Origin of the sequence: Acinetobacter sp. ANC 4805 (assembly GCF_022549495.1) — a bacterium.
GTDB lineage: Bacteria > Pseudomonadota > Gammaproteobacteria > Pseudomonadales > Moraxellaceae > Acinetobacter.
Genome location: NZ_JAKZGD010000001.1, coordinates 288,358 through 346,028 on the forward strand (window position 1 = coordinate 288,358; position 57,671 = coordinate 346,028).

Consider the following 57,671-nt stretch of genomic DNA (forward strand, 5'->3'; position numbering starts at 1 on the left):
AGTGTATTTAAGTTCTGCATCGAAGCCTGAATCGCTGAGCGACATGCTTGAGGGGCATTTTCCCCAAGTACCACACCAAAACGTGCAGCTTTACGCATAAGTTCGGTTTGGATGGTTAAAGATAATGTCGTTTTTTCGCCTTTAAGCTTGATCATTAAGGATTGATTGCCACCCGGAAGGGGGCGACGAATATGATCGTGATATTGTAAGACTTGGAAATTATCTTTGAGTGCTTCCACTAGACGATCACAATCCGCAATGCTTTGTAAGATGATTTCAAAAGCATGGCTATGGCTGAGTTCATTTAGGTCGATTTCATTTTTTACAAAGTGACGAAGTAATTCGATATTGTTATTTTTCTTTTTAATGCGACCTTGTAAGCTATATTTTTTTAAGAGTTCTGATAGTTTTTGCTCCCAAACAGCTTGATACTCACAGCGTTTAGGTTTGGTTTCTAAGAGTGCAGTTTGCACATCATTAAACATATCTAAATCAAGATTTTGATAACATAAATGTTCTAAGTTATCTGCCATCTCATTCATGCCAACAAGACGTGCCATCGGTACAAAAATATCAAAGGTTTCTTGAGCAATCCGTGCGCGTTTATCTGGGCGAAGCGCGCCTAATGTGGTCATATTATGATAGCGATCTGCGAGTTTAATAATAATGACACGCGGATCTTGTAGAGTTGCTTGTAGAATTTTTCGGAATGATGCAGCTTTGTTATATTCTTTATCGCTAGAGTGGCTGAGTTTGGTGACGCCATCAACCAGTTCAGCAACGACTACCCCAAACTTTTCTCCGATTTCATCTTTGGTAAATTCAGTATCTTCAATGACATCGTGTAATAAAGCTGCCATAAGTGTGTCGGCATCTAAACGCATGTGCGCCAGAATACAACTGACTGCAATTGGGTGAAGAACATAAGGTTCACCACTTTTACGCGTGATACCACTATGTGCTAAATCAGCAAAATCACAGGCAGCAAGTACATGTTGAATATCACTATCTTTGAGATAGGCTTCAATAATGACTTTGAGTTGTTGCTTGGCTTGGCTGACCTCTTCGCCTGGCATAAAACACCTTTTAGAACATGAATTCAGTAATAGATAAGATTAGCTTCTAATGAAAAGCATATTGTGAAACTTGTCAATTTTTTCATTGGAAAAACTCGTAAATTTTTTCAATGAAACATATTGTTTTTACCAATATAGCGCTGATTTTTCAACAAACAAAAAAGCCCAGTGTCTTCACAATGGGCTTTTGCACAAAGCAAATTCAATTTAGAAAGAAAAACCTTCTAAATTTAATGAGTTTGTAGACAATACCATGTCAAGATTCGAAGTTTGGTAATCTTGATCACGTTGTTTTAAAATTTCTTTAGTGACATGACCTGCCGCAATTTCACGTAATGAAACGACTGTTGGTTTATCATTGTCCCATTCTACAGTTGGTTCCATACCTTGACGTGCTAATTGACGTGCACGTTTACTCGCTACCAGTACCAACTCAAAACGGTTATCTACATGGTCTAAACAATCTTCAACGGTTACACGTGCCATAAGTTATCTCGTTTGAGCATCACATTTGAAAGACTAAATAGTATAAAAGGCTTTTCTGCAAGACTCAAGTTATTCACGATGTAGAGTAATTAAGTTTTCAATAAGCTGCTGATGACGAGTGCTTTGCTGTAGGGTAACTAAGCGATTTGCGGTGATAATCGCTTCTAATTCATGTACAGCTTTGTTGAAATCATCATTAATAATAATGTAATCAAAGTTTGCGAAATGACGCATGTCTTCCACAGCACAGCTTAAACGATGTTCAATCACTTCAACTGAATCTGTACCACGATTTGATAATCGTTGTCTTAAATCATATTGCGTTGGTGGCAAGATAAAAATTTGTTTTGATTCAGGAAAAAGTCGACGAACTTGATCAGCACCCTGCCAGTCAATTTCGAGCAGTACATCATGCCCTTGTTGAAGTTGTTCTTGTACTTTGGCTTGAGATGTGCCGTAGTAATTACCAAATACTTCTGCGTATTCAATAAAACCACCTTGTGCGACTTGGTCTAAAAACGTTTCGGTGTTGGTAAAATGATAGTGAACACCATCAAGCTCACCAGAACGTTGACCACGTGTCGTATGTGAGACAGAAACATGTAGATTGCTGACTCGATCGAGTAGGGCTTTAACTAGAGATGTTTTGCCCGTTCCTGATGCCGCAGAAACGACAAACAATAGACCCGACATGATATTTTTCCTGATATGATAAAATATCTTGGCTATTGTAGTGTAGCGTGCCATTAAACGAAATAGTTTGGCATAAATATTCAGGTGATAAGAGAGGATGTTATGGAAATTGTGTTGGCCAATCCACGAGGCTTTTGTGCTGGTGTTGACCGTGCTATAGCAATCGTTAATCGGGCACTAGAATGTTTTAATCCGCCAATTTATGTACGTCATGAAGTGGTCCATAACAAGTTTGTTGTTGATGACCTACGTCAGCGTGGCGCGGTTTTTGTAGATGAGCTTGATCAAGTGCCTGATGATTCGATTGTAATCTTTAGTGCGCATGGCGTGTCTAAAGCAGTACAACAAGAAGCGGATCGCCGTGGTCTAAAAGTCTTTGATGCGACTTGCCCTCTAGTAACCAAAGTGCATATTGAGGTAACTAAATATGCAAGAGAGGGGACTGAAGCAATTTTGATTGGACATGAAGGGCACCCTGAAGTTGAAGGTACGATGGGGCAATATGATAAATTGAATGGCGGCAAGATTTATCTTGTTGAAGATGAAGCAGATGTTGAAGCTTTGATCGTAGAACATCCAGAGAAGGTTGCATTTGTGACGCAAACAACACTGTCGATTGATGATACAGCGAAGGTTATTGATGCATTGAGAACTAAGTTCCCAAAGATTCAAGGGCCAAGAAAAGATGATATTTGTTATGCTACCCAAAACCGTCAAGATGCAGTCCGTGATTTAGCTGAACAGTGTGATGTGGTTTTAGTTGTAGGTTCTCCAAATTCATCGAATTCAAATCGTTTGCGTGAATTAGCAGAGCGTATGGGTAAAGCGGCTTATCTAGTCGATAATGCGGATCAACTCGAAAAAGAATGGTTTAAACAAGAAAATAAAATCGGTGTAACAGCAGGTGCATCTGCACCAGAAATCTTGATTAAGCAGGTGATTCAACGCTTACAAGACTGGGGTGCAACACCGCCTAAAGAGCTAGACGGACGAGAAGAAAATATCACGTTTAGTTTGCCTAAAGAGTTGCGGATTCAGGTGATACAAGCCTAACTCTGATCGAAAAATGTGAACTTAAAACGGATGGAGTGCGCTCTATCCGTTTTTTTATGGTGCTTATCTGCTTTGTATTGGTTCTGTAAAAATAAGATTTAATATAGAGTAAGGAATTTTAATAAATTAGGTGTAGAACGATGGGGAACAGTCGAGGATTCACCTTAATAGAATTGATGGTGACATTAATGATTGTTGCTATTTTAGCAACGCTTGCTATGCCGCCTTTAGGTGATATGTTGACACGACAAAAGCTTGATGCATCAACACGTGAATTTATGGCTACATTAAGCCAAGCGAGATCGCAAGCGGCGGTATTAAGAACAACAGTTGCAATATGTCCAAGTCGGTTGTCAACAGATCCAGATGTTACTAAAGAAGAATGTGCACAAGCTGCTATTCCCACCGCGTATACGGCTGCAGCTGTAGAGACAGATGGACAAACAAAAATTTTAAACAGTCGTGTTTTCTTGGTTGATATTGACTCTAAAGTCAGTATTGAGTCGACGAGTGCTTCTTTTGTTGTATTTAATGCTACAGGCAGTGTAGCAGCTGTAACCAATTTTAGACTCTGTGCTTCAGGAAATAAGCGGTTGATAACGGTAGCTCGTTTAGGTGGTTTAACTCTAACAAAAAATACGGGTGCATGCGCATGATAAGTATAAAAAGTCAGCAAGGCGTTGGCCTCGTAGAGGTTTTAGTTGCATTGCTATTACTAGCTGTTGGTGTACTCGGCTATAGTATTTTGCAATTCAGAGCAATAGATGCCTCAAGTGAAGCTTTAACTCGTTCTCAGGGGGTATTGGTTTTACGAAGCCTTGCAGAAGGTATTCGGGCGAACCCTACTGGCCAAGTGAACTATCCAGCAGCTGTGCGTAATTATACCAATATAACAGCTCTACCTACTGCACCAACAACATCTTGTTTCAATCCTGCAGTGATTTGTACTCCTGCACAGGCAGCAACCTATGATGCTTATTTTGCGGCTAAAACAGCATTTGAATTGGGTATGAATATTACGATGACGGCATGCCCAGGCACCACCACAGCACCTGTTCAGCGGCAATGTCTTTTTGCAGCTTGGGGGGACACGGTACTTAGTGTTACTGGTACAAATGCGGATATTAGTCAGTGTATGTCGGCGACAGGTGTATATGTGAATAATTCTAAATGTTTAATGATGGAGGCATATTAAAATGAATCAGCTTCCGAAAAAAAATAGTCCAATCGCTAAGCAGCAAGGTTTTACCCTGATTGAATTGATGATTGCCTTGGTTTTAGGTCTACTCATTAGTGCGGCAGCGTTACAATTGTTTACAGGTAGTGTTTTATCCTCACGTATGCAGCAGGCAAATGACGAATTACAAAACAGTGGAATCTTTGGATTAGATTACATTGTTCGTGATATTCGATTGGCAAATTATGACAATGTTAATAATCCAGAATTAAATGAACAAACACCTTGGGGGGGAATTGTTCTTACAGCAAATACTGGAGTAGTAAGCAATACGAATTTGCCAATTCCTGCAGCAGCACCCTTTATTGCACAGGGTTTATTGACGCATAGTGTTGGCACTGGCGAGGCAGTAAGCTCTATTCAAAATCAGTGGCAAGGTTTATCCAATGTAGATTTGCAAAGTGATCAATTAACCATTCAATTTGTTGCGCCAAATGACATGATGAATTGTGAAGGAGCAAATGTACAAGCTGATGATTATGTTATCCAACGTTATTTTTTACGTCGTGATCCTGCGACGGCAACTTCAGGAGCAGATTACGGTTTGGCCTGCGATGCAAACACACCAACCCCTGCAGGAACGGCAGCTGTCTCAAGACCTACAACATTGACTGGGTTTGGAGATGCAGGAGAAATGATTATTCCCCGTGTAGATCATTTTACGCTCCAGTTAGGTGCTCGAACATCCACAGGAAATCTAGCTTATTATACGGTTAATCAATATCGTCAACTTGCAACAACAGCAAGAGCTGCTACTCCAGCTACAGCGCCACCAAGAATTGTTTCGGTGAAATTTGCAGTATTAGTTCGTTCTTTAGATGATACAAAAAACTCATCCATTGATCTTACAAAACGCATAGACATGTTGAATCAAAGTGTTCAGTTGGTAAATAGGGATACTAAATACGCTCGTCGTGTATATACAACAACGGTTGCGCTCCGAAATGGATTAGGAGAAAAAATATGAGAATAAGTTACCGTCAACAACGAGGTGCTACTTTAATTGTGGTATTAATTTTATTATTAATCATTACGGTTATTGGTATCTTTGCCATTCGTACTGCGATGACATCTTTAAATATCGCAACGAATAGTCAAATTTCACAGTTATTGGTGCAAACGGGTGATACTCCGACAAATCAATTTGTAAACGTTTCTGCATATGATGCTTTAAGAAGTGCTGATATTGCGATTGGCGCGGCAATTACAGAACATATTAATGCACCAGGCAAAGAATATATTTTCTGTTACAGACCAACATCTGATCAGCGCATGGGGGCGACCTTGGATGTTACCGTATTGATTCCACCTGAGAAAACTGACCTACCTAATACTAAAGCGACGATTGACTCGACCCAATCAAATCGTAGTGGGTTTTGTGATTTAGAAAAAGATTTTGGAAGTGCGCGTGAGGCAGTGGTTACCCAAGTGGCTGTACGAATACCCACAAGTTCACAAGGTAACGTGGTTGGTGCACACTTAGAGCGAAATTCGGACTTGAGTAAACAATCACTTGTTCAGAAAAGTAAGGGTGATGATGCACGTGTACGTATTACCACGACTTCAATCTTACCAAGCTATGCAACAAAAGATTTGGCGACTGTACAAGAAGAATGCATTGGTTCGGCGACATCCGTTGGATATATCAATGACAATCTTGATGACGATGTTGCTGGGAAACGAACCATGGCAGAGTGTTTATCTGGTTACGGTATACCGGTAAATGTGCAAGTACAAGAGCTGCTTCTGCAACAATTTACAGAGCAAGTCAGTGCGCCGATACCAACACCTTAATGAAAATGGGAGAATGATAATGAAAAAACTAAATAATAGGTTAAATTCCCAAAATCAAATTCATCGTATTCAATATGGTGTATCATTTGCTTGGGCATTTACTGGAACAATGCTAGTCGCTTCTTCAGTTGCTCAAGCCACTGATTTACAAATTTATGCTGTGCCAACAGCAGGTAAAAAAACCATTGTTATGATGTTGGATACCTCCGGTTCAATGGGGCGTACTCTTAGCGCTGGTTATAGTTTGTATGATGATTATGGTCTAACCAGTAGTACCTGTACTGTGACCTCAGTAGCAAGCTCTACGACACCATCGTATACACGTTATTACTGTCCGGTAGCAGCAAGTACTACAAATACAAAAGTTAAGGACGCATCTTCAGGATGTGAAGTTCAGTCTGGTGGTGACTACCGTTGTTATGACCGACTCACACGTATGAAAGATGGTATGTTTACCCTCTTAAATAGTAATAATCCAACATTAGATAATGTTCGTGTGGGTTTGGGGCATTTCTCAGGTTATAACTCAGGAACAACGAATGGTGATGGTTCAACAGGTGAGATTTTAGTCGCAGCTAAGGTGCTAGGAGCACCTGGCTCTACACATCGAACGGCATTAAAGAGTGCAGTGGCAGGCTTAGTTGCAAGTGCTGGTACACCATCTGCACATGCATTTGCTGAAGCAGCAGCTTATCTAATGGGAACATCGACCTACTCTGAAACCCAAACATATCGTGATATTGCTGTTGAAAAACAACGATTAATTAGGCGTTATAGTCGAGTTGCTGTAACGGTAAGTGGTAGAACATATTATCGTTATACATATACGTATCAATTTTCAACATGCCAAAGCCTAAATGCAACGACATTTGGAAATACAAATACACAAAGTTGTGCAAATTGGGGAACATCTACAAATACCTCATATCGAGATCCAAGTAATACAACACGAACAACCAGTAGTTCGAATCCTGAATGGGTTAATCAACCATGGAGTGCGGATTATGATTCAACAAGCCCAAGCTCTATTTCAAATCCAAATCGAGATACAGATCAAACGATTATTTTTAGACTAAATGAATCTCAATTGTATCAAATTACTGCTGATGCAAATAGTGGTATACCGAAGTCAAAGAGTCGAGATACAACCTCGAATCCAGATATTGTCATGGATCGAACAGCATCGAACTTGAATGCTATATATAAGTCACCATTACCAGCATCAGCTGACAGAGTGTCTTGTGATGGTCAAGGTATTTATTTCTTATCGGATGGTGCTGCGAATAGTTCAAGTACATCAGAAGCAACCCAAGTGATGTCAAAAGCTTTAGGGAATAATGGTACTGGTTTTAGTTGTACTGGGGGCTTGACTAATACAGGTAGTGATTCCGCTTGGGATTGTATGGGCGAGTTTGCCAAAAAATTATATGATGGCACAAATAACCCCGCAGGTGTTTCAATTCAGACAGCTTTTGTTGGTTTCGGTGCGGTCATGAATAATTTGACAGCAAGTAGTGGAGCTGGTGATGCTCGAAATGCTTGTCGAATGAGTTCTCGTACTCAAGCTGATCGAACAAGTAATGATGCTTGTTCACCTGATCAAGGAACTTATTCTGTTAATAGTCCAGGTTATGGTAATGGTGGATTCTTCCCAACACAAAGTGCTGCGGGTATTACAGATAGTGTTATTGCTTTTATTAATAACTTAGGTTCAGCGCCTTTAGAGCCATTAACAACAGGTGCGATTTCTGTTCCTATTGATGATTTGGATCCTTCAGGTCTGCAACCGTATGGTTATTTACGTGCATTAGAGCCTAATCCACAAAGTAATAAGGTGGTTTGGTCTGGCAACCTTAAAAAATATAAAGTTGCTTTAACGGGTACAAATGCTGGTGCGTTTACTTCTGTGAATGGAACGGCCCTTGTTTATAATAACCAAGGTGGTTTTAATACCAATACCAAAGATAATTGGAACAGTGCAAGCGTTTACCGAAATACGAGTTATGATGATGGTGGTATTGTTAACCTAGGTGGGGCATATTCACGTGTACCTATGCCTATTTTAGGTCAAGTTCAGAACTTAAGTAAGACACCAAAAGAATATGCTTTAACTGCAACGCCAGATGCGGTAAGAACATTATTTACAGATGTTGCTGTAACTGGTGGCAGTACCTTGACTGGAGTCGCGAATAATGGTGCGAGCTTGTTACGGATTCCTGAAGGACCAATACCAAGTACTAATTCGGCGACATATGTTTTAGGCAAGTTTTCTACACAACTTGGTCTAAAAGATTTCCCGTTACTCATTAAGCAAAAGCTTTTAAACTATTTGGGATATAGTGTCCCTTTAGATGAAACTGCGACGGCCTTACCTCTTTCATTAACTACACCGAATACACCAAATTTAGCGATGGGTGGAAGTATCCATTCTTATCCTATTCAATTGACTTATTCAGGCACACTAGATTCAACAGGTAAGTTAACCAGCACACGAAGTCAATCCGTTTTATATGGAACGATGGATGGTGGTTTGCATATAGTTGATGGTGAAACTGGTGTGGAGCAAATGGTTTTTGTTCCTGCGGAGTTGTTGAGAACAACACTCACTTCAAAGGCTTTAGTGAAAGGTCAAGATGATGCGGATGCTCCAGTACATGGTGTTGATGCAGCATGGGTTGCAGATGCTGCGTATTCAGCTCAAAAAGCAGCAACAGCTGGCGCAAGTAGTCTTGTGAAAGCACGCCAAATGAATGTCTATGGCGGGTTGCGAATGGGAGGAAGTAGTTATTATGGACTAGATGTTTTAGATCCTAGCGCACCAAAATTCCTGTTCAGAATAGGTGCAGATCAGTCTCCTTATTCACGTATGGGGCAATCGTGGTCTAAGCCGATTCTCGCTAATGTTCGCTATAATAATAAAATTAGACGCGTCATGATTGTTGGTGGTGGCTATGATCAATGCTATGAAAATCCAAAATTTGAGTTTGGAAAAGTGTTGTCATATACCACTGTAAATGGTGTTAATGTCCCAACTGATTATCCAGATGCGTCTTGTGATAATCGTACTGAAGCTAAAGGTAATGCGATTTATGTTATTGATGCTAAGACTGGTGAGAAATTGTGGTGGGCAAGCAGTTCATCAGGTGCAGATATAACAAATGCTAATATGAAACATAGTATTGTGAGTCGTATTAGTGTTATTGACCGGGATGATGATGGTTTAGTAGATCATTTATACTTTGGCGATCTCGGTGGTCAAGTTTTCCGTGCAGATCTAAATAATACATCAAATACGACGGCTGCTAATTTTGGTAAACGTGTCGTTCGTCTTGCTAATCTTGCAACAACAACAACAGGTGCTGATTTAACTGGCGGAAAGAACCCACGTTTCTATGAGGCACCTACAATTACGATTCATGATCAAGGTGCTACAACATTTATGTTAATTGGTGTTGCGTCGGGCAACCGTAGTACACCATTGGATGTGTATCCTCTAATTGGTCGTGATGGTATGTTGCCTACAAATGCGCTTACTGACCGATTGGTGAATAATGTTTATGGTGTGATTGATCGTGATTTTATTAAAACTAATTTAATCACTGGATCTCCGTCATTATCTACACAAAATATAACTCTTTCGAGCTTCCAGAAGGATCCGCAGACATTATCTGGGAATATCCCTGCTGTATTTGTTGGTGCAACAGCAACGAAGAATGGATGGTATCGCTCGCTTTCAAGTAAGAGTGATGGTACTGAAGTTTCAACCACTTCGAGTGGTTTAAGACGAATCGCTGGTGGTATGAAGGCATTTGAAGAACCACTCGCAATTACAGGGAACCTTGTGATACCTGTTTATGATCCACAAGGAACTGGTATTGCGCCTCAAAATCCATGTTTGCCTCGAGTTGTTGGTGAAACAGATCGCCAAATATATGGTTTACCATTTGGGGTTTATTTAAAATTGGATGGGACTGCGGATAGAGGAGTGGGGGGGATGGAAACAAATTCAGGGTTCCAAACAACTACAGAAAACTGTCCTGATGATGCGACTGAATGTAATGCCAATGTAATTGGAACAGGGATACGTGGTGTTGCTTTAGTGCCGATAACGGGTGCTTCATCTTCTTGCAAAGGTAAGACAATTTCAGCACCAATAAAAGGTATTGGTGAATGGGGCTGTAATTCAATTATTAACCCGACTCGGTGGTATGAAAAATGGGTGAAATAATCAATAGGTTACAAAAAATTGAAGGAGCTGCTCAAGTTAAGAGTCGCTTCTCCAAAGGGAAGCTTGCGACAGGTTTTACGCTCATTGAATTGATGATGGTTTTAGCCATGATCGCAATTTTTATGGCTCTTGCTATTCCTAGTTATCAGGAGTATGTGCGACGAGCAGATGCATCTATGGCTCAGCAAGAAATGCAAAAAATTGCAGAACAATTAACGCGCCATAAGGCAAAGAATTTTACTTATCGCGGATTTGATCCTGCTTATTTATATAGTGCAAGTAGTCCAATGACATCAGTTACACTGCCAAGAGGTGTGACCGGAACGGCAATAAAATATACCATCACTATTCGTGCTGCTGATGATACAACGAAGTTATTGACAGCTGTAGATGGTAATACACCACCAAAAGCAACGATTCGTGGGCGGGATTGGGTGATGAGGGCAGAAGCTTCTGATATCAGAAATTATAATTTCCTGATGACGAGTACAGGCATTCGATGTAAAAATAAGACAAAAGCGAATGTAACTTATGAAGAATGTGGAACTATATCAACAGGAAAAGAGGACTGGTAATGAGACATCAACAAGCTTTTACTCTAGTTGAATTAATAGTTGTTGTTAGTATTATTGCAATTTTAACTGCCATCGCCTATCCCTCTTATGCTTCATATCAGATTCGTACCCAGCGTGCTAATGCTCAAACAGAGATGATTGATATTGCTAGAAATTTGTCTAATTATAAATTAGCGAATTATAATTATGCTGGTCGAACAGTTTCGAATGTTTTTGGTCGATCTACAATACCTTCAGGTAAGCCGTTGTATGATGTTGTTTTAACGGATGTAAATAGAAACCCTTTAACGGCATCAAATGCGAATGTCAGAACATGGTTACTAATTGCGACACCTAAAAGTGGTACGAATCAATTTGGTAATGGCGTTATTTGCCTGAATGATCAGGGGCAGAGATTTTGGGCTAAAGGTGCTACTGCGTGTAGTCTTTCGCCAACATCAACATGGGATGGTCGTTAAAAAATTAATGTAAGCCTCTCCAAGAAGCAAGCTTTTCAAGCTTGCTTCTTTAATTCATATTTTTATTTCATTTATCCATTTTTAGTGGGTGATAAAGTTCAAATGTCTCATGGGAAATGAGCTGGCTCTATTTGAAAATTAAATTTAGAGCTGTGGATAACCCCAAATTTAATCTTTCTTTCAAAGCAAATATAACGTAGAATATCGCCCTCTATGAAAGGGGTTTGAAGTGTTGCCGATGGTCGGCGCAGGGATAATCCGTAAAAATTATAAGGCTGTTTATCATGGTTGTTATTCGTTTAGCGCGCGGTGGTGCAAAAAAACGTCCATTCTATCAAATTATCGTAACTGATAGCCGTAATGCACGTGATGGTCGTTTCATCGAGCGTATCGGTTTCTTTAACCCGACTGCGCAAGGTAAAGCTGAAAAAGTTCGTTTAGATGCTGACCGTTTTGCACACTGGGTTGCTCAAGGCGCTCAACCTTCAGATCGCGTTGCTTCTTTAGCTGCTCAAGCTAAAAAAGCTGCAACTACTGCATAATTGTAGTAGGTAGCCCATGACATCGACACAGAATGTGCCAGAAGATCGTATTCAGATTGGACAGTTACGTTCAGCTTATGGATTGAATGGGTGGCTCTGGGTTTACTCTAATACAGAACCTATGAGCAATATGTTTGACTACCTTCCTTGGTATATTGAAACCAAGGAAGGTTGGCAAACTATTGATGTAAAACGTTGGAAACCACATGGCAAAGGCTTGGTTGTTGCATTAAAGGACGTGAATGATCGTACTGGTGCAGAAAATCTAGTTGGCGCGAATATCTGGATTGCCAAATCGCAGCTTCCAAAAGCAGATGTAGACGAGTACTACTGGTCTGATCTTAAAGGCTTAACGGTGTTAGGTCTTGATGATGAAGAGCAAGAAGTTAATCTCGGTCAAATCTATGAACTGTTTGAAACAGGTGCCAATGATGTCATGGTCGTGAAAGCGACACCTGATAGCATTGATGCTGAAGAGCGAATGATTCCTTGGCATAAAGATGTGGTACAACGCGTTGATCTTGAAGCTGGTCGTATTTACGTCAATTGGGGCGTAGACTACTAATCCTTTTGGGGAAAGTAGCGCAGCAGGAAAATAGAGGAGTCTGCGGTGTTTTTTGCAGTCATCACATTGTTTCCTGAAATGTTTGAAGCGATTACAGCGTACGGGATTAGCGGACGTGCGGCAAAGCGTGACATCGTGCAAGTCACTTGTATTAACCCACGAGATTTTGCTGAGGGCAACTACAAACGAGTGGATGAACGTCCTTTCGGTGGTGGTCCTGGTATGGTGATGATGGCGGAGCCTTTGGCAAAAGCAATTAACCATGCTAAACAACTTGCAACACAAGCAGGCTGTGTTCATGCCCCAGTGGTGTATATGTCACCGCAAGGCAAAACCTTAAATGAACAGGCAGTACAACAATTCGTTGATTATGATGGTTTGATTGTATTGTGTGGGCGTTATGAGGGCGTCGATGAGCGTTTAATCCAGCATTATGTTGACCAAGAATGGTCAATTGGTGATTACGTATTATCGGGCGGTGAACTTCCTGCCATGGTATTGCTTGATAGTATTATTCGCCGTTTGCCAAATGTCATGTCTGACGAGCAATCTGCGATACAAGATTCTTTTGTGGATGGTTTACTGGATTGTCCACAATATACTAAGCCAGACCATTTTGAAGGATTAGATGTGCCTGAGGTACTTAAATCAGGACATCATGCCAATATTGAGAAATGGCGTTTTTTGCAGCGTTATCAACGAACTTTAGAGCGTCGACCAGAGTTGGTGGAAAAAGTAGAGTTGACCAAACAGCAAAAAAAATGGCTAAAAGATTCGCAAGACTAAACTGTTAAAAGTTTGTGTTTGCAACAGACGAGAAGCTTTGCTTCGAGTTACTACTTAAACTGAGTTTAAGTTGAAAATAGGCTCTTTAGGGTAATTTTGCTTTAAAGGGAAAGTTAAACGAGCGATATGCGTTTTAGCCTCTATCCTCAGCGGTGTCTGAGACCTCTTCTCTCCCGCACATATTGGAGATTCCACAATGAGTGGTAAACATCCTTTAGTTCAAGCTGTTGAAAATGCACAGTTAAAAACTGATATCCCTGCTTTTGCTCCTGGTGACACTGTTATCGTTCAAGTAAAAGTAAAAGAGGGTGACCGTGAGCGTCTTCAGGCATTTGAAGGTGTTGTAATCGCGAAGAAAAACCGTGGTTTAAACTCTGCTTTCACAGTTCGTAAAATCTCTAGCGGTGTTGGTGTTGAGCGTGTTTTCCAAACTCACTCTCCAATCGTTGCTAAAATCGAAGTGAAACGTCGTGGTGACGTTCGTCGTGCTAAACTTTACTACCTACGCGAGTTGTCTGGTAAAGCTGCACGTATTCGTGAAAAGTTACCAGCTCGTAAACAAGGTTAATTTTAACTTTGTTGAAAAGCAAAAAAATGCGCCATTTGGCGCATTTTTTTATGCTCATTTTTTCGTGTTGATCCATTTGATCTCAAGTATTTTATGATAAAAAATCGGTTAATTTATGCTGTTAATGGATTTTTGTATGTTGAACGGTATAGTTCACATGAGTGATCTTCTAGTTTTGACTATTTCATTTGTGATCATGATGATGGTTTATTTTTCATAATTTATTGATTTATTTTATGAAAGATAAAATAAATCAATAGTACGTTAAATTCTATAAAAATCCATTTATCTACTTTTACAAATTTTTTCTTTGCAAAAAAAATATTTATGTCAGATTATTTTTTGATCAAAAAATAATAGAAAAGGATCTGCATGAGAATAATATGGAAAAATATGTCATGGATGGTAGTTTGCTTCATTATACTGATTATTATAGTAATTATTTTTTGGCTTAAACCGCATAACTCATCTATTAAGAATGAATTGTTCCCAGATGATAAATTAATGGCTCAAAATTCTGAGCAACTCATATCTGCTAGGCAGTCAAATGCTGAAGTACAATCATTTTCAAGTAAAAGTCAGCAAGATATTCAGATAAATTGCCAAATATTAGTAGATCATTCAAATCATTTAATTGTAAATGAACAAACCAAAGATTGTTTTGAGTACTTTATTACCCAATATGGTGAGAAGGGCTTAGATCAAATAAGGGCTGACTTTTTGGTCTTTATCAAAGTCAGTTATAAAGAGCCCATGTTATCGCAGCTCTCTGATTTATGGTCACGTTACTTACAATATCGTGAACAACTGGGGCAGTTACAGTTACCTATCCCCAATATAGATGATGCCGGTTATTATCAAGAAATCTTGTCTAAAACCAATGATTTGAGAAAGAAATCATTTTCTGATAGTGAAATTCAAGGTTTGTTTGGTCATCAAGATATTTATGACAGATATACGATTGATCGTATGCATATTTTGGAAGAGAAGAATTTATCTGCTGTAGAAAAAGCTGAAAAGTTAAAAGCTTTGTTTGATCAGTTACCCAAAGATTGGAAAGAAAATTTACAACAACTGAATCAACTTGAAGAACTACGCAAACTTACTGCAGAGATAAAAGCACATGGTGGCTCTGCCGAAGAATTGCGAGAAATGCGCACAAATTTAGTGGGTACAGAAGCGACACAACGTTTAGAAGTACTTGACCAACAGCGCTCGGACTGGAAACAACGTGTTAATCAATATCTTGCTGCGCGTGAAAGTATTATACATAGCTCGATGAGTGATGCTGCAAAACAAAGTGCCGTGAGCCAATTACGGACGCAACAGTTTAATGATCAAAAAGAACAATTACGCTTACAAACTTTTGAAACCATTCACGATCAAGGGGGGAAATTACCATTTGCTGAGTAAGCAATACAATCCATTAAATAAGTAAAGGAAAACTTACAATGAAACTGAAAAAAACAAAAATGCTCATATCTACAATGTTTATTTCTGCACTAGGCATTGGGCTAGCAACACAATCACAGGCCTCCTCTGGTATTTTACATATACAAGAAACGGTTAAATCTGATTATGCCAAAACTAAATATCCAATTGTGATGGTACATGGTTGGTTGGGGTGGTCTAGAATTGGCAATGATAGCTTTAATATTGATTATTGGTATCAAATTTTGCCTGACCTTGCACGTAATGGTTCAACTGTTTTTGCGGCACAGCTTTCACCCGCAAACACGACGGCATTTCGTGGTGAACAGTTAATTGCACAAGTTGAAGAAGTGCGCGCGATTACAGGCAAGGATAAAGTCAATCTTATTGGGCATTCGCATGGTGGTCCTACGGTTCAGTATGTGGCAGCAGTGAAGCCTAATTACGTTGCATCTGTTACAGGTGTTGGAGGAACTTATCGTGGTTCACGAGTGGCGGATAAGATACAGAGTAATCAGGGAACACGGACTTTCTTTAATATTTTAGGGGATTATATCGTTGGGCCTCTCATTACTTGGGCTGAGGCAAACCCGAGCATGCCTATTAATTTTGATGCATCCATGAAATCATTGACTGAAGTGGAATCTGCGAATTTTAATAAGCGTTACCCAACAACTGCGCTTGCAGATGACTGTAATAAGAGCGGTGCCAAAGTAGATCGTGGAATTTATTATTATTCATGGGGAGGAACGGCTCAAACGACCAACCTATTGGATATAGATACTATTTTAATGCAGCTTGGTCCATTGGCTTATGGTAATAACGATAATGATGGGATGGTGGCGCGGTGTAGTACCCACATTGGTCAAGTAGTGCGTGATGATTACAACCTAAATCATACCGATCTTGCCAATATGATGTTTGGGTTGAAAGGTTTGTTTGCACCAGATCCTGTGACTTTATTCCGTCAGCATGCTAACCGTCTAAAATCACAGGGTTTGTAAAGATAATCTAATTAAAACCCCGAGAATTAAATGATGAAATATCGCAATGGTAGCGCCTTTGTTCGATTTCATTAAAAAATGAGGGGCGGAGTTCTAAGTAAGACCAAAGCATTGCTTTGGTCTTCTTATAAGACAAGGCTTAAAATACAAACCTAAATCTCTTTGTGACCAACTTTAGTAAAAATATACAGGGATTTTATAGTCCTTGTAATTTTAAACGGTTGGCATGTTGGCGATAAATATCAATTGGATCAGGTGCAAACAGTGATTTCAAACCTAGGACTTGGTTGACTTCATCTGCATGATTCCATGGTAGGTTATCTCGGATTGTTCGACCAAATTTAGCACTACAACGGCTCACCATCCCATCATTATCTCCTTTAATGTCGACAATCAAACTGGTTGCAGTAAAGAGTGGATCGAGTGGATCAAGGATATTGGTTAAGGCTTGTGTGCCAGAGAAAGAATACATATAAATTCCTTTATCCTGATATGCACCTTCGCCACATGTTGTAGTTGGTACGCCCATTGGGAATCGTGTATTGAATTTGGTTGAACCTTCTACCGAAATACTACGTCCAGCGGCTAAAGCATCGTGAGGATAGCTTTTTGGATCAAGTCCTTGTGACCATGTAATCGCTCCTGAGAAAAAGTTCACGACGGCAGAGCCAGCTGTACCTAAGATAGTACCATCTACATTCATAATTAAACTAGCGACAGGTGAACCCTTATGAGTGCCACTTACACTGGTTAATGATGCAACTTTATTTGGCATAATGCCAGCCACGTAACGGATCGTTGGACCGCCTTGGCTATGACCGATTAAATTAACTTTAGGTTGTCCAGTAATCGCAATAATTTCTTCAACTTGTTGCGCGAGTTGTTCACCACGAACCTCATTTGAGTTAAAAGGTGAAAGTCGTGTCGCCCAGACATTTGCACCATTACGAGCAAGGTCAGGAAGAATTTGATGCCAATAATCAACGCCTAATGGATCACTTCCTGCGCGTGAAAAACCTGCCACTCCATGTACAAAAACCATTGGGTATTTGGTTTTAGCATAAGTAGAGGAGGCCGTACCTGTAACTTGTGTTGCGTTTGATGCGTAGCTTGTTGATACGCCCATTGCTATCATGGATAGTGCAAGACAGCGGATTAGTTTTTGCATGATATTTCTCTCAATTTTTGTTTTCATCAGGGTCTTGATGTTCTTGCGAACTGACATTGCATCCTTGCTAAATCGCATTATTTCAATGTCTTGTATTACGTGTTCCTAGTTGCTAAAAGGTAAGGTGCCTCCTTGGTCATGAACCGTTTCAAATGTTTGTAGACGTTGCTGTTCCTGTGTAGACTGGAACTGTTGTTGTTTGAGCTGTTGAATGGCTTGATCCTTGGCTGAAGTGCTCATGTTGCTATCGACAATGGTTTTACGTTCATCTAGATAAGACTGCACACGCTGTTTCCAGTCAGAACGTTGTTGGTCAAGCTGTTCTAAGCGTTGTGTGGCGGCTTCACCGACCAAACTAACACGCATATCACGTAGTTCTTGAGCTGAACCATGTCTTGCTTTGATTTGTGCCGTTAATGCATGCAAATCGTCGAGTTTGGATAAATCTTTGAGATTGTCTTGCCAATCTTGAGGCAACTGTTCAAAGCGTTGTTGTAATTGTTTGGCTTTCGCTGCGGCATCTAGTGCGTTGTTTTCTAAAATTCGCATACGATCAAGCGTATATTGCTGATAAACATCTTCAGTTCCAAATAAGCCTTCAATTTCAGGATTTGAAAAGAAACGTTGTTTTAAATCATGCATAGAGTCAAAAATAGCTTGGAAGTATTGATAACTTTCTTGTGCAGGTTGTTGTCCCTGTAACTTACTCAGCTCTTGGCGATAATCTAAATAACGTGACCATAAGGCTAGGATTTGCTGTTGTTGCGATGTTTGAAAAACTTTGGCGATATAAAGCTGAAAGTTATGGCGAATTTCATCAATGTTTCGTTCACCATGTTGAGAAATAAAATACTCAAAACAATTTCGAGTCTGCTCATTCACGATCAAATGTTGTGATGCATTGAATTCTAATTTGCAGTCAATTTCGGTGTCCATCTGACTTGCACTATTAAAATGCGCATCAAGTTTATTTACGCTATTTGAATTTTTAGAATTGTTTGATGGATCTATGGTGCTGATAGATTGATCAGTTGAGTTGAGTGGTTGCTGCTGATTATTCGGAGCTAACCAATACAACAAACTCAGCATAAATGCTGAAATGATCAATAAACTACATAATAGTATTGTTTTTCTTCCAATTTTATTCATTAAGCATAATCCATGTGCTTTTAATTTCGGAAACGAAAATAAATTTATCATAAATGTTGTTTTTTTGAGCGCTTAATTTTTGAAAATCCGATGAATAGTTTTGATAAAATAAGCCTTTCTGGTTTGACTTTTCATTTATGAAAAAAAGTGCTTATCGCCATCTGAGTGGTGTTTTCTTATTAAATAAACCCTTAGGTTTAAGTTCTAATTCTGCACTGCAAAAAGTACGTCGCTTGTTCAATGCGCAAAAAGCGGGGCATACAGGTGCATTAGATCCATTAGCAACAGGTTTATTGCCCATTTGTTTAGGAGAGGCGACCAAGTTCTCGCATTATTTATTAGATTCGACTAAGCGTTATCAAACAACAGTCAAACTTGGACAAACCACTGCTACAGGTGATGTTGAGGGTGAAATTCTCCAGCAGAGAGATGTCCCTATTTTGACGACAGAGCGCATTGAACAGGTTTTAGCACAGTTTCGTGGCGATATTCAGCAAGTACCACCGATGTATTCAGCATTGAAACGTGACGGTCGTCCTTTGTATGAATTGGCACGTCAAGGGATTGAAATCGAGCGTGAAGCGCGTCCAGTGACGATTTATGAGTTAAAACTCATTGATTTTACTGAAGACAGTTTGATGCTAGATGTGACTTGTTCTAAAGGGACTTACATTCGAGTCTTAGGCGAGGATATTGGCGAAGCTTTGGGTTGTGGTGGACATCTCACCAAATTACATCGTACTCAAACAGGTCATTTTGAAATTAACCCAAGTTATACCATTGAGTATTTAGAAAGTCTTTCGCTGGCAGAGCGAGATGCTTTATTGCTTGCAGCATATGCACCAGTCGAACATTTCCCACGCGTTCAATTGCCAGAAGGGCGGGAAAAATATTTTGGTAATGGGCAAGAAAGTAATATTGAACATGAAGCTGCCGCTGAAGTCTTAGTCTTTAATGGAGAGCGTTGCTTAGGTTTAGCCGAGATCACTGATAAAAAACGCCTCGTGCCAAAACGTTTACTCAATTTATAAGGTTGCCTTGATGGAATGGGAGCTGATCCTCAGTTTAGTATTCTTTGCCTTTTGTGCAGGAACGATTGATGCGGCAGTTGGTGGTGGTGGACTGATTCAGATCCCTGCATTGATGGGCGCATTGCCACAAACAGCACCTGCAACATTATTTGGAACCAATAAACTCGCCTCGATTTTTGGGACAGGTTCAGCTGCACTTTCATTTGTACGACGGGTTAAATTGCAGTGGTCACTACTGGCGGTGATTGCAATCTTTGCTTTTATCAGTGCTTTTGTGGGGGCGGCCTGTGTTTCACTTGTGCCGACACATGTTTTAAGACCAATCGTCTTGGTCATGCTGATTGTGATTGCGATTTATACCTTGATGAAAAAGCAATTTGGGCAAGTGCATGTGGATCAGCACATCACACCGAAATTATTGTTTTTTGCTGCACTCGGTAGCTTAGCGATAGGTTTCTATGATGGCATTTTTGGTCCAGGCACAGGCAGCTTCTTTATCTTCTTTTTTATTCGCTTTCTGCAAGTGGATTTTTTACATGCCTCTGCTTTATCTAAGATTGGTAATTTTATGACTAATCTGGCGGCACTGAGCTTCTTCATTCCAACGGGTCATGTATTGTTTACATTGGGGGCGATGATGGCAGCAGCCAATATTGCAGGCTCATTATTGGGCGTACGTTTGGCTCTAAAATACGGTAGTGGCTTTATCCGTATTTTATTTCTAATTTTAGTCAGTATATTAATTTGTCGCTTGGGTTATCAAATCGTTACGGGGCAGTGATAGGGTGGAAAATATTATGTCTTTTCCCCTCGTAAAGTGACACCAATTGAAGCCACCATAATACAAGCCAACGCGACCCATTGAATTAAACTAATTTGTTCATGCAGTAATACCAGTCCAGCTAAAGCCGCAAGTGCAGGTGCAAGACTTGAGAGCGTACCATAGCTGAGTTTACTTAAACGTTTTAGCGCCATTAGATCAAGTGCATATGGAATCGCAGTCGCTAGGATCGCAATGATTAACGCTTTACCCCAATATTGAGTGTCGAGTAGAGCAGGCGCATTATTCCAAAGACCAAAAGGCAACAAGGTGAATGCCGATAAACCAATCGCGATGGTGAGCGCATGCATACCAATATTCTGTTGAACCACTCGGTGTCCAAAATAAATATATAAGGCCCAAAATAAGCCTGCACCAAGTGCGCAGGCTGCCCCAAGATAGGAAAAATCTTGGGTGTTCGCATTGTGCCAAGGCACCATAAGCGCAATGCCCAAGATGGCAAAAGCCACCCAGATGTAATCGCTACGTTGTTTAATCGAAAGTAAAGCCAAACCGAGAGGGCCAATAAACTCTAGACCAACCGCAATCCCTTGAGGGAGTTTCCCCAGAGAGGTATAAAATAAGATATTCATACAGCCCAAAGAAGCGCTATATAGTAGTAAATCTCGCCATCTTAGGTATTTCAGTTTGGAGATCACTTTCCATGAGCGGAACATGATCGCAACTAGAATAGTGGCGAAGCTCAACCTTAAAATGGTCACAGTGAGAGGATCAAGTGTCGCAATCAGTTGTTTAGCAAATGAAGCACTGATTTGATAAGCCACCATGGAAAGAACCATGTATAGCACAGCGACCAACTGAATATTTTTCATGGGAGATCTACAAAATCAAAGTAAACAGACCTAAAAATAGGCACGATGATTATATGCTGTGAAAACAATATTATGATCATGCAGTGACATTTTATTGAGCCTGTTTTTGTTGTCTAGCCTGTTGAGTGGTAAAGGTACAACCGATTGAGGCAATAATAATGGTGCCTAGTGCGAGCCATTGATTCCAAAGCAATATTTCACCTAAGAAAATAAAGCCTGAAAGCGCAGCGACAGCGGGTTCTAAGCTCATTAATGTACCAAAGCTCAGTGGGGTTAAACTGCGCAAAGCAATCATTTCTAATGAGAATGGTAATGCACTGGCTAGAATCGCAAGACCAATAAAATAATAGAAGTTGGGAAGTTCAAACACTCGATCTATTGCGCCTGAAAAGGCTGCGAAAGGAAGTAGGCACAGCATACCAATACTCATGCCTAAACAAACGGTATGATTGCCTGAGATACCCGATGGCTTTTGCCCTGCAATAATATATAGTGCCCAGCATGCGCCTGCACCGATGGCAAAGCAAACACCGATTAAATCAATACCTTGTTGTGCTTGTTGCAAAGGGAATAATAGAACCAAGCCAAGAATGGCACAACCGACCCAGATGAAATCATATTTTTGTCGTGCATGAAACAGCGCCACACTCAGTGGTCCAATAAATTCAAAGGCTACGGCTAAGCCCAAAGGTAAACGTTCAAGTGATAAATAGAACAGGGCATTCATGCCTGCAAGTGCAACACCATAGCTAAGAATTGCTTTCCAACGCACCACTTTAAAATTGATCGTCCAAATCTTAAAAATCAATGCCAAGATGATCGCACCAAAACATAAACGCATGGCTGAGACCGTAAGGACTGGGAAACTTTGGAATAGAATTTTGGCTAAAGAACCACTGCCTTGCACACACAACATGGCAATCATTAATAACAATAAAGCATGTAGTGGTGTTCTTAGCATTGGGAGAGCAACTTATTATTTGGACGATTGGTGTATTATTCACATAATAATTCAAATACGAATAAAAAAGCCACAGCAATTGCTGTGGCTTTTTATAGATTGTTCTAAATTTAGCTTAGAACAATACACGTACGCGAATTGTGCCTTCAACTAGGCTTAACGTATCAAGCGCTTCTTGAGAAGCAGATGCGTCAACATCCATAACTAGATAACCAATATCACCTTTGGTCATTAAAGACTGACCAGAGATATTGATACCTTGTTCAGCAAACAATGTATTGATCTTAGACAACACACCTGGCACGTTTTTGTGGATGTGAAGTAAACGGTGTTGACCGTCAGAAAGTGGTAATGCGATTTCTGGGAAATTCACCGCAGAAAGAGTCATACCTTTATCTGAATATGCAACGAATTTTTCAGCAACTTCTAAACCGATGTTTGCTTGCGCTTCCATGGTAGAACCACCAACGTGTGGTGTTAAAATCACGTTGTCTAAGCCACGAAGTGGAGATTGGAATTCTTCACCATTTGCTTTTGGCTCTTTCGGGAATACGTCAACCGCTGCGCCAGCAATGTGACCAGATTTAATTGCATCTGCCAAATCTTCAATGATGACACATGTACCACGTGCAGCATTAATGAAGATCGAACCTTCTTTCATTTTCGCGAACTGTTCTTTTTTGAAGAAGTTACGTGTAGAAGGAACATCTGGAACATGTAAAGAAACCACATCAGCAGTTTCTAAAAGCTCATCCAATGAACCCACTTGGCGTGCATTACCTAACGGTAATTTAGTCACCGCATCATAATAGCAAACTTTCATACCTAAGCTTTCAGCTAAAACTGAAAGTTGTGAACCAATTGAACCGTAGCCAATAATACCTAGAGTCTTACCACGTGTTTCAAAAGAACCGACCGCAGATTTGTTCCAACCGCCTGCATGTGTATCTTTTGATTTTTCAGGTACACGACGAAGTAATAAAATTGCTTCAGCAAGAACCAATTCTGCAACCGAACGTGTATTTGAATATGGTGCGTTGAAAACAGGGATACCACGAGACATCGCTGCTTTTAAATCGACTTGGTTTGTACCGATACAGAAACAACCTACCGCAATCAATTTATTCGCTGCTTCAAAGATTTCTTCAGTCAATTGAGTACGCGAACGAATACCAACAAAATGAGCATCTTTGATCGCTTCTTTTAAAGCTTCACCTTCAAGTGCAGTTTTGTGGTAGTCGATGTTGGTATAACCCGCAGCGTTTAATGTATCGATGGCATTTTGATGCACACCTTCTAACAGAAGGAAACGGATTTTGTCTTTCGGTAGTGATAGATGTTGGCTCATTACGGCTCCGCTACAAAGGCCAAAATTTAGTTGCCGTATCATAGCATATCGCTTTGACTTATAGATATTTCGTTTAAAATTAGCGCAGCATAATTGTTGATAATTTTTCAGTTTCGAATGAATTATCGTGTTTATACACATTTTGTTGTGCCAGTATCCTTATCCTGTGCTTTATCCCTTGGCTGCTTACATGTAAAATAAAGAAATACGATAATCAAACTGATGAATTTAAAGTTTGATGTTTTCGCTCGCGTTTCTATATTTTGGATGTTTCGATACCTATTTCTTTAAGGGATTGAAAAATATTATATTGCCATCCAAAAGCCCGATATTTACTTCTTGCTAGGTCTGTAAACGATGAATGCTTCAGTCGATTTGACACCTGAGTTACTAACCCAATTAACTGCAATTGTGGGTGAAAGCCGTATTAAAACCGATGCCGATAGTTTGGAAAATTGGGGGCGAGATCATACCAAACATTTTGATCCGAACCCATCAGTCATCGTTTTCCCTTCAAGCACTGAGCAAGTTCAAGCGATTGTCAAACTTGCCAATCAATTCAATATCGCGATTACGCCATCGGGTGGTCGTACAGGACTTTCGGCAGGTGCAGTCGCGACCAATGGCGAAATCGTGATTAGCTTTGACAAGATGAATCAAATCTTGGAGTTTTTCCCTGCGGATCGTATGGTACGTGTACAAGCAGGTGTAGTGACTGAACAATTGCAGAACTACGCCGAAGAGCAGGGCATGTACTATCCAGTTGATTTTGCATCAACAGGTTCAAGCCAAATTGGTGGAAATATCGGGACTAACGCAGGCGGCATCAAAGTCATCAAATATGGTATGACACGTAACTGGGTACTTGGTTTAACCGTGGTGACGGGTAAAGGCGACATTTTACGTTTAAATAAAGGCATGATTAAAAATGCCACAGGTTATGCATTACAGCATTTATTTATTGGTGGTGAAGGCACACTAGGCTTAGTCACGGAAGCTGAGATTAAACTTGAGCGTCAACCACACAATTTACAAGTAATGGTATTGGGTGCGCCTGACTTTGAAGCGGTGATGCCTGTATTACATGCCTTCCAAAAAGAAATCGACTTAACGGCATTCGAGTTTTTTGGTGAAGTGGCAATGCAAAAAGTATTGGATCGTGGTCATGTACAACGTCCATTTGAAACAACTTGCCCATTTTATGTATTACTCGAATTTGAAGCACCTTATGAACCAATCATGGACAAAGCAATGCAGATTTTTGAGCATTGTATGGAGCAAGGTTGGGTGATTGATGGTGTAATGAGCCAAAGCTTAGAGCAAGCACAAAGCTTATGGCGTTTACGTGAAGATATTTCAGAGTCAATTGCGCCGTATATTCCTTATAAGAATGATATTTCAGTGTTGATTACGCATGTGCCTGCGTTTATTGCTGAAATTGATGCGATCGTTGCAGACAATTATCCAGATTTTGAAATTTGCTGGTTCGGTCATATTGGTGATGGTAACTTGCACTTAAATATTTTAAAACCTGAAAATTTAACCAAAGACGAGTTTTTCGCGAAGTGTCAGGTCGTGAATAAATATGTGTTTGAGACGGTGAAAAAATATGATGGTTCGATCTCTGCCGAGCATGGTGTGGGGATGACGAAGAAGCCATATTTGGAATATTCTCGTTCACCTGAAGAAATTGAATATATGAAAGCATTGAAGTTGGCTTTTGACCCGAATGGGATTATGAACCCAGGAAAATTATTTGATCTTTAATGCTTGATTAAATAAAAGAATTTGTGTTGAAAGCGTATCGAAAGATGCGCTTTTTTATTTTAAGATATGCGTTCTATATGACCATAATATGTTGGTCAATTTATATGTTCTGAGCTAAAAATAATGTCAATAAATACAACCATATTTCTAGTATTGCTTCTATTTTTTATTTTGCAAGAGACTTTGCCGAATCACTCAATTATTCAGAAGAATCCAAAAGAGACTAAAGAAAAAACAGTAGAGAGAAAGCCGATAATATCTACAGAAAAACGTGAACAGTTGGAAAAGGTCAACCAATACCAATTAGAGAAAATGAACCGATACCGTTGGGATAATGGTGATATCAAAATATTTTTTCATCAAGATGGCAACTTAGGTTTTCATATAAATGTGGTCTTTATGAATGGGAGCTTAAATAAAGATATTTTTGGAAAAGATAAAATAAATGCGCTTGATCAGAGGTTTAATAAAATGACGACGGCAATTTTTTGTAGGGAGCTTATTCAAAATCTTGCCAAGAAACAAAAATATACCTTTCATGTTTCTTTCGAGATGGAGGATGGTCAAATTTTAAAGAAAATCACAGAAAATGATCTGAAATGTAGTTGGAAAGCACATAATTATATCGACTTAACGAAAATTAAGAGTTTATCTGAGGCTCCTCAATATTGGATTCCCCCTAAAATTACAAACGTTAATGCAAATGAGTTAAGTCAGGAAAACCGATATTTAACTTTGGAATTATTGGTAAATGAACATGGAGATGTCGAACAAGTTGGCTATCCAAGTATTTATCTCAGTGATGAGTCAAATAAAGATTTTCAAAAGCTCAAACCAATATTCTTAAATGCAAAATTTTATCCCTATGTCCAATATGGATTTCCGAAGTCATTTCTTACCCATCAGCGCATTACGATAGATAGTGCTAAAAAAACCGTGTCTTATGATGCTTTAGATATATTTTCGGCTCTAGAATAGGTAATTAAATTATGCTGAAAACGCTCACAGGGCTCTAATTTAATATGATCGCTTCATGTGCTACAAGCCTATGTTTGGCTAGACTTTTCAGCTACGAGTCCCCATGATATTGAATTAGGATTAGTGATTGAATTGGTTAAATAAGGTTTTCTGTGAATCCAAACGCTCGTGAACACATTGAGAAAATACTTGCTCATATGACCCAATTGCCTGGTGTATATAAAATGCTAGGTAAAGACGGGGAGTTATTGTATGTCGGTAAGGCAAAGAATTTAAAGAATCGTGTATCGAGCTATTTTGTTAAAACCATTGACCATCCAAAAACACAGGCCTTGGTTACTCGTATTTATGATATAGAAAGCTTAGTTGTTCGTTCTGAAACTGAAGCATTATTACTCGAACAAAATCTGATTAAATTACATCGCCCGCCATACAATATTATGTTGCGTGACGATAAATCTTACGTCTATATCTTTGTTTCAGCAGATAAACCTTATCCACGAATTGCCAGTGGACGTGGTAAAGGCAAGCATCAAATTGGTAAGTTCTTTGGCCCTTATCCAAGTGCCTATAGTGCTAGAGATACCTTACTGATTTTGCAAAAACTCTTTAATGTACGTCAGTGTGAAAATAGTTATTTCTCTCAACGTAAACGCCCTTGTTTACAGTATCAAATCAAGCGTTGTACCGCACCCTGTGTAGGTTTGATTAACCCTGAAGACTATAAAGAAGATGTTGATAACTCCATCCGTTTTCTACAAGGGGATACCAAAGAACTCAATCAAGAATTGATTGGAAAAATGGAACAAGCTGCCGAAGCACTCGAATTTGAAAAAGCGGTATTTTATCGCGATCGTTTGGCTTTGTTGCGAGAGGTTCAGGCACAACAAGCAGTATTTAAAATCAAGGGTGAAGCCGATATTTTAGCGATTGCCTATCAAGCAGGTGTGACCTGTGTGCAAATCATGTATGTGCGTAATGGGCGGATGCTGGGTGGTAAAAGTTATTTTCCTGATATGTTGGGAGATGATTTGGCTCAAATGCTGAGCGATTTCATGGCAAACTTTTATTTTCAAGTGGCTGATGAAGTACCAACAGAACTGATTATTAATGTCGATATCCCAGATCAGAAACAGTTGGAAGAGGCATTACAACAAACGTTTAATAAGAAAGTACAGATTAAACATAAAGTGCGTGAGACGCGAGCTGAGTGGCTAGAACTGGCGCAAATGAATGTACAACATGCGATTAAAGGCAAACTCAGTAATCATCTAGAATTAACAGAAAGGTTTCACCAACTTGAACAAGTGGTGGGTCGTCCAATTGATCGGATTGAATGTTTTGATATCAGTCATACTATGGGTGAAGCACCAATCGCTTCTTGTGTGGTCTTTGATCAAGGTGGGGCGAGAAAACGAGATTATCGCCAATTCGCGATTCAGGATATTACGGGTGGTGATGACTATGCGGCGATGCGCCAAGCGTTGATACGCCGTTATAAAAAAAATATGTTACCTGACCTGCTTTTGATTGATGGTGGTAAAGGGCAGTTGCATATGGCGATGGAGGTCATGCAAGAATTAGCGCTTGATGCTTTTATGATTGGTGTCTCTAAAGGTGAAGGGCGTAAGCCAGGATTAGAAACACTGCATTTCACTGATGGTACCAAGATTCAATTGCCCGAAGATCACAAAGCATTACATCTCATTCAACAAGTGCGAGATGAAGCCCATCGTTTTGCGATTACTAAGCATCGAGCAAAGCGTGATAAACGCCGTAGTAGTTCGGTCTTGGAGGCGATCCCAGGACTAGGCCCAAAACGTCGCCGAGATTTACTGACTCATTTTGGTGGCATACAAGGGGTATTAAAAGCATCAGAAAAAGAGTTGATGTTGGTATCGGGTTTGGGTGAAGTGATGGCGAGAACAATTTATAAGATTTTGCATGAATAGTAGGTGCCAATCTATGCAATACCATGCCCATATTTTTTTTGATCTAGAAGATGAGCAAGAAATTATCTGTTTAAGAGAGCATCTTTTACACATTTTTCCAAAGCGGATTTTTGTTGGACGGTTATTAAACCGTGCAGTAGGTCCTTTACCAAAACCGATGTTTCAACTCGAATATGAAAATGTAGATGCTGACTATGTACACCAAATGCTTAGCCAAGAATGTTTAGGCTTTTCTGTTCTGATTCATCCGATTCTCGATCATGAAATTGAAGCACATACGACATATGCAACTTGGCTTGGGGCGCCACTAGAACTCTATTTAGATAAATTGTAAGTTCCAGTGTTAAAGGAGTGACCAAATCTCCCAATGACTGATGCGTCAATGATCATTCACAAATAGATAAAAACATTCAAAGATGGGATGTTTTGACGATTAAGGAAAAAAGATGTCATTGCTTCGATTATACCAGCAGGTTGAACATCAAGAATGGATTGATATTCCATCAGGATGGTTACAAGGTCGTACCGTATTTGGTGGTTTAGTTGCAGGTCTACTTGCACAAAAAGCCTTGAGTGTCGTGAATGATGCTGCAAAACAGTTATTAAGCTGCAATATAACTTTTGTTGGGCCTGTACAAGAAAGACAAGCCAAGCTTACGGCTGAGGTTTTACGACAAGGCAAGTCAGTCACCACCTTAGAAGTTAGATTATGGCAAGCCGATGCTGTGCAAAGTATCCTCATTGCAAGTTTTGGGGCACAGCGTGAATCTCGTATTCATGTTCAGAATTTGCCACAAGTCCCTCATTATCCTCAACCTGAACAATTGGATAAGACGGCTTATATCGAAGGTTTGATGCCACAATGTTTACAACAGTTTGAACTCTGTTGGGCTGAGGGAAGCTATCCTATGGCGGGTAGTAAACTGCCTGATTTTGGTGGTTGGAGTCGTTTTAGTCCTGATTTGCATACAAACCGTGACATGAAATTGGCAGATCTTTTTGCTTTAATGGATGTCTGGCCACCAGGTGTGTTACCGATGTTTAAAACTCCTGCGCCTGCAAGCTCATTAACATGGCAGATTACCTATTTGCATCCAATTGCAAATCAACTACAGGACTGGTTTAAATATAAGGTGGTGACTGAATATGCTGAACATGGCTATTCAACAGAATATGCCTATCTTTGGGATCGTGAAAATCGCCTGATTGCGATACTTAGACAAACAGTTGCCGTTTTTGCCTAGTCGACACTGCGATGCATTTCGTATAAAGTTGCTTACATATGGATACAATCTCGGCACATCCTTTATGCGACATGCTTATTTGATGCAAACAACATGGCGGTGTTTATGAGTACAGGGCAAATCCTGAACATTCCTAATATTTTAACCTTGGCACGTATTGCCCTCATTCCTGTTTTTTTGGTGATTGCATATTGGCCACCAGCAATTGGAATTGCTGAGCATAATGGCGGCATGATGCGTCATTTGGTGCTCACAGCAATATTTGTACTGGCAGCAATTACGGATTGGTTTGATGGATATTTGGCACGAACTTTAAATCAGACCTCTGCTTTCGGTCGTTTTCTTGATCCTGTGGCTGACAAGTTGATGGTTGCTGCTGCATTGATTGTACTGGTGCAATGGCAACCGACGATTTCAATGGCTTTTGCTGCAATTGTCATTATTTCTCGTGAAATCACCGTTTCTGCACTTCGTGAGTGGATGGCAGAATTGGGTGCCCGTACGAGCGTTGCAGTTTCAACTGTCGGGAAATATAAAACAGCATTTCAAATGATTGCGATCAGTGTGTTTTTATTGAATTGGAAACCATTGGAAATGTGGGCTTATGCACTGCTTTATGCTGCTGTTATTTTGACCTTATGGTCGATGTTCATTTATATGAAAGCTGCATGGCCATATTTGAAACAGCCTTAAAACATAATTTTTCAGCAACGTTTTATTCAAATTTAATAAGAAATCTAGATAATCAAGGCATTCACTATTGGGTTAAATCAATATCGTGAATGCTAAAAATGATAAGTTAGGAACACGATTACATGTCATCTTTATTATATTTATCAAATCAAGCACTCCATCAACTTCAAGGTCAAAAAACGCAAAGCATTGATTGCCAAGCCGTGAGCCAATATAAGAAAAATTTGCAAGAAATTAAGCAACGTAAGCAATGGAAAACAACAGGTACTGGTGCTCAATTTATGGGGATGGGTCAGTATGATGATACTGATGAATTTGCCAATATTTTTCCTGTTGATGCAGTATTAACCGATGATCAACAGATGATTTATGCAGCACGATTACAAGATGGTTGTGCAATTTATATCAAATCATTGCTAGACCCGCAGCAAGCAGAAGCGCTCGTGTTGAGGAATAATGAGTTTGTTGTCCATCATTTGGATTATGAAGCTCAGAATAAACGGTTAATTTTATCGGCAAGCAAAGGATATGCTTATGAACGCCATCTTTGTGTGCTAGGGCTGGACTCAAGTCGACTTCAATATATTACTGAAGGGGATTGCCAAGATGAGCATCCTTGTTTTGATCCTCAACAGCCTGATATTGTGTATTACGATAGTTGTGGTTTTGCCTATGATCAACAAGGCAATGTCAGTGTTGGGCCCAAAGAAATTTGTCGTTTAAATCTCAAGACAGGGGAGCTTGAAACAATAATCAGTGATCCTCGCTATGATTTTTATAAGCCACAAATCGATGCAACGGGGCAATTGTATTTTCTTAAACGTCCATATAAAAATCAGAGTTATAGTGGGAGTTCACTTAAAGATATTTTATACGCACCTTTTAAAATTATTCGTGCTGTGATTGGTTGGTTAGATTTCTTTACGCAGCGTTATACGGGTGAATCTCTGAAGTCAACTTCAGGTGCCAATCCAGCTAAGGCAAGACAGAAATCAGAAGAAGAATTATTTGTTGAAGGTAATTTAATTAAAGCTCAGAAAGCTTTGCAACAAAATCAAAGTGCAGGTGAAAAGTTTGCAGGTGTGATCCCTCGTAATTGGGAGCTGATTCAATATTCGGCTGATGGAGAACAGAAAGTATTGAAGCGAGGTGTGTTGGGTTATGCACTTAATATCGAGGGTTCACTTTACTATTCCAATGGCAAATATCTAATTGCAATGACCGCTGATCAGACTGAACAGATGCTCGTTGAAGCTAGATTGATCAATAAAATTATGTGTTAATTTGATTGGTATTTTAAACAGCCTTCTCGATATAGAAGGCTTTTTTATGGCTTCATAAAACTGTAGCTAAGAAAAAAGCCCATAACAAGGATGAGCTTAGTTCTCTGAGGATAGTCACACACTTTTTTTTAAAGGGTATGCTGAAGAACATAATCATAATATGAGAATTTGATAATATTTACAACGTATAAAAATGTAAGTATTTTTTAAAATTCTCACATTTAAGGAAGTTGATTTTCTGAAAGTGTTGCAAATTTATGTTCAATTTGTGCGGCATTATTTTGCAAAATTTCAATTAATTTTTGGATGTTCAGAAAGTCAAAACGATTCTTTGAAGCGACTAAAGTAAGTGCAATCGGTGCTTCTTTGGTGGAAAAGCGAATCGGTACAGAGAGACCACACACCATTGGGTCAATCTCACCTTGTGATAAATAGAAACCCTGTTTTTTTATCTTTCGCATTTGCTGCATAAATTCATCTATGTTTTCTGCAAATCCAACTTGAGCAAGTTCTTGCGTAAATTGTTGATAGTAGGCTTGGATTTGTTGCTTGCTCAGATGAGCAATCACGATCTTGGGTGATGCACCTACATAAACAGGGCGTGGGCAACCTCTACCGTATGAGATCAGTTCAGCTTCTTTAAAGGTTTCATGATGTAAATCAATACAATAGTCATGATTGAGATAAGTCAGTAAACAGCACAATTCAGTCCGATCTACGATGTCACGCATAAAAGGGATGCTGATTTGAATCAGAGGATCAGTGCTATGCGAAATATAATCTAGAACGGCAATTTTAGAGCCTAAAGTGTAATCACCCGATGTGCCACTAATCCGTTTCAAAATATCACTAGAAACCAATTCTTTAAGGTAGCGATAGGCAGTGGGTTTGGAGAGACCAAGCTCATCACAAATGATATCGACATTGATAATCGGACGTGAAACCGAAAATAAATCCAGCACGGTGAGAATTTTACCAAAACTCGAAATTGCCATGATGCGTTGTCTACTCCTTAAAATAACGTGAAAATCGAACTTTTATTGCTTTATAACAGAAAAGCCTGAAGTCGGGTATGGACTTTTAAGTCGGATTATTCTTGATCAATAAATTCAGGATCAAATTGAGAATTGATGATGAATTTATGAGTATTATTTTAAATTAAAATTAAAAATTATCAAATGGTGATAATTTATGTTGACTATTTTGCTGTGTTTTGGAAAAATTGGTAGCACAATGTCTTATTTGGATAATAACTTTTAGGGGAATTGTCTTCAAAAGCTCCAAGTATTGCGCACCATTCCAAATCATCAGCTTTATTCCTATCGGACTGATTTAATACTTTTAAGTCAGTTAGGTGATTCGTCACATCAAGTTGTGGCGTTGTAGATAGGACTAATCAGACTGACGCTGAATAGAGACACGTTCATGTTATTTAAACAATTGTTGGCTTTTCGACCGAGCCGACTCGACCTCATCTTTGCGTGCAAAACATTTGTGGCAGGCATGTTGGCATTGTTTATTTCATTTGAGCTGGATTTGATTAATCCGATGTGGTCGATTGGAACAGTGATGATTATTGCCAATCCTTATTCAGGCATGGTGTCTTCAAAATGTGTTTATCGTTTGATTGGTACTGTGGCAGGGGCGATCATTGCCTTGATGTTGACACCGTATTTTATCAATACGCCGTGGTTATTCACGGTTATTTTGTCTTTATGGGTAGGCTTTGCTTTATATGTTTCTTTGTTAGACCGAACGCCACGTAGTTACGTCTTTATGTTGGCAGGTTATTCGACGGCAATGATTGTCTATAACGCAATTACCTATATTGATACTTATAATATTTTTGATATCGCTGTTGCACGGGTACTGGAAATTTCTGTGGGGGTCATCTCGACAGCCGTTGTTTCGGCGACATTTTTTCCTGTTCATGTTGGTGCAATGATTAAGCAGCGTGTCAATAAAACACTCAATGATTTAGAAGCAATTTTTGAAAAGCTGATAACAGTTCAAAAAACACCTGAGAATTACACACAAATTCTGTCGGTCATTACCCGTGATACCTCTGATATTCATGCCTTGGCTGTACATTTGGCTTATGAAAAAGGTGAATTGAAGGGAATGACTAAACCCTTACAGGAAATGCTACATCAAGTGTCTTTGGTGGTGGCCAATCTCGTCGCATTATCTCAACGGGTAAAACAGCTTGAACACATGCAACTGCTTAATCTTGCTCCGCATTTGAATAAAATCCATCAACATAGTTTGGCATTTTTAAAACAAGAGAAAGTTTTAATCCCTACGGATTTGCAGACCTTGCCTCGTGGTTTTGAGGAAGATTTTTCTGAATTAATTGCAATTGCGACGCCCGAACAACAAATTGTATTGGCAGCATTGAAAATGGATGTTCGCCATTTTATTACCAATATTCTAGCGGTCAAATTACTTTGGCAGCAGATTCAGCAAGGCAATAAAGAAATTCCAACAGAAATCACTGCGATAACGACGAAATATCCAAGTTTGCATCGTGATCATGGAATTGCGATTCGAGGTGGAATCAGTGCGGTTCTAATCACCTTCATTGTAACAGGCGCATGGATTCTTTCAGGCTGGAAAGCAGGCTTTATGATGGCACAGATGGGGGCAATTACCGCCTGTATTTTGACCGCTTTGGATAATCCTGTGCCTGTACTACGAATCTTTATCTGGGGCAGTATTGTTTCGGCAGGACTGGTATTTTTATATGCTTTCGGTATTTTTCCGCATGTCACGCATTTTTGGCAACTGGCTCTGGTTCTATTTCCTGTGTTTTTGGTGGCTGTCAGCATGATGGCAAATCAGATGTTGATGCCTGTGGGAATGGTACTTGGGATTAATACCATGATGGGGCTGAATCTACATAACAAATACAGCATAGATGCTGTTTCTTATTTGGATAGTTCATTTGCAATGGTGCTTGGTGTATTGGTTTCATTGATCGTGATTGATCTTGTACGGGCAGTTTCTCCTGATACCAGTGCCACACGGATTTTAACCTTGCATTATCAAGCCATGCGTCAGGCACTGACACTCTCTTATGGCAGCGAGTTTAAAATTCATTTGCGAGGTATGTTAGATCGTGTCGGGGTATTGAATACCAAAATGGTTCAGAATCCTGAAATTAAAACCTCGATTCAAAATGCATTGATTGAGAGTAGTTCGATTATTGATTTAGTACGGTTACAAGAGATTAGTCACAAATTGCCTGAATGCATTGACTTGCAAAGTGAAGTAAATCTCTTGCAGCAGCAACTTGCTGAGTACTTTCAACGACAAGAAAAACAGCTTTCTTTGAACCATTTTTCAGCTCAAATCGTACAGCAAATAGCAGTATTACAAAGAATTTCACAGCAGATTGACGATGAGCAATTGGCTCAAAGAATGTTGATTTCTCTGAATAATATTTGTGAAAGCATAGGGCATGTCTCAACAGAACAGATGTATTCGGAAATATATGGCGTAGGTGTGTCACATGGGTGAGATCAATGTTTATGGGATTTATATTCCAATCCTTTTGGTACAAGCGATTATTGCCTATGTGCTTTTTAAGTTGCTGAGTCCACTGATTGACCGCTTAGTGATGAAAGGATGGATTGCGCTGCCGAGTATTTTCAATTTGTGCTTTTACATGGTTTTGTTGCTGTTCGTGCATTGGCTATTCATTTGGCTGTAGGTTTCAAGTTTCTAAATAGATGCTCATTCTGAAATTTAATGATTTAAAGAGATGTGGTAAAGGTGATGAACATGAATGCATTTGATGTGCGAAAAATCATACGTCCGATGGTATTAATCATTGCGGTTCTGATCGCGGTTTATGCAGTTGTACATTTGTGGAATTACTATAATGCCGCACCGTGGACGCGTGATGGGCGGATACGGGGTGACGTGATTCAAGTTGCCTCAGACGTTAATGGTCTCGTGACTGAAGTTTTGGTACAAGATAACCAAACGGTGAAAAAAGGTCAGGTGCTATTTAAAATTGATGTGGCGCGTCAAGCGCTTGACGTTGAGCAAGCCAAATCTGATTTGGCTAAAGCCAAAGCTGGTTTAGCACAAGCACATGCAAATTTAGTGGGTACTAAGGCGAGTTTAGTAAAAACTGAAGCGAATATGAAATTGGCTGAAAAGAATGCAGCGCGATATACCAGTTTGATGGATGGAGCAATTTCTAAGCAAGAGCAAGATCAGGTCTTTGCGACACGTGATCAAGCTGTGGCTGAACGTGAACAACTCGCAGCGAGTATTGAACAGGCGAATGCTGCCATTCAACAACAGCAAGCGTTTATTGAAGTAGCGAATAGTAATTTACATTTAGCCCAATTGAATTTGAACCGTTCAGAGGTTGTTGCACCTGCAGATGGGACTTTAGCCAACTTTGATTTACGTGTGGGTAATTATGTGAAGGTAGGGCAAGCGGTTGCTGCTTTATTAGATCGTCATCAACTTTATGTCGTGGGCTATTTTGAAGAAACTAAATTGAATCGTATCCATGTCGGTGATGCTGCAACCGTACAGTTAATGGGGGATCGTCAATTGATTCGTGGTCATGTTCAAGGCATTGCCACAGGGATTGAAGATCGTGAGCGTTCAGGCAGTTCGAATTTATTGGCGAATGTAAATCCAACCTTTAGTTGGGTGCGTTTAGCGCAACGTGTACCTGTGAAGATCGTATTAGATGAGCAACCCCAGAATCCTTTGGCTTTTGTTTCTGGGCGTACTGCGACGGTTCGAATTATTGAGAAATGAGTTCTGTCGTTTGTGATCAGTGGTGTGGGTGCAATTACATCAGTTTGGAAAAGTTGGATCGTATTTGTATTGGTGTTTTTATTATTTTTGAAAAATGAAAAGTAATAAAAACCTTGATTGGGTTTGATACTAAGTCCGTATTCACACCACTTAACAGCGCAACATCCATGTTGCTCGTCACGTGTGTTCTACCAACTCGGATTTGATGTAGATACCAAAAGACAAGATAGTATTATTCGTCTTTTGACTTAGAATCGCGAATATTGTTTGATTAAGGCGTTATTCCCGCAGGGTCACGATACCAACTTTGGATCAGCAGCGCAGCGGCAAAACTATCAGCTGATAAACGCTTCGCTTGACCTCTGTTTTGATAAAATTCAAGCTCTTCTCTCGCTTCACGCGTGGTCAGACGTTCATCCACCATCCACGTTGCAATATTGGTTTGGTGACGTAAACGACGTGCGAATTTTCGTGCGCGAGCAGATAGCTCAGATTCACTATCATCCATATTGAGGGGTAAACCCACTAAAAAAAGGTTTGGTTGCCATTCTTTGACGAGTTTTAACAATTGATTCCAGTCAGGAATACCATCTTTCATGACGAATAAAGGCAGGGGATTGGCACTTTCAATACTCGATTGACCAATCGCAATCCCCATTTTTTGAGTGCCAAAATCAAAGGCCATAATCGATTGTGAGGTTTTTAAATCAGGCATGACCAATCTCTGAAGCAAACCATGTACGGTCTACACCAATCTTTTTGTAGGCTGCATCCCAACGAACGTCATATGGTAGATTAAAAATCAAATCCATATCTGAGTCACACATCAGCCAGTCACCACGTGCCATTTCTTCCTCGAGCTGATTTTTGCCCCAACTGGCATAACCTAAAGCAATTTGATAACGACCAACACCTTCATTATGCGCAATCGCATCTAAAATATCTTTGCTGGTGGTAATACAAACATTTTCGCCAACTGCAATCGAAGAATGCCAAGTGGGTTGACCTGTATGCAAGACAAATCCTGCTTCTGGGCGTAAAGGCCCACCTTGTAGCACGGCATGAGGTTGTACATTGTCCGCATCAATCTCTAAATCATTGAGTAACTCTTTGATTTGTAGCTCAGAAGGGCGATTGATAATGATACCTTGAGCGCCATCTTCATCATGGCGAGCAATATAAATGACTGTGTTTGCAAAAGAGTCATCTGCCATGTCTGGTGGAGCAATGAGACAACGGTGAGTTAAATATTGTTTCGTCACCTAGGCGGTTCTCCATCAAATATTATGCTGATCTATCGATATGGGTTGTTTTTATCAACATACAAGAGATGATTGGATTTCGCCAATCATATTTCTAATATTTCTTTGGTTCATTTAGGCGGACTGAAATTTTAATTGACGCAATTGTTTAGCATGCTGCAAGGTTGTTTCACTAATTTCCACACCGCCAGACATTCGTGCTAACTCTAAAATACGTTGCGCTTCATCAAGTTCAATGATGGTACTGCTTGCAGGATCAGTTTGTTGCTTCTTCACCAATAAATGTTGATCGGATTGCGCTGCTACTTGGGCTTGGTGGGTAATACAGAGTAATTGTACGTGCTGTGCAAGGTCGGCGAGTAAACGCCCTACCACTTCGGCAGTACCGCCACTAATTCCCACATCAATCTCGTCAAAAACCAATACTTCAGCTTCAGTTTTTTCAGCATTCATGACTTGCATGACCAACGCAATACGAGAGAGTTCACCACCAGACGCAACACGTGCCAGTGGTTGGGCAGGGATACCTTTATTGGCAGTAAACAAAAGTTGAATAAAGCTGAGACCTTCAGCATTTGCTGGTTCGATTGGCTCAAACTTAAACTCGAAATATGCTTCTGGTAATGCAAGAGGTTTCACTTGCTCAGTCAATTGTTTAGCTAACGGAATTGCCGCAGCTCGACGAATCTCATCTAAGTGTTGTGCTTTTTGTATAAATTCTTGATAAGAAATTTCTACCTGTTCCGCTAATGTTTCAGGATTTTCAAGTTGATGTAATTGTTCTAGTTCTTGTTGCCATGCTTCATAGTCCTGTTTAAGGTTCTCAGGCTGGGTGCGATATTTACGAGCGAGGCGATGGAAAATCTCTAGGGTTGTATTGAGTTGTTCCATTCGCTCAGGATCAAAACTTTGACGGTCAATGAATTGACGTAAACTTGATGTCGCATCTTCGATTTCACTTTGCGCATTTAACAAAGAGTTATAAATGCTAGCGAGTTGTTCACTGCGACCTGCATGAGATTCTAAACGACGAATAATAGAGGCAACTTCTTGCGTAATATTTTGTTCAGCTTCATCCAAGACATTTAGAGCATAACCACAGTCCTGCATGATATGTTCATGATGGCTGAGGCGGTCAAACTCTTGTTCTGTGTCACGATAATCGATTTGAATCACATCTTCGAGTTCTTCAATTTGAGATTCTAAACTTTGGATCTTTTGAATACGTGTTGCTTGAGCCTCTAAAGCGGCTTGGTGCTGACGAATATTCTTTTGCCAATAATTATAAGCATCACGTACAGCATCTGCTGGTTCTGCAAAATTGTGATAACGATCTAACCAGTGTTTAGGGTATGGCGGTTCAAGTAATTGTTGTTGGCTATGTTGACTATAAAGCTGTACCAGTAAGCGCCCAATTTCTTTGAGTTCAGCCAAACTACTTGGACGTCCATTAATCCATGCTTTACTCCGACCTGTAGCAAAGATAACGCGTCTTAAATGGATTTCCCCTGAATCGTCACCCAATTCATGTTCTGCGAGCCAATTGGCTTCAGCGCTTTGAGGTTGATAGCTAAAAACTGCGGTGCAATCTGCTTTATCTGCACCATAACGGACATAATTGGTATCAGTACGTTCACCTAAGCAGGCAGATAATGCATCTAACAATAAGGATTTACCTGCGCCAGTTTCACCAGTCAGGACATTAAAACCTTGTTCAATGTCTAATGCTAAGTGGTCAGCGAGTGCAAAATTAATTAAAGTTAAATGGGTGAGCATAAATGCATCCAATGCACAGAATCTTTTGCTTAAAGATAGAGAAATTTTGCCCATGCGACAAGAGTATCTTGGTTGCTTGAGCTAAATGAGCCATTATTTTTTGAATCGTTTGAAATATGATGCTGTTGGAAATAAATCAGTAAAATAATAGGTGTATCTATAATTTTGCTTGTACCGTTTATAGATTGGTTTCTGTGTTGGTGAAATCAAGCTGCTGTGTATTGCTCATGACTTTAGTAGAAAGGCATGAAAATTGCTGCTAAAGCATGATAAAAATGGATTGATTAGTGACGCAGGCACAATTAAACTACGTCCATCATAACCTAATATAAATGCTGCATTATTTGGAGAGTAGGCATGAGTTCAGTGCAGTTTGATCATGTTACGGTCATTAAGAAGTCAAATGTGTATTTTGGTGGGACTTGTATTAGCCATACCGTACAATTTGAAGATGGTACAAAAAAGACGTTAGGTGTGATTTTACCCACTGAACAAGCGTTAACTTTTGAAACGCATGTACCTGAGCGTATGGAAATTATTTCTGGTGAATGTCGCGTGAAAATTGCGGATAGTGCTGAAAGTGAACTATTCCGTGCAGGTCAGTCATTCTATGTACCAGGAAACAGTGTTTTCCACATTGAAACAGATGAAGTACTTGATTATGTGTGTCATTTAGAAGGTTAACCTATTCCTTTCTAAATCGGGTACACTATTGTTTAAAGAAAATCCTGTAAAGTTACTTTGCAGGATTTTTATTTTTCGTTGATATGAAACTATTAGAGGTCGTTCATGGCAAAACCTGAATATTATTATGGCGTTCATTCGGTGGAGTCATTATTGGAGTTAGAGCCTGAGCGAGTTTTGACTCTATTTACCTTAAAAGGTCGTGATGATCAGCGTCTGCAAAAGATTTTACAGCTTGCAGAACCATTTGGTGTGAGCGTTCAAAAAGCGAGTCGTGATAGTTTGGAAAAACTAGCAGGCTTGCCTTTTCATCAAGGGGTCGTTGCGGCAGTACGTCCACACCCTGTATTAAATGAAACAGATTTAGATCAATTGATGCAACAAAACCCAAATGCTTTGTTATTGGCACTTGATCAAGTGACTGATCCTCATAATTTGGGTGCATGTATTCGTACTGCGGCTGCGATGGGTGTTCAGGCGGTGATTGTGCCTCGTGATCGTTCAGCAAGTTTGACACCTACTGCACGTAAAGTTGCTGCGGGTGGGGCAGAAAAGGTTAAATTTATTCAAGTGACGAACTTGGCTCGAACCTTAGCACATTTAAAAGACACAACCCATACACGTGTTATCGGTACGATGTTAGATGAAAAAGCATTACCGATTCAGCAATGTGATTTTAGTGGGCCTGTTGTGATTGTGATGGGTGCGGAAGATACAGGTTTGAGACCAATCACACAGTCACAATGTGATCATACGGTATATATTCCGATGTCTGGTGATTTGCAGAGTTTAAATGTGAGTGTCGCAACAGGTATGGCACTTTATGAAGCATGCCGTCAACGTAGTGTTGTATAATTCACACAAGTATTGCCAATGTAATCTTAAATGACTGCTCGTACGCAAGGTTATCTATTTGTTCTAATTACGATGTGTATTTGGGGGGGATTTACGATTTTCTCCCGTTTAAATTTACATTGGCATGTCAGTGCTTGGGATTTGGTGGCAATGCGTTTTGCAATTGCTTTTCTCATCTTAATGCCGATACTCATTTATAAAAAAGATTTAGCTTTTTTGTGGCATCCTCGCCCTGTGATTTTGGCATTAACAGGTGGTTTGGCTTATTGTTTAACGGTTTATACCGCTTTTCTGCAAGCACCAGCAGCTCATGCCGCGATTTTCTTAAATGGCTGTATTCCACTGTGTACTGCCGTTGCTGCTTATTTATTGTTTAGACAACCTTTTGATAAACATACCTGGTTAAGCTTGAGTATTATGCTAAGCGCATTGGCTCTTATGAGTTATCTGATGCTGCATGATCAAGCCTCAGCTTTGGGACTAGGTGATTTACTCTTTTTTATCAGTGCAGTTTGGTGGGGGATTTTTACTGTTTTACTTAAACAGTGGAAATTATCTGCGTGGCATTCTATGGCGAGTGTCGCGATTTGGTCAGCAATTATTTATTTACCCATCTATATTTTATTTATCCCAAAGCATTTTCAAGAAGCAGAACCTCTCCATTTACTCATCCAAGGTCTATTTCATGGCGTCTTGGTGGTAATTATTGCAACCTTAACTTATGTTGCAGCAATTGAGCGTTTAGGTGCATTCAAAACAGGCAGTATTGTGACTCTAGCACCCTTTATGGCAGCAGTGATTGCTGTTCCATTATTGGATGAGCCATTGAATGCGGCAATTGCTTGTGGTTTGGTCGGGATGGGGGTAGGGGCATTACAACCTTGGCGCTGGTTTAAGAAAGACGCGCTGAGTCAGCAACTCGCACAACAAAAGCAAGATTAGAATACTTGTTCAGCACGTTGTAAATACTTTAGATGCAAAGGCTTAAGTTGTAGATGTAGATGTTCTAATAAACCATCATTTAAGACTGTATCATTAGCAAGTTGCTGCTTTTGAGTACGTGACATTTGTGCTGCAATAATTTTCCGAATTTGTTCTTCATTCTGACCATCGCGTTGACTCGCACGTTGTAACTGGATTTGCTCATCGGCATCAATCAGTAAGGTATGGTGTACGAGTTCATGTTGATTGGTTTCAAATAGCAGTGGAGAAACTAAGATCACATATGGACTTTCAGCTTGCTGTAGCTGCTGAATAATTGATTGGCGAATCGCTGGGTGTGTGATCTTTTCTAGAGTTTGGCGAGCTTCTGGAAATTGGAAAATGTGTTCACGAAGCGCACGTCGATTTAGATTGCCATCTTCTAATAATACCCAATCTCCGAAAGACTGTTGAATGGCTTGTAAAGACGGCTGACCAAGTTCAACAATTTCTCGCGCAACAATATCCGCATCGATAACAGTAATACCTTGGGATTCAAACCATTGTGTAGCAGCTGATTTACCACTGCCAATACCGCCCGTAATTCCCAAGATAAAACTCATATTAACCACCTAAATATGCTTTCGTAATTTGATCACCCCATAAAAGTGCAATCCAACCTGCAATCGCAATATAGGGACCAAATGGGTAGGGTAAGCTCTCACCGTTCTTTTTTAATAGAATAAGACCGATAATTGAACCCATGATCGAAGATAATAAAATGATCAAAAGCAGCATTGATGGCCCCATCCAAGCACCTAATGCAGCTAATAATTTGAGATCTCCTGTCCCCATGCCTTCTTCTTTTCGGATTAATTGATGTAAAAAAGCAACGATCCACAGACATAAGAAGCCAAGTATATATCCCCATATTGCAGCTTTTGGGGTAGTAAAAATGAAAAAACTATTGATGGCTAGTCCTAAGCCAGCCAAGGGTAACGTGAATTGATCGGGTAATAGTCGTGTATCGAAATCAATAAAAATCAGAACGATCAGTACCCAAGTAAAAATAAGGGCACATAGCATTTGAATACTTGCACCAAAAACTACAACAACAGTCAAAGAGCATACCATCGTTAATAGTTCAATGAATGGATAGCGAATACTAATAGGATTTTGACATGAGCCACACTTACCACGAAGTACTAACCAACTGATTACAGGGATATTTTGATACCAGTGAATAGCAGATTTACATTTTGGACATGTAGATGGTGGGGTACTTAAGGTTAATTTCGTTTCGTCTATTATAGGTTGTTCTGGGTGTAACAACATTTGGCATTCATGATGCCATTCTTGCTCCATCATTTTTGGTGTTCTAAAAATGACAACATTTAAAAAACTACCGATACATAGACTAAAAAGCCCAACTGCAATATATAGGGCAGTTGGGTTTTGAATAAAATACGAAATGAATTGTTGCATTAGACCACAGAACCCATTTGGAAAATCGGAAGATACATTGCGATAACTAAACCACCTACTAATACGCCTAGAACAGCCATAATTAAAGGTTCCATCATCGAAGTTAAGCCATCGACTGCGTTATCCACCTCATTCTCAAAATGTGTTGCGACTTTATCTAACATACTATCAAGTGCACCTGATTCTTCACCAATCGCAACCATTTGAATCGCCATTGATGGGAACTTATTTGAAACACGCATCGCAAATTGTAATTGTTGTCCTGTTGCAACGTCCTCACGAATTTTCATTACAGCATTTTCATAGATAATATTATTCGTTGCACCTGCAGTTGATTCAAGTGCATCAATCAACGGGACACCAGCAGCAAAAGTTGTTGCAAGTGTGCGACTATAACGAGCAATAATGGCTTTATAAATAAGATCGCCAAAGATTGGTAATTTTAGGGCAAGGTGATCAAGACCATCTCTAAATTTTTTACTACGTTTTTTTGCCTCTAAGAAACAGGCAATAATTGAGCCTATGACAATAATTAGAATGAACCAATATTGCTGCATCCATTTTGACATATTGACGACTAATTTGGTAAAAGCTGGTAAATCAGCACCAAAAGATGAAAATACACTTTCAAATACAGGTACAACTTTAACCATGAGGATAATGGTTACAATTACAGCAACACAGATAACTGCGATAGGGTATTTCATGGCTTTTTTAATTTTTTGCTTTAATAACTCACTTTTTTCTTTATAGATTGCAACACGATCTAACATGGTTTCAAGTGCACCAGATTGTTCACCAGATTCAACTAATGAGCAAAATAGATTGTCAAAGTATAGAGGGTATTTGCGTAAAGCACCTGCGAAAGTATTACCACCCTCAACCTCACCTTTAATACCAAGTACGACTTCACGCATTGCTGGGTTTTCTAAGCCTTCAGCAACAATTTCAAAACCTTGGACTAATGGAACACCTGCTTTCATCATGGTGGCTAACTGACGGGTGAAAATGGTAATGTCTAATGTGGTGACCTTTTTCTTCATTAAACCTTCAAGAATATTTTTACGTTTTTCTCGAATGGTTTTAATGGTAATCCCTTGTTTGCGTAATGTGACTTTAGCTAAAGCCATATTACGTGCTGGTAATTCCCCTTTTATCTTCGCCCCTTTACGATCTACTCCCTCATAGGCAAAAGTAGGCATCATTTGTGCTTTTTTCGCTGCCATGATTATTAATCCTTTTTATTAGTTTTATTCACTTGTAACGCGGTTAATTTCTTGCAAAGAGGTAATTCCTTGCATCACTTTTTTGAGACCTGAGCGGCGTAGATTATTAAAACCAGCTTGTTCTGATGCTGCTGCAATTTGTAGTGCATTACCATCTTCCATGATAATTTTTGAGATAGCAGGAGTAACTTTCATGACCTCGTAAATACCTACACGCCCTTTATACCCTTCACGACATTCTGGACATCCAATAGGTTGGAATATTTGTAGATCTGGGTTGGCTAAATCTTGTTCAGTAAATCCTAGTTCAAGCAGGCTTTGCTTGGGGATATCGATAGGTACTTTACATTGTGAACATAAACGACGAGCCAAACGCTGTGCAATCACAAGATTCACTGATGTTGCAATATTAAATGAGGGAACACCCATATTGCGTAAGCGAGTTAAGGTTTCAGGAGCACTGTTTGTGTGCAGGGTTGACATCACCATGTGACCTGTTTGAGCTGCTTTAATTGCAATTTCGGCAGTTTCTAGGTCACGAATTTCCCCGACCATGATGACATCTGGATCTTGACGTAGAAATGCTTTCAATGCTGCGGAGAAGGTGAGTCCTGTTTTTGGATTCACGTTAACCTGATTGATTCCTTCTAAGTTAATTTCAACAGGATCCTCTGCTGTAGAGATATTGGTATCTTCAGTATTTAGAATATTCAAACCTGTATATAAGGATACGGTTTTACCAGAGCCTGTTGGACCAGTTATGAGTAACATTCCTTGGGGCTTTTCAAGTGCTTCCATGAATAATGCTTTTTGCTCATCTTCATAACCGAGCGCTTCAATGCCGAGCATTGCGCTAGACGGATCTAGAATACGTAGTACTAATTTTTCACCGAATAGCGTTGGTAAAGAGTTGACACGAAAGTCGATCGCTTTGGTTTTTGATAATTTGAGTTTAATACGACCATCTTGGGGCATACGTTTTTCAGAAATGTCCATTTGTGACATAACTTTCAAACGAGAAGCTAAACGAGTTGCCATTTGTAATGGAGGAGTCGCAATTTGGCGTAATACACCATCGACTCGATAGCGCACACGATACATTTTTTCATAGGGTTCAAAATGTAAATCAGACGCACCCATGCGAATGGCATCAATAAGGAGTTTGTTGATGTACTTAACAATAGGAGACTCATCACCTTGCGGCGTATCATCATCATCCTGAGCTGTGTCTTGGCTAACATCTACATCGAGGTCAAAATCTTCGCTATCACCAAAATCAAAGCTACTAGAATCACCGAAATGTTGTTCAATAAGCTTTTCGAGTTTTGTGTGTTCAACGATAATCGGTTCAATATTGAGTTTGGTATTAAATCGAATTGCATCTAGTGCATCAATATTGGTTGGATTGCTCGTCGCCACATACAGAATTTGCCCACGTTGAAGTAGTGGAGCAACACGGTGTTTTTGTATGAGTTTACTGTCGGTTAGTTCACGAGGTAATAGTCCAACATCGTAAACAGCTAGATCAAATAGTGGTTCGCCGAATTCTAATGAAATGCTTTCCGCAATTATAAGTGGTGAAAGACGATGGTGCTCGATTAGATGAGCAACAATATCTTGTTTGGTTTTTTTGGCCGCATCAATTGCATTTTGCATATTTGCTGCGGTCATATGACCATCTTCGACTAAGCGTCGAATGAACCCCGAAAATTTTGGAGACGTATGTAATCCTGACATCTGTCCGCCTTACTGACAATATGGTTATAATAGCTATTCTCAAAATTATACTTTTGTTACGTAAAAATACTACTAGAGAAAGTGTTGTTTTTTACTTGATTCATGTTGAAAAGCTTGAACTGATCGAATTTTTTACAAATTAATTTTTGATTTCGGTTGTATGGTGGAGATCAAATAAGAGAATTAAGTGGAAAACCAGCAGCTAAATAGAACGAAAAATTCTTAAATTAAGAGATTTTTAAGAGATTATTGTGAATTGTTTTTGAGTGGTTGAAATTTAAACTATAAAGAAAAACTGAATTTTATAAAAATCCGTGTAAAATATGCAGCATTTTTTATAAATTAGTAATAGGTGGGCGAAGTATGTCGAGTTCGACGATTACCCCTTGGGTTATTGGCAATTGGAAAATGAATCCAATGCATGCTAGTGCTTTCCAATTAATAGAAGAGTTTAAGCAGTTATTACAGCAAGAACAAATCCCTTCTGAGCAATGCCACATCGGTGTAGCGCCAATTGCAATTGCTCTAACCAGTATACAAGCACAATTAAAAGAGGCGACGAGAACAATTTATACAGTTGCTCAAGATGTATCTCGTGTTGCGGGTACAGGTGCATATACGGGTGAAGTGAGTGCTGAGTTATTAAAAGATAGTGAAATTGGGTTTGTTTTGATTGGACACTCTGAACGCCGTGAGCTGTTTGGTGATCATGTCGAAATTTTAAAAGCAAAGCTACAGAATGCACTAAATGCAGGTTTGACTGTTGTTTATTGTGTGGGTGAAAGTTTAGAGCAACGTGAACAAGGTGCTGCTGAGCAAGTGGTATTGCAACAGATTTGTGATATTGCATCTGTTGTTAAAGCTGAACAATGGCAGAATATTGTGATAGCGTATGAACCTATTTGGGCAATTGGTACGGGTAAAACAGCTTCACCAGCCGATGCTCAGGCTATGCATGCAAAAATACGTGAAGGTTTAAAACAAATTACAACTTTGGGTGAAAATATTGCCATTTTATATGGCGGTAGTGTGAAAGCTGAAAATGCAGTTGAGTTGGCGGCATGTCCTGATATTAATGGTGCTTTAGTTGGCGGTGCGTCATTGAATGCACAATCTTTTTACCAAATTGCAAGTGCATTTGCACAAAAGTAAATAACGAGGAATAGAGATGTATAGTTTTGTGCTCGTTGTACACATCATTTTAGCAATATTAATTATTGCATTGGTTTTAGTGCAACAAGGTAAAGGTGCAGATGCAGGGGCATCATTTGGCGGCGGTGGTGCTGCTACAGTATTTGGTGCATCTGGTGCGGGTAACTTCTTAACCCGTTTAACTGCAATTTTTACGGCATTATTTTTTGCAACTAGTTTGACTTTGGCTATTTTTGCTAAAAAACAAACCACAGATGCATATAGCTTAAAATCCGTACAAACAACAACGACCGCGCCTGTAACATCGCCTGAAACTTCACCAAATGCGCCAAAAACGACTGAATAAGTTGAATTAATCCTTTCCTTTTTCTATTTAAAGGCATAGAATGCGTCCCATAAAGCTGCGGTGGTGGTGGAATTGGTAGACACGCTACCTTGAGGTGGTAGTGCTTTAGGGCGTGGGGGTTCAAGTCCCCCCTTCCGCACCAAGCTTAATAACCAGTAAGTTTGGTGTATGCAGTGTATATGTTGTTGCGGGATGGAGCAGTCTGGTAGCTCGTCGGGCTCATAACCCGAAGGTCGTTGGTTCAAATCCAGCTCCCGCTACCATTTGATTAAGGTGCAACTTAATCAAACAGATATGAAGAAAACTTAAATTGACTTTTTTTCATATTTGTATATAATTTTTGCACGTTGTTGCGGGATGGAGCAGTCTGGTAGCTCGTCGGGCTCATAACCCGAAGGTCGTTGGTTCAAATCCAGCTCCCGCTACCAAGTTTCTAAAAGAGGCTCACAATAAGGTGGGCCTTTTTGCACAGTGGACTTCGGTTTTCTGTGTAATATAGGGGCGATTTACGCCCTTTTTTATTGGTTGTTTAGCTATCGTGTAGTGTTCGACATCAATTGGTCAAATAGTCGTGCTTCACTATACGGTTAAGATTGATTGGCTCGCATGAGAGCGACGAGAGTAAATGAAATTATCAAATAAATCTCAAGCATTGCATGATCTAATCGCGCCAGCAGTAGCTGCGTGTGGTGTAGATCTGTGGGGGATTGAGTTCCTACCACAAGGTAAACGTTCTTTATTACGCATTTATATTGATAAAGCGCTCAATGAGAATGTAGAACCTGTTCTTAATGAAGATGGTGAAGTTGAGCAAGGTCGTGGTATTGGCGTTCAAGATTGTGTTTTAGTAACGCAACAAGTCGGTGCAATGCTTGATGTTCATGATCCTATTTCTGGTGAATACGCTTTAGAAGTTTCATCACCAGGTTGGGATCGCCCATTTTTTCAATTGAATCAATTGCCTGCCTATATTGGGCAACAAGTCGCTTTACGATTAATTGCTGCCGTCGAAAATCGTCGTAAATTTCAAGCGAAATTACTTTCTGTAGACTTAGAAAACGAAATCATTCAAGTTGAAGTGGAAGGTAAACATGTACTTGAAATTGATAGTAATAATATTGATAAAGCAAATTTAATCTATCAAGACTAATATTAACTTAATTTTATAAGAAATCGGTAGGTGACTTATGGGCCGCGAAATTCTTACCGTTGCAGAAACGGTTAGTAATGAAAAAGGTGTTAGTCGTGAGGCGATCTTCCAAGCATTAGAGCAAGCACTTGTTGCAGCAACGAAGAAAAAGTTTTACGAAGGCACACATTCAGAAGAAGCTCAACTTCGTATTGAGATTGATCGTAAAACGGGTGATTACCGCACTTTCCGTCAATGGACTGTCGTGGCAGATGAAGATCATGAGATGCCAGCATGCCAAGATGCTATTTCTGATCTAGACCCATCTAAATGGTCAATTGGTGATGTGCGTGAGCTAGAAGTTGAATCAATTGAGTTTGGTCGTATTGCTGCTCAAATCGCAAAACAAGTGATCGTACAAAAGATTCGTGAGGCTGAGCGTGCACTGGTTGCCGATGCTTATGAATCTAAAGTGGGTGAATTGATTTACGGTGAAGTGAAAAAGCAAACTAAAGATGGCTTTATCATTGATCTAGGTGACAATGCTGAAGCTTATTTAGCACGTGAAGAAACAATTCATAAAGAAATTTTGCGTCCTAAGCAACGTATCAATGCGATTTTGTATAATGTGAATCGTGAAGGTCGCGGTGCACAATTATTATTGTCTCGTGCTCGTCCTGAAATGCTGATTGCGTTGATGAAAAAAGAAATTCCAGAAATTTCTGAAGAAATCATTGAAATTAAAGCAGCTGCTCGTCAACCAGGTGTTCGTGCTAAAATTGCAGTGAAAACCAATGATCACCGTATTGACCCTGTAGGTGCTTGTATTGGTATGCGTGGTACACGTATCCAAGCAGTACAGCAAGAGTTAAATGGTGAACGTATTGACGTGGTGGTGTGGTCTGATGACCCAGCGCAATATATTGCAAGCGCATTAGAGCCAGCGGATGTATCAGGTATTGTGCTAGATGAAGATGCACGTAGTGCAGATATCATCTTCGCGACTAATGACCAGTTAGCACGTGCGATTGGTTCGCAAGGGCAAAATGTTCGTTTAGCATCGGAATTGACGGGTTATAAACTCGACATGATGTTAGAAGAAGAGTATCGTGCTCGTCAGCAAAATGAAGCACAACAGTATTTAGATATGTTTGTTACACGTCTCGATATTGAAGAAGATTTAGCAATGGCATTGGTTGAAATGGGCTTTACCTCTTTAGAAGAGATTGCCTATGTTCCAGCTGAAACATTTGATGAAATTGAACTTGATGCAGATTTAGTTGAATTACTTCAAAGTCGTGCTAAAGAAGCTGCTTTAACTGATGCATTGAAACAGCAAGAAAATATTCAAGAGCCAAGTGCGGAACTTCTCGGTATGGATGGTATGACCACTGAGATTGCATATGCATTGGCGGCGCGTGGCGTGATTACGATTGATGACTTAGCAGACCAAGCAACTGATGATATTTCAGATATCGAAGGTTTGGGTCATGACAAAGCAGGTCAATTGATCATGAAAGCACGTGAATCATGGTTTAACTAGGAGATAATAGATGACGGACAAGTCGATTCAAGAGTTAGCGCTCAGCGTAGAACGTCCTGTAGAGAAACTCCTAGAGCAGGTTCGCGAAGCAGGTCTACCACAGCGTAAAGCAGATGACATTATTACCGCTGAACAACAAAATACTTTGGTCAATCATTTGAAAAAAGTACATGGTCAGGACAGTGGTAACACAGGAAAAATTGCGTTGAAACGTAAAATAACCAGTACTGCTAAAGTAACAAGTACGTCGGGTAAAGCAAAAAACATTAATGTTGAAGTTCGCAAGAAACAAGTTTTTGCTAAGCCGAACCCTGAATTACTTGCAGCTGAAGCAAAAGCACGTGTAGAAGCAGATGCAAAAGCACGTGTAGAGCAAAGTACACGTGATCAAGCAGTTCAAAATGCACGTGATGTAGCTGAGCAAAAAGCCAACGCGACTTTAGAAGCAATGCGTGCAGCGCATACTTCTGGCGGTTCAGTTCAAGCACCAGCAAAAGCAGCTGTTGTGGTGAAGAAGCGTAACAGCGATAAAATCATTAAAGCGCCTGTTGTAAGACCAACAGAAACGCCTGAACAAAAGAAAGCACGTGAAGCGCAAACTGCTCAGTTAAAAGCAACTGAAGAAGTCGTGCGTCGTAAAGCCGCAGAAGAAGCTCAACAGCGTACACTTGAGCAAATGCGTAAAATGGCATCAAAATATTCAAATGATGATGCGACGACGACAATTCGTGTCATTGATGATTCACCTTTAGCTGCTGGCCTTGTTGGTCAAGCATATGAAGATTCCTTCAATAAGGAAGACCGTGAAATCAAACGTGGTGGTGCAACTGCAAACCCACGTGCTGGTAAAAAAGGCGGTCGTGGTGGTGATGCTCAGGCAGAACAAAGCTTTAGCAAAAGTCATCATAAGCGCGGTTTAAAAACCAGCCAAGCGAATAAGCATGGTTTTGAAAAACCAGTTAAGAAACAGGTTTATGATGTAGAAATCGGTGAGAAAATCATTGTTGCCGATCTTGCACAAAAAATGGCGATCAAAGTTCGTGAAGTTATTAAAACGCTCATGAAAATGGGTGAGTTAGTGACTCAGAACCAAGCCATTGATCAAGATACCGCAGTCCTTGTGGTTGAAGAGATGGGGCATAATCCTGTTCTAGTTTCTGATACACAAGCAGAAGATAACTTATTGGTTGCAGCTGAAGAAGCGCGTGGTGAGCAAACCACTCGTCCTCCAGTAGTAACAATCATGGGTCACGTTGACCATGGTAAAACATCATTGCTTGACCGTATTCGTCGCTCTAAAGTAGCAGCAGGCGAAGCGGGTGGTATTACCCAGCATATTGGTGCATACCATGTTGAAACTGAGAAAGGCATTATTACTTTCTTAGATACTCCAGGACACGCTGCATTTACATCTATGCGTGCGCGTGGTGCGAAAGCGACGGATATCGTGGTTCTTGTTGTTGCAGCAGATGATGGTGTAATGCCACAAACTGCGGAAGCAATTGACCATGCACGTGCAGCGGGTACGCCGATTATTGTTGCTATCAACAAGATGGATAAAGAATCTGCGGATGTCGATCGTGTACTAAACGAATTAGCACATAAAGAAATCGTACCTGAAGAATGGGGTGGTGATACACCTATCGCTAAAGTTTCAGCGCATTCTGGTGCGGGTATTGATGAGTTACTTGATCTTATCTTGATCCAAGCCGAGTTGATGGAGCTTAAAGCTTCGGCAGAAGGTGCGGCGCAAGGTGTGGTGATTGAAGCACGTGTTGACAAAGGTCGTGGTGCGGTAACATCAATTCTTGTACAAAATGGTACATTGAACATTGGTGACTTGGTTCTTGCTGGTTCATCTTATGGTCGTGTACGTGCGATGGTTGATGAAAATGGCCAACGTATCACCTCAGCGGGTCCTTCAATTCCAGTTGAAATTTTAGGTTTACCTGATGCACCAATGGCGGGTGATGAAGTTCTTGTCGTGAATGATGAGAAGAAAGCACGTGAAGTTGCAGATGCTCGTTCTGATCGTGAGCGTCATAAACGTCTAGAGCGTGCAAGTGCAATGCGTCTTGAAAACATCATGGCATCTATGGGTAAAAAAGATATTCCTTATGTGAATGTCGTACTCAAAACTGATGTGCGTGGTACTTTAGAAGCATTACATGTTGCACTTGATGAGCTTTCTACTGATGAAGTGAAAGTCCGTATAATTGGTTCTGGTGTTGGTGCAATCACAGAGTCAGATGTGACTTTAGCTGAATCTTCAGAAGCAGTATTGCTAGGTTTCAACGTCCGTGCAGATAACACTGCTCGTCAAAAATCTGATCAAGATGGCATCGATATTCGTTATTACAGCGTCATCTATCATTTAATTGATGATGTAAAAGCTGCAATGAGCGGTAAGCTTGCACCTGAACATCGTGAAACGATCTTGGGTGTTGCAGAAGTACGTGAAGTATTCCACTCAAGTAAGTTTGGTGCAGCAGCTGGCTGTATGGTACTTGAAGGTACACTGCATCGTAATAAACCGATTCGCGTATTACGTGATGACGTGGTTGTATTCCAAGGTGAACTTGAATCTCTTCGTCGTTATAAAGAAGTGGTTGAAGAAGTTCGTGCTGGTATGGAATGTGGTCTTGCGGTCAAAGGCTATAAAGACATCAAAGTTAAAGACAAGATCGAAGTCTATGATGTTCAATTGATTAAACGGAGTCTTTAATGGCGGGTAGCCAACGCTTAAAGCGCATGGCGGATTCAGTACAACGTGAGTTGTCTGAGCTGATCCGTCAAGAGCTTAAAGATCCTCGCTTAGGTGGTCTAGTGACCATCTCTGCGGTGAAAGTCAGTGCAGACATGGGTTATGCTGAAGTTTATGTCACTGTGATGGGACGTGAACTTGGTGATGAGCAAAGTGAAGTCGCAAATAAAGAAACTTTAGATGTATTGAATAAAGCTTCTGGTTTCTTGCGTCATGAATTGAGCCGTCGTATCAAGACACGTATTACGCCAAGATTGCGTTTCCATTACGATAAAACCAATGCCTATGGTAACTATATGTTTGGTCTGATCGCGGAAGCTGTGAAGGATCTGCCTGAACAAGGGCAAGACGATAAAGAATAAGTTCTAAAAGAAAGCCACCTTCGGGTGGCTTTTTATTTATTGAGAGAATAATAAATAAGAATTATGATTCATATTGATATTCTTAAAATATGTAAATAACAGAAACATGAGTTTTAGAATTATATGAAAGGTGTATTATGGAAATTATTATATTAATTACTGCTGGTCTAGTTTGCTTAGCTTTAGGATTTTTTATTACTAAAGTTATTTTGGGTAAAGATCTAACAACATTACAACTGAAAGTAGAAAATTATGAAAAAATTATTGATGAGAAATCTAGTGAGATAGTTTTATTAAAGAAAAATTTTGAGATAATCCAAGATCAATATCACCAAAATGAGATTTTTCTCCAGAAAGTAACAACAGAGCTAGAAGAAAGAAATAAAGCTTTGATAGTAACAACTAATGACTTTCAGCGTATTCAAAATGAAAAAATAGAAATAGAAATTTTAAAAAATAAGAAAGAGCAAGAGTTCAGTGGTCTAAATGCTAAGTTCGATGAAATGGTAAGATCTCATTACGAACAACTAGAAATTTTAAAAGCAACCCATAATGAAAGGTATGAAGATTTATTAAGCCAAAACAATGATTTGAAATCATTGTCTACAATTCATAAAGATACTTTAGAACGTAAAAATCAACAGTATTTGGAGTTGTCAAATGAGTTGATTGAACTTAAGACTTCATTAGAAGAAAGAGAAAAGAATTTTTCAGAACAGACCTCTAATTTTGAAAAACAGAAACTAGAGTTAACAAATCAGTTCAAAGCTCTAGCGAATGATATTCTTGATGCAAAAACAATTTCATTGCAAGAAACGAGTAAGATAGGTATTTCTGCAGTAATTAACCCATTTCAACAATCTATCGATAGTTTCAAAAAAGAAGTGCAAGAAATTCATAATAGAGAAACTATGCAACAAGGAGAACTGCGCCAAGAGCTTTCCCAGTTAAAGGAGCTTAATCAAAAAATTACATTAGAAGCACATCAATTGGCAACAGCCTTAAAAGGTCAGAAAAAAACACAAGGTAATTGGGGGGAGTTAATATTAGAAAATGTTTTGGAACGATCAGGGCTTCAATTGGGGAAAGATTTTCAAAGGGAAGTTTCTGTAACTATGGAAGAAGGGCGATTGAGACCTGATGCGATTGTGTATTTACCACAAAATAAGCATTTAATTATTGACTCTAAAGTATCGTTAAATTCTTATACTCAATATATTAATTCTGATAATGAGCAAGATCGAAGAATTGCTTTAATGGAACATGTGAAAGCTATTTCAGATAGGATTAATGAATTATCAGCTAAAGAATATTATAAAATAAAAGGTATTAATTCTCCTGAAATAGTATTTATGTTTATTCCTATAGAGTCTGCTTTTGTTGAAGCTTTAAAAGCAGATGAAAGTATTTTTCAGAAGGCTCTTGAAAAAAATATTCTTGTTGCAACACCGACAACATTATTAACTAGCTTGAATATTGTTCGCCAATTGTGGAGGTTTGAAGAACAAAATAAGCATACTGCTGCCTTAGCAAGTAAAGCTGATGCGGTTTTCCAAAAGCTAAGAGTTTTTCTTGATAGTTTTAAGGATATTAAGAAATATTTAGATAAAGCTGCTGAAACTTATCAAAAATCAGAGAATCAATTGATTAGTGGGAAAGGAAACTTGTTAAAGCAAGTAAATGAATTTAAAGCTTTAGCACCTGCCATTCAAGGTAACCTTCCTCAAGATTTAATTGAGAAAGCAGATTTAGAAATTGAATATACTCAACTTACAGAATCATAAGACTAGGTGTATTTATCATATAATTTTTATTCTTGATTTACTTTATTAGAATAATAATTAATTGCTAAGAAAGACCAACTATAGTTGATCTTTCTTTTCTGCATTACGACGATAACGTTGCCAAGGCAATGGTCGATTCAAAGCTTCTGGCACATCACCACTGGTTGAACGTAGACGTAAATGAATCGCAGCCTGTGCCATCAAATTTGCGGATACAGGTGCGGTAATAAAGGCAAATAAAGTAATCAACAATTCGGCAAAGCCAAAACGACCTTGTGTTGCTCCAAATAGCATAGCCGCAATTAAAAAGCTCCCTAAACCTAACGTACTTGATTTAGTCGGTGCATGCAGACGCATGAATAAATCGGGTAAGCGAATCATCCCAATTGAACCTACGAGCATAAAGAATGCACCAAAGATCAAAAAGAACGAAATGATAATCTCAAAAATTATTTGCATAACCGATCTCCTTAATCAATCACATGTCCAGTGGTAAAATAGCGAGCTAGTGCAACAGTTGAAACGAAACCGAGCATAGCCACCAATAAAGCACCTTCAAATACATTGGTACTTGCCCAATAGATACCTAGTACCACAATCAGACACGTTGCATTGAGAAAAAGAGTATCGAGTGCAAGCAAGCGATCAACAACAGATGGCCCAATAATCATACGAATTAGACAAAGAAACATTGAAATCGTGATCGCAATTAAACTGATACCAAGTGCATAAGGTAAAATGGTCATTGAGTTGCTCCTTCTGTGATCTTTACATCAAAGATTTCGAGCAAAGGCATTTCATAGCGTTGCTTAATATCTTGAATATCTAGATCGGCATGATCAGTACTCAGCGCATGAACTAAAATATCACCACGTTCTTGATCAATCCCCGCAGATACCGTACCTGGCGTGGTGGTAATAATCATTGCTAATAGAGTGTTGACTTGCTCATGCTCAGTTTCTAGAGGGACGCGATACCATTTAGGGTGTAACTGATCCATTGGCCCAAGTACCATTTTCGCCACACGAAAGTTAGAAATCACAATATCCCATAACACCACAAAAAATAATTTGATTGCAGGTAACCAGTGAATACGTGGTGTACGTGCAATGAATGGGCTAACCAAACGTGCAATCAGAATGCCCAATAAGAATGCGGTAAAGATGTCAGCAATATCTAAACTATGTGACAGCATTAACCACGTCACAAAAATTAAAAATGATACAAAGGGATGAGGAAACCAACGATCAAGCAAAGTACGTTCTTGCATTAGTGTTCCTCCATTGGTTTTAATTGTGTTGCATTGGGAATCGTGGGGCTAGCCAAAGTTTGCTCGGCTATTTGGCGTTGTTTATATTCAGAAATATGCTCGCCTTGTAACGTTGGTTTCGAGATCACATCTGGAATTAATAGGGCATTATGATCTTCGACTTCACCACCATACTTTGTTTCAGGTAAATAACCTGCATCAAATGGCTGCACACTAATCGCACGACCTTGCATATCATGTTTTAAAATACTTTGTTGATAAAGTACATGATTTTGGATTTGTTGTGCGGTTAAAACGGTATAGGTTTGGATAGGGGCAGCAAATACGACATAAGCGATTAATCCTGCCAAAAGCATATAGATTGCTTTGTCATTACGATTTGGCGCAACCGCAGGTAAAGCTTGGTAGGCAGCATAAGCAGCTTCTTTTGGATTTACTTCAGGCAGGCTTGCACGCCAGAATAGGATAAAACCAACACGGGTAAGTGCAATAATGCTGAGTAGACTCACAACAAGAATAACGGCAATAATCCACCCTTGATAAGGCGTTTCTGCGGTCGCTTGTAAGATAAACACTTTACCTAAGAAACCGCTGAAAGGTGGTAACCCTGCCATCATTAATGCGATGGTAAAATAAGTAAATGCTGCTGCTTTCTCCTGTTTGATTTTAGGTGCAACTTTTAAGTGGTCTTTGAAAGAACCACGTTGTGAGGTCATCCAACCACAGAATAAATAGAATGCAGCGGCAACCAGCGTACTATGTACTAAATAATACAATGCTGCTGACCATGCTTGGGTGTTGAACATCGCAATTGCGATCAGCAATGTACCAATCGATGACAGCACCATAAAGCCAACAAAACGGCGT

Annotated in this window: 56 protein-coding genes and 3 tRNA genes (2 of these 59 only partly in view); 39 read left to right on the forward strand and 20 right to left on the reverse strand. The window is 39.6% G+C overall.

The features are described 5' to 3' along the window. The 3 genes from MMP60_RS01335 to gmk all read right to left on the reverse strand — a co-directional run. Nucleotides 1-1,076, reverse strand: partial view of an HD domain-containing protein gene (locus MMP60_RS01335; RefSeq protein ID WP_241334629.1) — the 5' portion only. It extends 1,033 nt beyond the left edge of the window; the window shows 1,076 of its 2,109 coding nt (coding positions 1-1,076); its start codon is at nucleotides 1,074-1,076; its stop codon lies off the left edge, out of view. Nucleotides 1,077-1,283: 207 nt separating this feature from the next. Beyond that, nucleotides 1,284-1,562, reverse strand: a complete 279-nt coding sequence (gene rpoZ / locus MMP60_RS01340; protein WP_004660187.1) for a DNA-directed RNA polymerase subunit omega — start codon at nucleotides 1,560-1,562, stop codon at nucleotides 1,284-1,286. A 69-nt stretch (nucleotides 1,563-1,631) separates the two neighbouring features. After that, the gene (gene gmk / locus MMP60_RS01345) at nucleotides 1,632-2,255 is read right to left on the reverse strand and encodes a guanylate kinase (protein WP_241334630.1); all 624 of its coding nucleotides are present in this window, start codon (nucleotides 2,253-2,255) and stop codon (nucleotides 1,632-1,634) included. Between the two features lie 102 nt (nucleotides 2,256-2,357). Here gmk and ispH point away from each other — a divergent pair, with 102 nt between their 5' ends. The 14 genes from ispH (at nucleotide 2,358) to MMP60_RS01415 (ending at nucleotide 16,496) form a co-directional block, all read left to right on the forward strand. Then, nucleotides 2,358-3,308 (forward strand): 4-hydroxy-3-methylbut-2-enyl diphosphate reductase, encoded by a 951-nt coding sequence (gene ispH, locus MMP60_RS01350; RefSeq protein ID WP_241334631.1) that lies wholly within the window; start codon nucleotides 2,358-2,360, stop codon nucleotides 3,306-3,308. 140 nt (nucleotides 3,309-3,448) lie between these two features. Continuing rightward, complete coding sequence (locus MMP60_RS01355) at nucleotides 3,449-3,964, forward strand: GspH/FimT family pseudopilin (RefSeq protein ID WP_241334632.1); 516 nt, start codon at nucleotides 3,449-3,451, stop codon at nucleotides 3,962-3,964. Further along, the gene (pilV, locus tag MMP60_RS01360; protein WP_241334633.1) at nucleotides 3,961-4,503 is read left to right on the forward strand and encodes a type IV pilus modification protein PilV; all 543 of its coding nucleotides are present in this window, start codon (nucleotides 3,961-3,963) and stop codon (nucleotides 4,501-4,503) included. Before MMP60_RS01355 ends, pilV begins: the two co-directional genes overlap by 4 nt. A 1-nt stretch (nucleotide 4,504) precedes the next feature. Beyond that, complete coding sequence (locus MMP60_RS01365; RefSeq protein WP_241334634.1) at nucleotides 4,505-5,512, forward strand: PilW family protein; 1,008 nt, start codon at nucleotides 4,505-4,507, stop codon at nucleotides 5,510-5,512. Further along, entirely contained in the window at nucleotides 5,509-6,339 is an 831-nt protein-coding gene (locus MMP60_RS01370) for a PilX N-terminal domain-containing pilus assembly protein (protein ID WP_241334635.1), read from the forward strand. The genes MMP60_RS01365 and MMP60_RS01370 overlap by 4 nt, the downstream gene beginning before the upstream one ends. Before the next feature lie 19 nt (nucleotides 6,340-6,358). Beyond that, a complete protein-coding gene (locus tag MMP60_RS01375; RefSeq protein WP_241334636.1) occupies nucleotides 6,359-10,567 on the forward strand; it encodes a PilC/PilY family type IV pilus protein in 4,209 nt (1,402 codons plus the stop codon). After that, a complete protein-coding gene (locus MMP60_RS01380) occupies nucleotides 10,555-11,142 on the forward strand; it encodes a type IV pilin protein (RefSeq protein WP_241334637.1) in 588 nt (195 codons plus the stop codon). Before MMP60_RS01375 ends, MMP60_RS01380 begins: the two co-directional genes overlap by 13 nt. Then, complete coding sequence (locus tag MMP60_RS01385; protein ID WP_241334638.1) at nucleotides 11,142-11,600, forward strand: prepilin-type N-terminal cleavage/methylation domain-containing protein; 459 nt, start codon at nucleotides 11,142-11,144, stop codon at nucleotides 11,598-11,600. The genes MMP60_RS01380 and MMP60_RS01385 overlap by 1 nt, the downstream gene beginning before the upstream one ends. 284 nt (nucleotides 11,601-11,884) lie before the next feature. Further along, complete coding sequence (gene rpsP, locus MMP60_RS01390; protein ID WP_004660208.1) at nucleotides 11,885-12,142, forward strand: 30S ribosomal protein S16; 258 nt, start codon at nucleotides 11,885-11,887, stop codon at nucleotides 12,140-12,142. 16 nt (nucleotides 12,143-12,158) lie between these two features. Continuing rightward, entirely contained in the window at nucleotides 12,159-12,707 is a 549-nt protein-coding gene (gene rimM, locus MMP60_RS01395) for a ribosome maturation factor RimM (protein ID WP_241334639.1), read from the forward strand. Nucleotides 12,708-12,752: 45 nt separating this feature from the next. Next, nucleotides 12,753-13,493, forward strand: a complete 741-nt coding sequence (gene trmD / locus MMP60_RS01400; RefSeq protein WP_241334640.1) for a tRNA (guanosine(37)-N1)-methyltransferase TrmD — start codon at nucleotides 12,753-12,755, stop codon at nucleotides 13,491-13,493. A 196-nt stretch (nucleotides 13,494-13,689) separates the two neighbouring features. After that, entirely contained in the window at nucleotides 13,690-14,061 is a 372-nt protein-coding gene (gene rplS, locus MMP60_RS01405; protein ID WP_004660214.1) for a 50S ribosomal protein L19, read from the forward strand. A gap of 372 nt (nucleotides 14,062-14,433) precedes the next feature. Then, entirely contained in the window at nucleotides 14,434-15,474 is a 1,041-nt protein-coding gene (locus tag MMP60_RS01410; RefSeq protein ID WP_241334641.1) for a lipase secretion chaperone, read from the forward strand. A 38-nt stretch (nucleotides 15,475-15,512) separates the two neighbouring features. Then, nucleotides 15,513-16,496 (forward strand): triacylglycerol lipase, encoded by a 984-nt coding sequence (locus MMP60_RS01415; protein WP_241334642.1) that lies wholly within the window; start codon nucleotides 15,513-15,515, stop codon nucleotides 16,494-16,496. Between the two features lie 196 nt (nucleotides 16,497-16,692). Here the strand turns inward: MMP60_RS01415 and MMP60_RS01420 are convergent, their stop codons facing one another. Continuing rightward, the gene (locus MMP60_RS01420) at nucleotides 16,693-17,664 is read right to left on the reverse strand and encodes a triacylglycerol lipase (RefSeq protein ID WP_241334643.1); all 972 of its coding nucleotides are present in this window, start codon (nucleotides 17,662-17,664) and stop codon (nucleotides 16,693-16,695) included. Between the two features lie 105 nt (nucleotides 17,665-17,769). Then, entirely contained in the window at nucleotides 17,770-18,813 is a 1,044-nt protein-coding gene (locus MMP60_RS01425; protein ID WP_241334644.1) for a lipase secretion chaperone, read from the reverse strand. Nucleotides 18,814-18,950: 137 nt separating this feature from the next. On the opposite strand from MMP60_RS01425, the gene truB reads away from it, so the two are divergent. Further along, on the forward strand, nucleotides 18,951-19,844 hold the full coding sequence (gene truB, locus MMP60_RS01430) for a tRNA pseudouridine(55) synthase TruB (RefSeq protein ID WP_241334645.1): 894 nt from the start codon (nucleotides 18,951-18,953) through the stop codon (nucleotides 19,842-19,844). Between the two features lie 10 nt (nucleotides 19,845-19,854). Then, nucleotides 19,855-20,625: a TSUP family transporter gene (locus MMP60_RS01435; RefSeq protein ID WP_241334646.1), complete on the forward strand. Its 771-nt coding sequence runs from the start codon at nucleotides 19,855-19,857 to the stop codon at nucleotides 20,623-20,625. A gap of 14 nt (nucleotides 20,626-20,639) precedes the next feature. Here MMP60_RS01435 and MMP60_RS01440 read toward each other — a convergent pair whose 3' ends face one another. The 3 genes from MMP60_RS01440 to serA form a co-directional block, all read right to left on the reverse strand. After that, nucleotides 20,640-21,497, reverse strand: a complete 858-nt coding sequence (locus tag MMP60_RS01440) for an EamA family transporter (RefSeq protein WP_241334647.1) — start codon at nucleotides 21,495-21,497, stop codon at nucleotides 20,640-20,642. A 91-nt stretch (nucleotides 21,498-21,588) separates the two neighbouring features. Beyond that, nucleotides 21,589-22,458, reverse strand: coding sequence for an EamA family transporter (locus MMP60_RS01445; protein ID WP_241334648.1), 870 nt, complete (start codon nucleotides 22,456-22,458; stop codon nucleotides 21,589-21,591). 115 nt (nucleotides 22,459-22,573) lie between these two features. Next, nucleotides 22,574-23,806 (reverse strand): phosphoglycerate dehydrogenase, encoded by a 1,233-nt coding sequence (gene serA, locus MMP60_RS01450; RefSeq protein WP_241334649.1) that lies wholly within the window; start codon nucleotides 23,804-23,806, stop codon nucleotides 22,574-22,576. A gap of 357 nt (nucleotides 23,807-24,163) precedes the next feature. Here serA and MMP60_RS01455 point away from each other — a divergent pair, with 357 nt between their 5' ends. The 7 genes from MMP60_RS01455 to MMP60_RS01485 all read left to right on the forward strand — a co-directional run bounded on the left by MMP60_RS01455 (nucleotide 24,164) and on the right by MMP60_RS01485 (nucleotide 31,723). Continuing rightward, complete coding sequence (locus MMP60_RS01455) at nucleotides 24,164-25,573, forward strand: FAD-binding oxidoreductase (RefSeq protein WP_241334650.1); 1,410 nt, start codon at nucleotides 24,164-24,166, stop codon at nucleotides 25,571-25,573. Nucleotides 25,574-25,696: 123 nt separating this feature from the next. After that, entirely contained in the window at nucleotides 25,697-26,551 is an 855-nt protein-coding gene (locus MMP60_RS01460; protein WP_241334651.1) for a hypothetical protein, read from the forward strand. 152 nt (nucleotides 26,552-26,703) lie between these two features. Further along, on the forward strand, nucleotides 26,704-28,503 hold the full coding sequence (uvrC, locus tag MMP60_RS01465; RefSeq protein ID WP_241334652.1) for an excinuclease ABC subunit UvrC: 1,800 nt from the start codon (nucleotides 26,704-26,706) through the stop codon (nucleotides 28,501-28,503). A 13-nt stretch (nucleotides 28,504-28,516) separates the two neighbouring features. Next, nucleotides 28,517-28,837, forward strand: coding sequence for a DOPA 4,5-dioxygenase family protein (locus MMP60_RS01470; RefSeq protein WP_241334653.1), 321 nt, complete (start codon nucleotides 28,517-28,519; stop codon nucleotides 28,835-28,837). A 112-nt stretch (nucleotides 28,838-28,949) separates the two neighbouring features. Continuing rightward, nucleotides 28,950-29,747: a thioesterase family protein gene (locus MMP60_RS01475; protein ID WP_241334654.1), complete on the forward strand. Its 798-nt coding sequence runs from the start codon at nucleotides 28,950-28,952 to the stop codon at nucleotides 29,745-29,747. A 105-nt stretch (nucleotides 29,748-29,852) separates the two neighbouring features. After that, complete coding sequence (gene pgsA / locus MMP60_RS01480; protein ID WP_018677468.1) at nucleotides 29,853-30,440, forward strand: CDP-diacylglycerol--glycerol-3-phosphate 3-phosphatidyltransferase; 588 nt, start codon at nucleotides 29,853-29,855, stop codon at nucleotides 30,438-30,440. 122 nt (nucleotides 30,441-30,562) lie between these two features. Further along, nucleotides 30,563-31,723: a hypothetical protein gene (locus MMP60_RS01485; RefSeq protein WP_241334655.1), complete on the forward strand. Its 1,161-nt coding sequence runs from the start codon at nucleotides 30,563-30,565 to the stop codon at nucleotides 31,721-31,723. Nucleotides 31,724-31,944: 221 nt separating this feature from the next. Here the strand turns inward: MMP60_RS01485 and MMP60_RS01490 are convergent, their stop codons facing one another. Next, entirely contained in the window at nucleotides 31,945-32,718 is a 774-nt protein-coding gene (locus tag MMP60_RS01490) for an IclR family transcriptional regulator C-terminal domain-containing protein (RefSeq protein WP_018677466.1), read from the reverse strand. 430 nt (nucleotides 32,719-33,148) lie between these two features. Between MMP60_RS01490 and MMP60_RS01495 the strand changes: the two genes are divergently transcribed. From MMP60_RS01495 to MMP60_RS01505, 3 genes are all read left to right on the forward strand, one after another. Continuing rightward, nucleotides 33,149-35,242 carry an FUSC family protein gene (locus tag MMP60_RS01495; RefSeq protein ID WP_241334656.1) on the forward strand — a complete coding sequence of 698 codons (2,094 nt, stop codon included), beginning with the start codon at nucleotides 33,149-33,151 and terminating at the stop codon, nucleotides 35,240-35,242. Beyond that, complete coding sequence (locus MMP60_RS01500; RefSeq protein ID WP_018677464.1) at nucleotides 35,235-35,435, forward strand: DUF1656 domain-containing protein; 201 nt, start codon at nucleotides 35,235-35,237, stop codon at nucleotides 35,433-35,435. The genes MMP60_RS01495 and MMP60_RS01500 overlap by 8 nt, the downstream gene beginning before the upstream one ends. Before the next feature lie 71 nt (nucleotides 35,436-35,506). Then, the gene (locus MMP60_RS01505) at nucleotides 35,507-36,508 is read left to right on the forward strand and encodes an HlyD family secretion protein (RefSeq protein ID WP_241334657.1); all 1,002 of its coding nucleotides are present in this window, start codon (nucleotides 35,507-35,509) and stop codon (nucleotides 36,506-36,508) included. 271 nt (nucleotides 36,509-36,779) lie between these two features. Here MMP60_RS01505 and ruvX read toward each other — a convergent pair whose 3' ends face one another. The 3 genes from ruvX to recN form a co-directional block, all read right to left on the reverse strand. Further along, nucleotides 36,780-37,223 carry a Holliday junction resolvase RuvX gene (ruvX, locus tag MMP60_RS01510; protein ID WP_241334658.1) on the reverse strand — a complete coding sequence of 148 codons (444 nt, stop codon included), beginning with the start codon at nucleotides 37,221-37,223 and terminating at the stop codon, nucleotides 36,780-36,782. After that, complete coding sequence (locus MMP60_RS01515) at nucleotides 37,216-37,770, reverse strand: YqgE/AlgH family protein (protein ID WP_241334659.1); 555 nt, start codon at nucleotides 37,768-37,770, stop codon at nucleotides 37,216-37,218. Before MMP60_RS01515 ends, ruvX begins: the two co-directional genes overlap by 8 nt. A gap of 114 nt (nucleotides 37,771-37,884) precedes the next feature. After that, entirely contained in the window at nucleotides 37,885-39,546 is a 1,662-nt protein-coding gene (gene recN / locus MMP60_RS01520; protein ID WP_241334660.1) for a DNA repair protein RecN, read from the reverse strand. 357 nt (nucleotides 39,547-39,903) lie between these two features. Here recN and MMP60_RS01525 point away from each other — a divergent pair, with 357 nt between their 5' ends. From MMP60_RS01525 to MMP60_RS01535, 3 genes are all read left to right on the forward strand, one after another. Beyond that, complete coding sequence (locus MMP60_RS01525; RefSeq protein ID WP_241334661.1) at nucleotides 39,904-40,230, forward strand: pyrimidine/purine nucleoside phosphorylase; 327 nt, start codon at nucleotides 39,904-39,906, stop codon at nucleotides 40,228-40,230. Nucleotides 40,231-40,335: 105 nt separating this feature from the next. Continuing rightward, complete coding sequence (rlmB, locus tag MMP60_RS01530) at nucleotides 40,336-41,085, forward strand: 23S rRNA (guanosine(2251)-2'-O)-methyltransferase RlmB (protein WP_241334662.1); 750 nt, start codon at nucleotides 40,336-40,338, stop codon at nucleotides 41,083-41,085. A 30-nt stretch (nucleotides 41,086-41,115) separates the two neighbouring features. Beyond that, nucleotides 41,116-42,027 carry a DMT family transporter gene (locus tag MMP60_RS01535; RefSeq protein WP_241334663.1) on the forward strand — a complete coding sequence of 304 codons (912 nt, stop codon included), beginning with the start codon at nucleotides 41,116-41,118 and terminating at the stop codon, nucleotides 42,025-42,027. Here MMP60_RS01535 and coaE read toward each other — a convergent pair. The 4 genes from coaE to pilB are packed head-to-tail and all read right to left on the reverse strand — an operon-like array spanning nucleotide 42,024 to nucleotide 46,454. Continuing rightward, nucleotides 42,024-42,629 carry a dephospho-CoA kinase gene (coaE, locus tag MMP60_RS01540; RefSeq protein ID WP_241334664.1) on the reverse strand — a complete coding sequence of 202 codons (606 nt, stop codon included), beginning with the start codon at nucleotides 42,627-42,629 and terminating at the stop codon, nucleotides 42,024-42,026. The two genes, MMP60_RS01535 and coaE, sit on opposite strands and share 4 nt — an antisense overlap. Nucleotide 42,630: 1 nt before the next feature. Further along, nucleotides 42,631-43,491: an A24 family peptidase gene (locus MMP60_RS15900; RefSeq protein ID WP_277603645.1), complete on the reverse strand. Its 861-nt coding sequence runs from the start codon at nucleotides 43,489-43,491 to the stop codon at nucleotides 42,631-42,633. Beyond that, nucleotides 43,491-44,717, reverse strand: a complete 1,227-nt coding sequence (locus MMP60_RS01555) for a type II secretion system F family protein (RefSeq protein WP_241334665.1) — start codon at nucleotides 44,715-44,717, stop codon at nucleotides 43,491-43,493. Before MMP60_RS01555 ends, MMP60_RS15900 begins: the two co-directional genes overlap by 1 nt. 24 nt (nucleotides 44,718-44,741) lie before the next feature. Continuing rightward, on the reverse strand, nucleotides 44,742-46,454 hold the full coding sequence (pilB, locus tag MMP60_RS01560) for a type IV-A pilus assembly ATPase PilB (protein ID WP_241334666.1): 1,713 nt from the start codon (nucleotides 46,452-46,454) through the stop codon (nucleotides 44,742-44,744). A 363-nt stretch (nucleotides 46,455-46,817) separates the two neighbouring features. Here pilB and tpiA point away from each other — a divergent pair, with 363 nt between their 5' ends. From tpiA to rmuC, 10 genes are all read left to right on the forward strand, one after another. Then, a complete protein-coding gene (gene tpiA, locus MMP60_RS01565) occupies nucleotides 46,818-47,606 on the forward strand; it encodes a triose-phosphate isomerase (RefSeq protein ID WP_241334667.1) in 789 nt (262 codons plus the stop codon). 16 nt (nucleotides 47,607-47,622) lie between these two features. Continuing rightward, nucleotides 47,623-47,952 (forward strand): preprotein translocase subunit SecG, encoded by a 330-nt coding sequence (secG, locus tag MMP60_RS01570; protein ID WP_241334668.1) that lies wholly within the window; start codon nucleotides 47,623-47,625, stop codon nucleotides 47,950-47,952. 57 nt (nucleotides 47,953-48,009) lie between these two features. Next, nucleotides 48,010-48,094 (forward strand) — tRNA-Leu (locus MMP60_RS01575). 44 nt (nucleotides 48,095-48,138) lie between these two features. Then, nucleotides 48,139-48,215: transfer RNA gene (locus MMP60_RS01580), tRNA-Met, on the forward strand. An 88-nt stretch (nucleotides 48,216-48,303) separates the two neighbouring features. Then, nucleotides 48,304-48,380, forward strand: a tRNA-Met gene (locus MMP60_RS01585). Nucleotides 48,381-48,577: 197 nt separating this feature from the next. Beyond that, nucleotides 48,578-49,102, forward strand: a complete 525-nt coding sequence (gene rimP, locus MMP60_RS01590; RefSeq protein ID WP_241334669.1) for a ribosome maturation factor RimP — start codon at nucleotides 48,578-48,580, stop codon at nucleotides 49,100-49,102. A gap of 37 nt (nucleotides 49,103-49,139) precedes the next feature. After that, entirely contained in the window at nucleotides 49,140-50,624 is a 1,485-nt protein-coding gene (gene nusA / locus MMP60_RS01595; protein WP_241334670.1) for a transcription termination factor NusA, read from the forward strand. 10 nt (nucleotides 50,625-50,634) lie between these two features. Beyond that, nucleotides 50,635-53,349, forward strand: coding sequence for a translation initiation factor IF-2 (infB, locus tag MMP60_RS01600; RefSeq protein WP_241334671.1), 2,715 nt, complete (start codon nucleotides 50,635-50,637; stop codon nucleotides 53,347-53,349). Next, nucleotides 53,349-53,750 carry a ribosome-binding factor A gene (locus tag MMP60_RS01605; protein WP_004659268.1) on the forward strand — a complete coding sequence of 134 codons (402 nt, stop codon included), beginning with the start codon at nucleotides 53,349-53,351 and terminating at the stop codon, nucleotides 53,748-53,750. The genes infB and MMP60_RS01605 overlap by 1 nt, the downstream gene beginning before the upstream one ends. Nucleotides 53,751-53,887: 137 nt before the next feature. Continuing rightward, nucleotides 53,888-55,534, forward strand: a complete 1,647-nt coding sequence (gene rmuC, locus MMP60_RS01610) for a DNA recombination protein RmuC (protein ID WP_241334672.1) — start codon at nucleotides 53,888-53,890, stop codon at nucleotides 55,532-55,534. A 78-nt stretch (nucleotides 55,535-55,612) separates the two neighbouring features. Here rmuC and MMP60_RS01615 read toward each other — a convergent pair whose 3' ends face one another. The 4 genes in view from MMP60_RS01615 to MMP60_RS01630 are tightly spaced (at most 11 nt apart) and all read right to left on the reverse strand, a layout consistent with a single transcriptional unit that may run on beyond the window. Then, nucleotides 55,613-55,993, reverse strand: coding sequence for a Na+/H+ antiporter subunit G (locus MMP60_RS01615; protein ID WP_241334673.1), 381 nt, complete (start codon nucleotides 55,991-55,993; stop codon nucleotides 55,613-55,615). A gap of 11 nt (nucleotides 55,994-56,004) precedes the next feature. Continuing rightward, nucleotides 56,005-56,280: a monovalent cation/H+ antiporter subunit F gene (locus MMP60_RS01620; protein ID WP_241334674.1), complete on the reverse strand. Its 276-nt coding sequence runs from the start codon at nucleotides 56,278-56,280 to the stop codon at nucleotides 56,005-56,007. Next, nucleotides 56,277-56,804 (reverse strand): Na+/H+ antiporter subunit E, encoded by a 528-nt coding sequence (locus MMP60_RS01625; RefSeq protein WP_241334675.1) that lies wholly within the window; start codon nucleotides 56,802-56,804, stop codon nucleotides 56,277-56,279. Before MMP60_RS01625 ends, MMP60_RS01620 begins: the two co-directional genes overlap by 4 nt. After that, nucleotides 56,804-57,671: the end of a monovalent cation/H+ antiporter subunit D gene (locus MMP60_RS01630; RefSeq protein WP_241334676.1), read on the reverse strand. The gene runs 944 nt beyond the window's last position; only the last 868 of its 1,812 coding nucleotides appear in the window; its start codon lies off the right edge, out of view; the stop codon is at nucleotides 56,804-56,806. The genes MMP60_RS01625 and MMP60_RS01630 overlap by 1 nt, the downstream gene beginning before the upstream one ends.

What these genes read in the sequence shown, in the direction of transcription:
- MMP60_RS01535 (WP_241334663.1), top strand. Translation starts at nt 41,116, where the DNA reads ATGACTGCTCGTACGCAAGGTTATCTATTTGTTCTAATTACGATGTGT.
- MMP60_RS01620 (WP_241334674.1), bottom strand. Translation starts at nt 56,280, where the DNA reads ATGACCATTTTACCTTATGCACTTGGTATCAGTTTAATTGCGATCACG.
- MMP60_RS01440 (WP_241334647.1), bottom strand. Translation starts at nt 21,497, where the DNA reads ATGAAAAATATTCAGTTGGTCGCTGTGCTATACATGGTTCTTTCCATG.
- nusA (WP_241334670.1), top strand. Translation starts at nt 49,140, where the DNA reads ATGGGCCGCGAAATTCTTACCGTTGCAGAAACGGTTAGTAATGAAAAA.
- MMP60_RS01410 (WP_241334641.1), top strand. Translation starts at nt 14,434, where the DNA reads ATGAGAATAATATGGAAAAATATGTCATGGATGGTAGTTTGCTTCATT.
- ispH (WP_241334631.1), top strand. Translation starts at nt 2,358, where the DNA reads ATGGAAATTGTGTTGGCCAATCCACGAGGCTTTTGTGCTGGTGTTGAC.
- gmk (WP_241334630.1), bottom strand. Translation starts at nt 2,255, where the DNA reads ATGTCGGGTCTATTGTTTGTCGTTTCTGCGGCATCAGGAACGGGCAAA.
- MMP60_RS01365 (WP_241334634.1), top strand. Translation starts at nt 4,505, where the DNA reads ATGAATCAGCTTCCGAAAAAAAATAGTCCAATCGCTAAGCAGCAAGGT.
- MMP60_RS01435 (WP_241334646.1), top strand. Translation starts at nt 19,855, where the DNA reads ATGGAATGGGAGCTGATCCTCAGTTTAGTATTCTTTGCCTTTTGTGCA.
- MMP60_RS01625 (WP_241334675.1), bottom strand. Translation starts at nt 56,804, where the DNA reads ATGCAAGAACGTACTTTGCTTGATCGTTGGTTTCCTCATCCCTTTGTA.
- rplS (WP_004660214.1), top strand. Translation starts at nt 13,690, where the DNA reads ATGAGTGGTAAACATCCTTTAGTTCAAGCTGTTGAAAATGCACAGTTA.
- ruvX (WP_241334658.1), bottom strand. Translation starts at nt 37,223, where the DNA reads ATGCCTGATTTAAAAACCTCACAATCGATTATGGCCTTTGATTTTGGC.
- pilV (WP_241334633.1), top strand. Translation starts at nt 3,961, where the DNA reads ATGATAAGTATAAAAAGTCAGCAAGGCGTTGGCCTCGTAGAGGTTTTA.
- MMP60_RS01355 (WP_241334632.1), top strand. Translation starts at nt 3,449, where the DNA reads ATGGGGAACAGTCGAGGATTCACCTTAATAGAATTGATGGTGACATTA.
- MMP60_RS01470 (WP_241334653.1), top strand. Translation starts at nt 28,517, where the DNA reads ATGCAATACCATGCCCATATTTTTTTTGATCTAGAAGATGAGCAAGAA.
- MMP60_RS01475 (WP_241334654.1), top strand. Translation starts at nt 28,950, where the DNA reads ATGTCATTGCTTCGATTATACCAGCAGGTTGAACATCAAGAATGGATT.
- MMP60_RS01555 (WP_241334665.1), bottom strand. Translation starts at nt 44,717, where the DNA reads ATGGCAGCGAAAAAAGCACAAATGATGCCTACTTTTGCCTATGAGGGA.
- MMP60_RS01485 (WP_241334655.1), top strand. Translation starts at nt 30,563, where the DNA reads ATGTCATCTTTATTATATTTATCAAATCAAGCACTCCATCAACTTCAA.
- coaE (WP_241334664.1), bottom strand. Translation starts at nt 42,629, where the DNA reads ATGAGTTTTATCTTGGGAATTACGGGCGGTATTGGCAGTGGTAAATCA.
- MMP60_RS01605 (WP_004659268.1), top strand. Translation starts at nt 53,349, where the DNA reads ATGGCGGGTAGCCAACGCTTAAAGCGCATGGCGGATTCAGTACAACGT.
- MMP60_RS01490 (WP_018677466.1), bottom strand. Translation starts at nt 32,718, where the DNA reads ATGGCAATTTCGAGTTTTGGTAAAATTCTCACCGTGCTGGATTTATTT.
- tpiA (WP_241334667.1), top strand. Translation starts at nt 46,818, where the DNA reads ATGTCGAGTTCGACGATTACCCCTTGGGTTATTGGCAATTGGAAAATG.
- MMP60_RS01445 (WP_241334648.1), bottom strand. Translation starts at nt 22,458, where the DNA reads ATGCTAAGAACACCACTACATGCTTTATTGTTATTAATGATTGCCATG.
- rpsP (WP_004660208.1), top strand. Translation starts at nt 11,885, where the DNA reads ATGGTTGTTATTCGTTTAGCGCGCGGTGGTGCAAAAAAACGTCCATTC.
- MMP60_RS01500 (WP_018677464.1), top strand. Translation starts at nt 35,235, where the DNA reads ATGGGTGAGATCAATGTTTATGGGATTTATATTCCAATCCTTTTGGTA.
- secG (WP_241334668.1), top strand. Translation starts at nt 47,623, where the DNA reads ATGTATAGTTTTGTGCTCGTTGTACACATCATTTTAGCAATATTAATT.
- infB (WP_241334671.1), top strand. Translation starts at nt 50,635, where the DNA reads ATGACGGACAAGTCGATTCAAGAGTTAGCGCTCAGCGTAGAACGTCCT.
- rimM (WP_241334639.1), top strand. Translation starts at nt 12,159, where the DNA reads ATGACATCGACACAGAATGTGCCAGAAGATCGTATTCAGATTGGACAG.
- rpoZ (WP_004660187.1), bottom strand. Translation starts at nt 1,562, where the DNA reads ATGGCACGTGTAACCGTTGAAGATTGTTTAGACCATGTAGATAACCGT.
- MMP60_RS01615 (WP_241334673.1), bottom strand. Translation starts at nt 55,993, where the DNA reads ATGCAAATAATTTTTGAGATTATCATTTCGTTCTTTTTGATCTTTGGT.
- pgsA (WP_018677468.1), top strand. Translation starts at nt 29,853, where the DNA reads ATGAGTACAGGGCAAATCCTGAACATTCCTAATATTTTAACCTTGGCA.
- pilB (WP_241334666.1), bottom strand. Translation starts at nt 46,454, where the DNA reads ATGTCAGGATTACATACGTCTCCAAAATTTTCGGGGTTCATTCGACGC.
- MMP60_RS01420 (WP_241334643.1), bottom strand. Translation starts at nt 17,664, where the DNA reads ATGCAAAAACTAATCCGCTGTCTTGCACTATCCATGATAGCAATGGGC.
- MMP60_RS01375 (WP_241334636.1), top strand. Translation starts at nt 6,359, where the DNA reads ATGAAAAAACTAAATAATAGGTTAAATTCCCAAAATCAAATTCATCGT.
- serA (WP_241334649.1), bottom strand. Translation starts at nt 23,806, where the DNA reads ATGAGCCAACATCTATCACTACCGAAAGACAAAATCCGTTTCCTTCTG.
- MMP60_RS01460 (WP_241334651.1), top strand. Translation starts at nt 25,697, where the DNA reads ATGTCAATAAATACAACCATATTTCTAGTATTGCTTCTATTTTTTATT.
- MMP60_RS01425 (WP_241334644.1), bottom strand. Translation starts at nt 18,813, where the DNA reads ATGAATAAAATTGGAAGAAAAACAATACTATTATGTAGTTTATTGATC.
- recN (WP_241334660.1), bottom strand. Translation starts at nt 39,546, where the DNA reads ATGCTCACCCATTTAACTTTAATTAATTTTGCACTCGCTGACCACTTA.
- MMP60_RS01380 (WP_241334637.1), top strand. Translation starts at nt 10,555, where the DNA reads ATGGGTGAAATAATCAATAGGTTACAAAAAATTGAAGGAGCTGCTCAA.
- rlmB (WP_241334662.1), top strand. Translation starts at nt 40,336, where the DNA reads ATGGCAAAACCTGAATATTATTATGGCGTTCATTCGGTGGAGTCATTA.
- MMP60_RS01385 (WP_241334638.1), top strand. Translation starts at nt 11,142, where the DNA reads ATGAGACATCAACAAGCTTTTACTCTAGTTGAATTAATAGTTGTTGTT.
- rmuC (WP_241334672.1), top strand. Translation starts at nt 53,888, where the DNA reads ATGGAAATTATTATATTAATTACTGCTGGTCTAGTTTGCTTAGCTTTA.
- MMP60_RS01455 (WP_241334650.1), top strand. Translation starts at nt 24,164, where the DNA reads ATGAATGCTTCAGTCGATTTGACACCTGAGTTACTAACCCAATTAACT.
- MMP60_RS01370 (WP_241334635.1), top strand. Translation starts at nt 5,509, where the DNA reads ATGAGAATAAGTTACCGTCAACAACGAGGTGCTACTTTAATTGTGGTA.
- truB (WP_241334645.1), top strand. Translation starts at nt 18,951, where the DNA reads ATGAAAAAAAGTGCTTATCGCCATCTGAGTGGTGTTTTCTTATTAAAT.
- rimP (WP_241334669.1), top strand. Translation starts at nt 48,578, where the DNA reads ATGAAATTATCAAATAAATCTCAAGCATTGCATGATCTAATCGCGCCA.
- MMP60_RS01415 (WP_241334642.1), top strand. Translation starts at nt 15,513, where the DNA reads ATGAAACTGAAAAAAACAAAAATGCTCATATCTACAATGTTTATTTCT.
- MMP60_RS01525 (WP_241334661.1), top strand. Translation starts at nt 39,904, where the DNA reads ATGAGTTCAGTGCAGTTTGATCATGTTACGGTCATTAAGAAGTCAAAT.
- MMP60_RS15900 (WP_277603645.1), bottom strand. Translation starts at nt 43,491, where the DNA reads ATGCAACAATTCATTTCGTATTTTATTCAAAACCCAACTGCCCTATAT.
- MMP60_RS01495 (WP_241334656.1), top strand. Translation starts at nt 33,149, where the DNA reads ATGTTATTTAAACAATTGTTGGCTTTTCGACCGAGCCGACTCGACCTC.
- MMP60_RS01505 (WP_241334657.1), top strand. Translation starts at nt 35,507, where the DNA reads ATGAATGCATTTGATGTGCGAAAAATCATACGTCCGATGGTATTAATC.